27 protein-coding genes (2 of these 27 cut by a window edge) are annotated in these 57,671 nt (G+C 44.3%); 5 read left to right on the forward strand and 22 right to left on the reverse strand.

Annotated features, from left to right (window positions below; translation table 11 throughout):
- On the forward strand, window positions 1-574 hold the final stretch of the coding sequence (locus BLW31_RS05125) for a glycosyltransferase family 87 protein (protein ID WP_010538976.1). 581 nt of this gene lie to the left of the window's left edge; the window shows 574 of its 1,155 coding nt (coding positions 582-1,155); the start codon falls outside the window, past its left edge; its stop codon occupies window positions 572-574.
- Here BLW31_RS05125 and BLW31_RS05130 read toward each other — a convergent pair.
- From BLW31_RS05130 to BLW31_RS05160, 7 genes are all read right to left on the reverse strand, one after another.
- The gene (locus BLW31_RS05130; RefSeq protein ID WP_010538977.1) at window positions 537-869 is read right to left on the reverse strand and encodes an MGMT family protein; all 333 of its coding nucleotides are present in this window, start codon (window positions 867-869) and stop codon (window positions 537-539) included. The genes BLW31_RS05125 and BLW31_RS05130 overlap by 38 nt on opposite strands.
- Before the next feature lie 25 nt (window positions 870-894).
- A complete protein-coding gene (locus BLW31_RS05135) occupies window positions 895-3,639 on the reverse strand; it encodes a substrate-binding domain-containing protein (protein WP_022301127.1) in 2,745 nt (914 codons plus the stop codon).
- Between the two features lie 868 nt (window positions 3,640-4,507).
- Window positions 4,508-5,395 (reverse strand): carbohydrate kinase family protein, encoded by an 888-nt coding sequence (locus tag BLW31_RS05140; RefSeq protein ID WP_010538979.1) that lies wholly within the window; start codon window positions 5,393-5,395, stop codon window positions 4,508-4,510.
- 34 nt (window positions 5,396-5,429) lie between these two features.
- Window positions 5,430-6,599, reverse strand: a complete 1,170-nt coding sequence (locus BLW31_RS05145) for an MFS transporter (protein ID WP_010538980.1) — start codon at window positions 6,597-6,599, stop codon at window positions 5,430-5,432.
- A gap of 280 nt (window positions 6,600-6,879) precedes the next feature.
- On the reverse strand, window positions 6,880-8,712 hold the full coding sequence (locus tag BLW31_RS05150; protein WP_010538981.1) for a glycoside hydrolase family 32 protein: 1,833 nt from the start codon (window positions 8,710-8,712) through the stop codon (window positions 6,880-6,882).
- A 173-nt stretch (window positions 8,713-8,885) separates the two neighbouring features.
- The gene (locus BLW31_RS05155; RefSeq protein ID WP_010538982.1) at window positions 8,886-10,622 is read right to left on the reverse strand and encodes a RagB/SusD family nutrient uptake outer membrane protein; all 1,737 of its coding nucleotides are present in this window, start codon (window positions 10,620-10,622) and stop codon (window positions 8,886-8,888) included.
- A 19-nt stretch (window positions 10,623-10,641) separates the two neighbouring features.
- The gene (locus BLW31_RS05160) at window positions 10,642-13,716 is read right to left on the reverse strand and encodes a SusC/RagA family TonB-linked outer membrane protein (RefSeq protein ID WP_087935387.1); all 3,075 of its coding nucleotides are present in this window, start codon (window positions 13,714-13,716) and stop codon (window positions 10,642-10,644) included.
- A gap of 359 nt (window positions 13,717-14,075) precedes the next feature.
- Here BLW31_RS05160 and BLW31_RS05165 point away from each other — a divergent pair, with 359 nt between their 5' ends.
- Complete coding sequence (locus BLW31_RS05165; RefSeq protein WP_010538984.1) at window positions 14,076-14,948, forward strand: aldose 1-epimerase family protein; 873 nt, start codon at window positions 14,076-14,078, stop codon at window positions 14,946-14,948.
- 174 nt (window positions 14,949-15,122) lie between these two features.
- Here the strand turns inward: BLW31_RS05165 and BLW31_RS05170 are convergent, their stop codons facing one another.
- The 4 genes from BLW31_RS05170 to BLW31_RS05185 form a co-directional block, all read right to left on the reverse strand.
- Complete coding sequence (locus BLW31_RS05170) at window positions 15,123-17,003, reverse strand: glycoside hydrolase family 32 protein (protein WP_010538985.1); 1,881 nt, start codon at window positions 17,001-17,003, stop codon at window positions 15,123-15,125.
- 187 nt (window positions 17,004-17,190) lie between these two features.
- Window positions 17,191-20,631, reverse strand: a complete 3,441-nt coding sequence (locus BLW31_RS05175; protein WP_010538986.1) for a PA14 domain-containing protein — start codon at window positions 20,629-20,631, stop codon at window positions 17,191-17,193.
- A gap of 46 nt (window positions 20,632-20,677) precedes the next feature.
- On the reverse strand, window positions 20,678-22,933 hold the full coding sequence (locus BLW31_RS05180; RefSeq protein ID WP_010538987.1) for a GH92 family glycosyl hydrolase: 2,256 nt from the start codon (window positions 22,931-22,933) through the stop codon (window positions 20,678-20,680).
- Between the two features lie 30 nt (window positions 22,934-22,963).
- Window positions 22,964-26,209, reverse strand: coding sequence for a glycoside hydrolase family 2 protein (locus BLW31_RS05185; protein WP_029425656.1), 3,246 nt, complete (start codon window positions 26,207-26,209; stop codon window positions 22,964-22,966).
- Window positions 26,210-26,564: 355 nt separating this feature from the next.
- On the opposite strand from BLW31_RS05185, the gene BLW31_RS05195 reads away from it, so the two are divergent.
- Together BLW31_RS05195 and BLW31_RS24365 are read left to right on the forward strand one after the other, a co-directional pair.
- Window positions 26,565-29,132, forward strand: a complete 2,568-nt coding sequence (locus BLW31_RS05195; protein ID WP_010538989.1) for a hypothetical protein — start codon at window positions 26,565-26,567, stop codon at window positions 29,130-29,132.
- Between the two features lie 228 nt (window positions 29,133-29,360).
- On the forward strand, window positions 29,361-29,537 hold the full coding sequence (locus BLW31_RS24365) for a hypothetical protein (protein ID WP_157998593.1): 177 nt from the start codon (window positions 29,361-29,363) through the stop codon (window positions 29,535-29,537).
- A 589-nt stretch (window positions 29,538-30,126) separates the two neighbouring features.
- Here BLW31_RS24365 and BLW31_RS05200 read toward each other — a convergent pair.
- The 5 genes from BLW31_RS05200 to BLW31_RS05220 are packed head-to-tail and all read right to left on the reverse strand — an operon-like array spanning window position 30,127 to window position 40,675.
- Entirely contained in the window at window positions 30,127-32,274 is a 2,148-nt protein-coding gene (locus tag BLW31_RS05200; protein ID WP_010538990.1) for a BACON domain-containing protein, read from the reverse strand.
- 2 nt (window positions 32,275-32,276) lie between these two features.
- On the reverse strand, window positions 32,277-33,557 hold the full coding sequence (locus BLW31_RS05205) for a glycoside hydrolase family 71/99 protein (RefSeq protein ID WP_010538991.1): 1,281 nt from the start codon (window positions 33,555-33,557) through the stop codon (window positions 32,277-32,279).
- A gap of 21 nt (window positions 33,558-33,578) precedes the next feature.
- Window positions 33,579-35,585 (reverse strand): SusD/RagB family nutrient-binding outer membrane lipoprotein, encoded by a 2,007-nt coding sequence (locus tag BLW31_RS05210; protein WP_010538992.1) that lies wholly within the window; start codon window positions 35,583-35,585, stop codon window positions 33,579-33,581.
- A gap of 11 nt (window positions 35,586-35,596) precedes the next feature.
- On the reverse strand, window positions 35,597-38,902 hold the full coding sequence (locus BLW31_RS05215; protein WP_022302526.1) for a SusC/RagA family TonB-linked outer membrane protein: 3,306 nt from the start codon (window positions 38,900-38,902) through the stop codon (window positions 35,597-35,599).
- A 36-nt stretch (window positions 38,903-38,938) separates the two neighbouring features.
- Window positions 38,939-40,675 (reverse strand): DUF5010 domain-containing protein, encoded by a 1,737-nt coding sequence (locus BLW31_RS05220; protein WP_029425657.1) that lies wholly within the window; start codon window positions 40,673-40,675, stop codon window positions 38,939-38,941.
- Window positions 40,676-41,509: 834 nt separating this feature from the next.
- On the opposite strand from BLW31_RS05220, the gene BLW31_RS05225 reads away from it, so the two are divergent.
- The gene (locus BLW31_RS05225; protein ID WP_010538995.1) at window positions 41,510-45,205 is read left to right on the forward strand and encodes a glycoside hydrolase family 2; all 3,696 of its coding nucleotides are present in this window, start codon (window positions 41,510-41,512) and stop codon (window positions 45,203-45,205) included.
- Between the two features lie 491 nt (window positions 45,206-45,696).
- On the opposite strand, the gene BLW31_RS05230 is transcribed toward BLW31_RS05225, so the two are convergent.
- The 6 genes from BLW31_RS05230 to BLW31_RS05255 all read right to left on the reverse strand — a co-directional run.
- On the reverse strand, window positions 45,697-48,741 hold the full coding sequence (locus tag BLW31_RS05230) for a glycoside hydrolase family 95 protein (RefSeq protein WP_010538996.1): 3,045 nt from the start codon (window positions 48,739-48,741) through the stop codon (window positions 45,697-45,699).
- A 212-nt stretch (window positions 48,742-48,953) separates the two neighbouring features.
- Window positions 48,954-51,515: a glycoside hydrolase family 3 C-terminal domain-containing protein gene (locus BLW31_RS05235; RefSeq protein ID WP_074759480.1), complete on the reverse strand. Its 2,562-nt coding sequence runs from the start codon at window positions 51,513-51,515 to the stop codon at window positions 48,954-48,956.
- A gap of 22 nt (window positions 51,516-51,537) precedes the next feature.
- Complete coding sequence (locus BLW31_RS05240; RefSeq protein ID WP_010538998.1) at window positions 51,538-54,465, reverse strand: glycoside hydrolase family 2 protein; 2,928 nt, start codon at window positions 54,463-54,465, stop codon at window positions 51,538-51,540.
- A gap of 238 nt (window positions 54,466-54,703) precedes the next feature.
- Window positions 54,704-56,422 (reverse strand): sialate O-acetylesterase, encoded by a 1,719-nt coding sequence (locus BLW31_RS05245; protein WP_029425660.1) that lies wholly within the window; start codon window positions 56,420-56,422, stop codon window positions 54,704-54,706.
- A gap of 8 nt (window positions 56,423-56,430) precedes the next feature.
- Window positions 56,431-57,453, reverse strand: coding sequence for a polysaccharide deacetylase family protein (locus tag BLW31_RS05250; protein ID WP_010539000.1), 1,023 nt, complete (start codon window positions 57,451-57,453; stop codon window positions 56,431-56,433).
- Between the two features lie 48 nt (window positions 57,454-57,501).
- Window positions 57,502-57,671: the 3' end of a glycoside hydrolase family 3 N-terminal domain-containing protein gene (locus tag BLW31_RS05255; RefSeq protein WP_010539001.1), read on the reverse strand. It continues 2,695 nt past the right edge of the window; the window shows 170 of its 2,865 coding nt (coding positions 2,696-2,865); the start codon falls outside the window, past its right edge; its stop codon occupies window positions 57,502-57,504.

Here is a 57,671-nt window from a genome sequence, read left to right on the forward strand (position 1 = left end):
CGTATTGCTTGCGTTACCTTTAATCAAAATAGCTCCTATAGATTTGTTTCCTTATTATGAAGAATGGTGTCATAGTCTTGCTGTCCATCAGTCCACCGGAGCGTATGATTCATTTTTCTATGCCCGCCCCATTGCAGCGTGGACATTACCCCATTTCCGTACACTTCAGCTAGGAATGCTCGGTCTGCTGACTCTTCTCTTTTTGGGGAATTTCCGCAAATGGCCATCCTTTACATTCCGCGCCCAGACTTTGGGTATCCTCATGGGATGGGTGGTATTACTGAGTGACTCTGCCGAAAAGCATACCTACATCATAGCATTGGCAGGTTTCATGCTGTGGTATTGGAGCAGGACAACACGCACAATGACAGACAAGATTCTGTTCTGGTCATGCTTTGCACTGCTATGTGTCGTACCTATCGACCTGTTTGTTCCTGTTCCCGTCAGAACATTCATCACCAGAACCTTATGGCTTCATGTATGGGTATTCTTTATAGTATGGATACGGATGATATGGCTCACCTTCATGGTATCTCTCATTCATCCGCCTGCCACAGATGCTCTTTCAGATTAACACATCCGTTAGCCTTGAAAGCAATTCCTTCTGCCAGCAAGAGTTGTTTTTGTTCCACCCATCCGGGCACCAGCCTTCCGGCGGAATTGACAACTCTATGGCAGGGAACCAGCAACCCATCCGGTACTTCTTTTAGAGCGCGTCCTACCATCCGCGAACATTGAGGTACCCCCAAAAGCAAGGCAATACCCCCATAAGTAGATACTTTTCCCACAGGTATCTGGGAGATAACTTCGTACACTTCCTTCCGAAAAGAGTCGGAAAAGCTCTCTTTATCTACTTTATAATCTTTCATATTTCTTTGTATCCTGTTCATCAAACTATCCTTTCCTTTTCAGGAAATCCGTCGGACTCTCTCCGAACTGCTCTTTATAGCATTTGGTAAAATAAGAAGGCGAACTGAAACCTACTTCATAACCAATCTCCGCCACAGTCATGTCCGAAGAGGCGAGTAAAGAAGCCGCTTTCTTTAAACGGGCAATTCGAAGCAATTCGTTCGGAGAATAATTAGTCAACGATTTAATCTTGCGGTAAAGCTGTACACGGCTGAGCCCCATCTCTTTACCCAAATCCTCCACATTCAGACCGGAATCTCCCATCTTCTCCTCAATCAACGACTTGAATCTCTCTACAAAATCCTTGTCCATGTCACAGACATCTTCCTTCGCCAACGTCTGCCCGTCACCAAAGAACTGCTTCAGACGACGATGAGAATCGATCAGATTGCGGACACGTGCCATCAGTAACTGCGAACTGAACGGTTTGGATATATAAGAATCCGCACCACCGTCATATCCCTGAATACGTTGTTCGTCCAGCGAACAGGCAGTCAGCAGAATAACCGGAATATGACAAGTCTGTAACTCACTTTTCAGTCGGCGGCAACATTCAATACCATCAATACCCGGCATCATCACATCGGAAATGATCAGGTCGGGAACATACTTCATAGCCTTGCGGATACCTTCGGAACCGTCTGCCGCTTCAATCACCGTATAATCTGTGTGTAACAGCGTATGAACATACGAACGGATATCCTCATTATCGTCAATGACCAGCACGGACGGTTTGGAAGAATCATATCCTTTTACCAGTTCTTCCTCTTCGGTCAACAAAATATCCGTTGTGCGGAAGTCCGGAGAAACAAGGATATCATCCGGTTCGGTGGCAACCGTCTCACAAGACTGTACAGGTAATTCAACTGTAAAAATCGTGCCCAGCTTTTCATCACTCTCCACAGCGATTGTTCCTCCGTGCATTTCTACGAAAGCTTTCACCAATGCCAATCCGATTCCAGAACCGGCATGGTGCATATCGATCTTATAGAAACGGTCGAAAACATTGCGGATATGTTCAGCGGAAATCATAGAACCGGTATTTGCCACCGTAAAACGTATCCATCGCTTGTCTTCTTTATTAAGTGAGGAGAGGCGGACAGCGATCTTTCCGTTTTCCGGTGTAAACTTAAAGGCATTGGACAGGAGATTGAAATAAATACGTTCCAGCTTTTCCATATCTGCCAATGTATGATAATCTGTCTCCGGCATAGAATCAAAAGAGAAATGAATATGCTTCTTACGGGCTGCCGCCTGAAAAGATTCATTCCACCCTTCGAAAGAAGAAAGGATATCCACAGAAACCGGAGTAAATTCCATCTTCCCGTTCTCATATTTACGGAAATCCAGAATCTGATTAACCAGACGCAGCAGGATATTCACATTCCGCTGAATCAGCATGAGCATCCGGTGCTGGTCGCCACTCAAAGTCTTATCCGCCAATAAATGCTCTACCGGATCGGCAACCAATGTCAGCGGAGTACGAAAATCATGAGATATATTTGTAAAAAACACCAGTTTGGCATGGGTCGCTTCTTCCAGCTGGTGAGAAAGCTGTATCAATTGGTCACGCTGCTCTTCCAGTTTGTCACGCTGCTCTTCCAACTGCTGCTTCTGTTGGAAGAGTTCCTTATTCAGACGGTTCTTGGAGCGAAGTGATTTATAAACGACCAACAATAGCCCTGCCACCAGCAACAGAATAACCAAACTGCCATACATGACGACTTGTTGCGTAGCTACGCGGGAAAGATAACCGCCGATACGTCCGTTGAGTGTTTCAATTTTATTGTCGAGTTCAGAGATATGTGTAGTCTGCAACTGCATGACATGTGCGTTGGTACGGTCGACAACGGCGGTATTCATCACCGTTTCTTTGGGATAGGGTCTCTTTTCAAGAATATCCATGGCCAGTTGCATCACCTTATCGCCATTGGTAGGATAGATAAAAGTAGCATCCAGCACACTGTCGAGTACCAGTTCCAGCCCATTTCCTTTGCCCGGCAAGGCGTCTATACCCACAAAAATCATTTCTTTTTCCCGGCCCGCTTTCTTGGCTGCCTGATAGGCTCCCGGAGCAATACGGTCATTATGAGCATACACGGCATCAATCTTGGGATGGTGCCGGAGCATGCTGTCCATTTCTATTTCTGCCGGACCACGTTCCCATGCAGCATCGGCTTTATCAATCAGTTTGATATCCGGAAATTTACTGATAGCAGCCATAAATCCCTGATGCCGTTCCATCGCGGGAGTCGAACCGCTCAATCCGGTAAGTTCCACCACATTTCCTTTCCCTTCGAGGCGGGAGGCAATATAGTTTCCTACCGAACGACCGATTTCATAATTATCGGCACCAATATAAGCAGTATATTTATCCGAAAGAATCTTACGGTCCACAAGGATAACGGGGATGCCTCTCTGATAGGCTTCTTCTACAATCGGAGTCATAGGAGCTGCTTCGTTAGCGGAAATAATCAGCAGATCGACTCCCTCATCCATAAAATAATGGACATCTTCCGCCTGCTTACTGTTATCGTCTCCCGCCGAACGGATCTCTACCGAAACACCTTCATAAAACATCGCTTCCCGAAGAATCTCATCATTCATTTTATGTCGCCAGGAATCGTCGCTGCATTGTGCTACACCAATACGGAAATGAGGAGCATCTTGTCGACACGCTGTCAACCAAACCAAACAAAATAATAGAGGTATCCATTTACTGTATTTCATCTTTTCGTACTCTTTTCTGTCATCCAACTATTCTTTCCATCAGTATACAGAGATTTACTACCTCACCTCTGAAAACCAAACAAGCTGATGGAGAACAAAAATAAAAAATAAAACTGTGAAGTCCACTAACTATCACTAAATTATTCACTTATAAAAGTGAAGAAAAACGAGATTTACTCCTTCAGCATTTATTAAGAAAAGTATAAAGGGTAAACCAAACACTTAATCTATGTTATAAAACAGGCTTATTTATTTGGATTATTTGCTAATTTCACAGAAGCCCGTATCTTTGCAATGTGTTTTTCATAGTATTAGATTTAAGGTTAACAAAGGTTGGAGCAAGGCGTTGCTCCTTTTTTTATGTCCGTACCTCACCTAGATCATACGTTTTCCTGGATCAATCCGCCCCCGGTTGTTTTCTGTTTGTTTCTTTCGAATCGGAAAAGAATATATTTAGGCACGGATTACACGGATTAACACGGTTTTAGTGCTATGATTACGTAAAACAACCGTGTTAATCCGTGTAATCCGTGCCTAATCCTCAATTTATAATTTAGTTCATTTCGAATCGGTTTTGAATGAAGAATGAAGAATTACTTTGCAGCATGATAGCGCAGCCAATTCTTCATTCATTATTCATCATTTCGGTACAGTATGGAGCTTAAACCGGATTTTCGGACTGATCTGTTTTTTCCCACTCCTTCTCCGGCTTCCCATCAATAGTGTAACATTTCCAACACCCTGTCCGATATCCGTTCTTGTATTCACCACTTCCGGCAAATTTCGGGGAGGGGGATAATTACCTCAAAAGACAAGGGCAGGTCTCTGTTTAAAAGATCTGCCCTTGTCCTTATATTCAAAAGAAAGATTACCTCAACCGTTCTTTCAAGACTGCAGGAAGTTCAGGCATCGCCCCGCTCTGCGTACAAACGTAAGCGGAAACTTCAACAGCCAGTTTGTGCGCTTCGGGAACCGACTTACCATTCAGGATGGAAGCACAGAAAGCAGCAGTAAAGGAGTCACCCGCCCCTACCGTATCAGCTACCGGAACTTTCGGAGTTTCCTGGAAAGAGACAACTCCCGGAGTAAATACATAGCTGCCATTGATACCACAAGTCAGAATCAGCATTTTCAGATTGTATTTTGCCAGCAGAATCCAGCACTTGTCCTGTAAGTCGATACCGGGATAACCGAACATACGGCTGATAGTTATCAGTTCTTCATCATTAATTTTCAAGATGTTGCAGCGTTTAAAAGATTCACGCAATACTTCTTTCGTATAAAAGTCCTGACGAAGATTGATATCGAATATCTTCAACTGCCCGTCTATATCAGGCATCGTATCGAGGAAACGGTTGATCGTAGCACGGCTTACTTCATTGCGCTGCGCCAGCGAACCGAAACAAACAGCACGTGTATTCAAAGCAAGGCGTTTCAATTCGTCCGTGAAAGGAATATTGTCCCACGCCACACCTTCTTTAATTTCATAACAGGGAACGCCTTCACCATCCAGTGTCACCTGTACCGTGCCGGTAGGATAATCAACCTGTTCGATCTGTGTCTTCAGATTCTTTTCTTTGAATACTTTCAGAATTTCGTCGCCCAGTTCATCTCTGCCTACCGCACTAACCACGCGGCTGTCGAAGCCGAACTGTGATACATGATAAGCGAAGTTTGCCGGAGCGCCGCCTATTTTCTTTCCCTCGGGCAATACATCCCATAATGCTTCACCCATTCCTACGATTATATTATTCATGATCTACGGATTTAATTGTTTTCCAAATATAAAGTTATTTTTTAATACGGAACGTATAATACAGCAGATAAAGTACGCCGACTGTCATGACAGCTATCGCACCGTTCTGTCCCATCGAGGTATCTGATGCAACGCCCATAGCCAACGGGAATACCGTTCCGCCGAAAAGTCCCATAATCATCAAACCGGATACTTCATTTTTCTTGCCCGGAAGATAAAGCAACGCCTGTGAGAAGATAACAGAGAATACATTTGAATTTCCAAAACCGATCAGAGCAATGCAAGCATAAATAACAGCCTGTTCGTGGAAGATAAACAAACCGGCCATCGCAACCAGCATCATAACCACGCTGATACCGAAGAAAGATTTCGGGGACATCTTGCGCAGAATGAAAGAACCCAGGAAGCAACCTGCCGTACGGAAGATAAAATAAAGACTCGTAGCAAAAGCGGCCTCATCAAGCGTCATGCCAATACGTTCCATCAGAATCTTTGGAGCAGTGGTATTTGTACCGACATCGATACCCACATGACACATGATTCCGATAAAGCAAAGCAGGATAAACGGTTTGCCAAGCAGTGCCAGACACTGACCGAAAGTGGAAGGTCTGCCTTCTTCTTTCTCTTCCTCAATCTGCGTGGCATTAAGCAGGAATATAGCAATGATGGCCACTATCATGTAAATCGGGAAAAGTACACGCCAGCCGAGGCCGAAAGAAGGAATAGCCTGCGTAGCTCCCCACATAGCGATATATGGAGCGAGGAAAGAGGCTATTGCTTTCACAAATTGTCCGAAAGTGAGGCTGCTTGCCAAGCGGTCGCCACGGACAATGTTGGAAAGAAGCGGGTTCAGTGAAGTCTGCATCAAAGCATTTCCTATTCCCAGCAGAGAGAAAGAGATGAGCATCAGTGCATAACTGTCTCCGAAAACAGGCAACAGCAAAGAAGCAAATGTCACAATCAGGCTGAGCAATACTGTTTTCTTCTGACCGACACGACTCATCAGCATGCCGGTAGGTACAGAGAAAATAAGGAACCAGAAGAACACCAGTGAAGGGAAGATGTTTGCCTGTGAATCCGTCAGACCTAAGTCTGCCTTTACATAGTTGGAGGCAATGCCCACCAAGTCAACAAATCCCATCGCGAAGAAACAAAGCATCACAGGGATAAGCTTAGAAAGAGAAGCGTTTTTAGTATTTTCCATTGTTTTATCTATTATAATTTCGTATATTAGCACAGTTATTCTGTTTCTTTCTCAACAGGCTCTTCTTATTTTTTCTCCTTATATCCCTTATGTTCCACAGTCGTGATAAGAACGTATCACAGGGGTGAGCAGACCGTTTCACTACAATGATGTACTCGTTTCACCCGGGTGAGATGATAGCCATCTCCCATACATAAAGGAAAGATAAAGGCATGTTAGCTCATAGATGATGCCTTCCTAAAAGGTAAACCATTAAAGAACGCGGCAAGAAAGGGCTGTTTTATTTCTTCAGTTTATAGGTTACGAAAGAGTCTACTTTGTAAGCTCCTCCTTTACTATAAAAGTCTATGTGATTATAAGGTTCCGAAGGAAATACCTGATTCGTCATAGCAAATCGTCCGCCATCACCGAAAGCTTCCACACTCGACTTATCCACATACAGACGAAGTTTCAATTCCTCTTTGCCGTCTTCAATCGCGGTCCAGGTCAACATCGGAAAGTTCTCATTGAAACCTACATCACCACTCTTGCGGCGATCCATCGAAAATTTCTTTTCTTTCATGTCGTACTGCATGTCTACTTCTTCTCCTTTATCGTTGTAGAGACGGAAGCCGATGACATCTGCATGCTGATTTCTGATAGCCAGCTCTATTTCATAAGCACCTTCGTTACCGGGAACCAGTTCTTTTACCGTACGGGTTCCGTTCACTCTGAATGAACGCTTCTTAAAAATATCACGCAACTTCAGCAATTCGGGAGAAGGAGCAGATTGAAGATAGATGCCATCTCCTACAGCAAACAGACTCAGGTCACGGGGAACAGAGTTCGGACTACGGTATTGAGAGGTCGGCACATCATTGGCATATTGCCAGTTGCTCATCCATGCGATAGCAATACGGCGGTTATCGGGAGCATCGCTCCAAGTTACAGTAGCATAATGGTCTTTTCCCCAGTCCATCCATTTCGTGACATTTGGCTGATTGTCACAAATAAACTTCTTACCGTCGAAACTGCCGACAAAATATTGAGTTGCGGAATCTCCGAAAGGCCCGTCACCAAGACTGCAGAGCAGTACCCATTTCTTTTCACCGGTTCCTTCTACCGGAAGTTCAAACAGGTCAGGACATTCCCACACATTGCCATGAGCGCCGTATCCTTCGCCGAAGCTGCTTTCAAAGGTCCAGTCTTTCAAATCAGGTGAAGAGAAGATTTGCATCTCCTGTCCTACTGCCAGCACCATGATCCAGCGCTGTGTTCCTTCGTACCAGAAGACTTTCGGGTCACGGAAATCACGTGCTTCGGACACCAATACAGGATTGTTTTCATATTTGGTAAAAGTACGTCCGTTATCGGTGCTATAAGCGATGCTTTGTACTTGGCGGTCACTGTTTTGAGTATAGATAGCGACGATGGCGCCTGCACCGAAGCCGGCAGTATTATGATGGTCTACTACAGCCGAACCGCTGAAAATAGTGCCGAGTGCATCGGGAGTTATGGCGACGGGGCGGTGTTCCCAGTTAATCAGGTCTTTGCTGATCGCATGTCCCCAGTTCATGTTTCCCCATTTGGAGCCGTAAGGATTATACTGATAGAAGAGGTGGTATTCGCCATCTTTATATACCATTCCGTTCGGGTCGTTCATCCATCCGTAAAGCGGAGAGAAATGGTAGGTGGGACGGAACTTCTCCCGGTTGCCGGTATCGAAAGTATCGGACAATCTCATTTCTTTGCAGCAAGCAGTATTGTCCGGTGAAAGGTTGACACGAACAGGGTCGTTTGAGTTCATTTTAAATTTAAAAGAGATTGTCTTGCCGGAATAATCGGAAAGGTCTACCGGAACAAAATAATCTACCTTATTGACAGCGAGGCGCACATCGAAGTTCTTTACCTCTTTATTATTAACGATCATACTGATACGTACATCGGGGGAAGCATCTTCTACGGGCAGAAGCAGATACTTCTGGGAAGCATTGACGCGTACAAGGCAATGACCTTCTCCCAGATTTCTAATCTGCAAAGGAGAACCTGCCGCTCGGGTTGAAACAGAAATAGTCATGAGAATAAAACAAATCAGAGCAGTCTGAAGTCGTTTGACAGAAAAAAATAAATTCATGTTCTATGGTATTAAGGTTGTTATACTTTTGATAGTTGTTACAGTGCAAAGATAGGCGCTCCGGAAGGAAGCGCCTATCACTTTTGTTGCAAACGCTGTAAAAGATGTTACCTCTCAGTATACTTTTTATTAATAAGTGCTTTACTTAACGTCTGATACAGTCATCCTATGAATCAATAATTCTTATTTTGAGTATATAATCCGGGAATATAATACAGCTGATTATAAGGTATCGGGAAAAACTCATTCTTATTCGGCTCATAATGGGCGTCTTTATAATATTGAGCATAAGTTTGTCCGTCATATACATTATTCTGTTCACTTGCAAAGTAAGCATTCAACGTTTCGGAAGCAATTCCCCAACGACGTAAGTCAAAATAACGTCCATTTTCCATAGCCATTTCCAAACGACGTTCCCAACGCAGACATTTACGTGCTGTTTCTTTATCCTGAAAATAAGACTCGGGATAAAGAGCGATCTCGCATTGGTCTTTGGCATAAGCAATATGTTTGTTTACTGAATTGGCAGCTCTCTCGCGAATATCATTAATAATAATACGTGCTTCACCCAGTTCACCCAGTTCTACCAATGCTTCAGCACGCATGAGCATCACATCCGTATAACGGAATACATAGTCATTCATAGCAAAAGCTTGCCAAGACCCATTGTATGTTTCTCCTTTAGAACGCTGTGGAACTTCTTTCAAAGAAGTATAATATCCATACGTATTCGGTGTACGGGAATTATTCTTGGTCATCGTATATTCAGCTTCATATTTATACGGATATGTCGGCATACCTACCGTATGGAATAAACGTGGGTCCCACTTCTGTTCATCCACCTCACCATTGACCGGATAATCTATTTCCTCATTATAATCATCAAACATGGGTAAACCATCTTTAGTTTTGAATGCATTAACCAGGTTTTGTGATGGCTTATGAAAGTCCCATCCACAAGACCACATTCCCCAGCATCCATTCAAAGTGTTCGACCAGTTAGCCCGTCCATAACTTGTATTATCATCCTGATAGTCGGAACATTGTACTGCAAAGATGGATTCTTTACTGTTCTTGTAATCCGGCAAAAAGATATCTCCATAATCTTCCAGATAATCATAACCTGAAGCTGTCACCTCATTCGTATAAGTTACCACCTTCTGCATATAGTCTTCGTTTATGTGACTCTCACCTGTCGTAGCCTCATAACCGTCTCCCCATGCCAAGTTCAAATAACATTTGGCCAGATAAGAGGCGGCGGCAATCTTATTAACCCGTCCTCCGTCAGTCTGTTCAGCAGGCAATACATTATAAGCAGTCTCAAAATCCGCAATCACCTTACCAAACAGTTCTTCATAAGAAAACTCATCATTACGGATTTGCTCTATACTATTATTGGTATACGCTATTTCATCAATCCAAGGAACCTGACGGAATAATACCAATAGCTTATAATAGAAATGTGCACGAAGGAATTTCACCTCAGCAACACGTTGTTCTTTTACATTTTCTCCCAAGACCCTGTCTCCGTTTCTGTCTAAAGCAACCAATGCCCGATTGCAACGGGAGACAGCACAATATAAACGATACCAAAGTTCATCCATTTCATTTGGAGTAGTAGCTGTCAGCGTCGACCAAATTTCCAGAGGGTGATATCCTGTATCCGTCGTTCCCGATCCTCCTTTCAGACAATCATCAGAAGTAATGTCACCGTAAGGAAATAAGTTGAACGGATATGAATACCAACAGTCTCCCAACATGGCATAAGCAGCGTTTACCATCTTTTCAGGATCTGAAAAAGCTTTATCCTCATCAATAACCGCTGTTGGACTATAGTCTAGAAAATCATCACAGTTTGTCAAGGTCAAGCTCATCAGGCAAGCTGTCACTAACATATATATCTTCTTCATAATTCTTCCTTTTTAAATATTAAAAACCAAGTTGTAAACCAAATGAAATAGAAGTAGCCAACGGATAATTCCAATCAGGATTCTCCGGATCAGAGCAAGTCAGACTTTTACTCTTGACAGTCAGCAAGTTTTGTCCTGACAAATAAACACGTGCACTGCTCATTTTGAATTTAGACAAGAACGATGCAGGCAAATTATATCCTAATTGCAGATTACGAAGTTTCAAATAAGAACCATTTTCTACGAAATAGGTTGAGGAACGTCCTTCATCAGCTGTATTGTTAGTAGTCAATGCAGGGATAGTGGAACCTGTATTGTTTGTATTCCATGCACCCAACAAACGATTTCCCTTGTTTGAGCCAGCATCCGTTATACTCCAGAAGTCTGTCTGGAATTTCTGGTTATTGTACACATCTTTATCATATACACCTTGCCAGAACATGCTTAAATCAAATCCTTTATAATTCAGTGCAATATTCAAACCGTAAGAAAAAGCCGGAACAGGATTGTAAATCCAAGTCTGGTCATCAGCTGTTATGCCATTTTTACCATCGAGGTCAGCATACTTCAGACCACCGACACGCGCATTTGGCTGACCGGAAGCATCGACTTCTGCCTGATTCTGGAAAATTCCTTCTACTACATACCCTACGATGGAACCATAAGGCCGACCGGATTCAACCAGATTTTCAGTTGTCGTATGAGCATAAGACCCTGTTGACGTTTCCGGAAGGTAAGTGACCTTATTACGGAAGAAGTCCAGATTAGCAGTGACATCAAGACCAAGTCCACAAGCTAAGTTTTTACGATATCCCAGTGCAAATTCCATACCCCAGTTGCGCAAGGAAGGACCATTAGCCCATGAAGCGCCACCTTCGCCCAAAGCCCCCAGATAAGCAGGATTAATCAACATATCGTCTACATCCTTGACGAAACCATCGACAGATCCATACAAACTACCCTTAAAAAGGGTGAAGTCCGTACCTATATTAAATTGTTCTGCAGATTCCCATTTCAGATTAGGATTGGCAAGTTGGGTAGCACGATAGCCTGACGGGAAAGTTCCTGAATATTGCAAAAACAAGTCATAAGCCGTAGAAGTTACCCGGTCCAGTCCATAATCGGCTACATACAAACCAAACTGCGCATTGTTATCAATAGCCTGATTACCGGTCTGTCCCCATGAAAAACGCAGTTTCCAGTCATCCATCCAATCCTTCCGGAGCAGTTTCGACAAACGTAGTCCCAGCGTGGCGGCAGGAAAAGTTCCCCAACGATTGTCCTTGCCAAAACGTGAAGAGCCGTCACGGCGAATAGTAAACGATGCCAGAATAAAATCATCATAGTTATAATCCACCTTTCCAAAGAAAGAAACCAGTCTATACCCTACTTTGGCACCGGAATTTCTCGTTGTTCCTGTTGCTGCATTCGGCCACATATAGTCTTTATCTTCCAATGCATACTCTTCCGAATAAGCAGAGAAATCAATCACTGACTGCTTGGACATTTCAGTACCCAGTAATACAGTAAAATCATGTTTATCTGCAAGCAGGAAATTGTAGTTGGCCGTGTTGGACCATGTCCAGTTTGTTTCATTATTATGAGACAATGTTGTCTTTGCAATATCATTATTGACAATATCCGAATGATACGTATTCGTCATTGAATTAATGAAAGAAGAATAATGGTCGATACCAAAGTTAGATCGAAGTGACAGTCCTTTAATCGGTTTCAGTTCTACATATCCATTACCAAACAAACGCCAATAATCCAAATGATTATCACGGTTATCGTACGATTCGCGCAATGGATTCTGACGGTCGCTCATACCACCGACAGGACCTGCAAATGTTGTCCCGTCTTCCTCATATACAGGAACAGTAGGTGCCATTTTCAGAGCATTCTCCATAGGAGCACAGTCCACCTGACTCGTATAAGTCACAGTGAAATTCTCACCAACAGTCAGATACTTATTTACATTGTATGAAGAGTTCATGCGGGCTGATATATTCTCAAAATCCGTATATTTCAAAATACCATTATTCTTTTTATATCCAAGAGAAAACATGGTAGAATGCTTTTCATTGGCATGTGAGAGAGACAAGTCATAATTCTGAGAGAATCCTGTACGGGAAATTTCATCCAGCCAGTCGGTATCGGAATATTTCATTGTCTTTTTCTGGTTGATATAGCCGTCATACAAGCCATTGACCGTATAATCCACATAACTCCCGGTTGCAGGATTCCACACAGAGATCGGAGTACCCGTTGCAGCATTCAGATTCAACCCATAGTTACTGGCATAAGCAACCGGATCTAAGCCATCATTCAAAGCAGCCTGCGCCATAGCAGTTGCATATTCCGATGTATTGGAAAGTTTCATTAAAGATTGAGGAGTATAAAACTGTGCAGTCAGATTGGCAGAGAAATCTACTTTCACCTTCTCGGCTTTCTTGCCTTTCTTTGTCGTAATGATAATTACACCATTTGATGCGCGCGAACCGTAGATAGAAGCAGAAGCGGCATCTTTCAATACTTGCATGCTCTCAATATCATTTGTATTCAAAGAATTTAAAGCACGGGTAGTAGGTACTCCATCGACTACATACAACGGGTCTTGCGAAGAGTTGAAAGAACCGATACCACGTATACGAACCGTACCGGTACCACTAGGTGAACCATTGGAAGTAATCGTCATGCCCGGTACCTTACCTTGCAAAGCTCGCATCGGATCGGCATCCGAAGTTGTCTTCAAGGTTTTGGTGGAAACGACTGCCACCGAACCTGTCAAGTCAGCTTTCTTTTGAGTAGAATAACCAGTCACAACGACCTCATCCAACATTTCAGAGTCTTCCTCCAAAATTATATTTAACAAAGCTTTCGCTCCTACTCTGGCAGATTTAAAACCAACGTACGAAATCATTAGTTCGGAACCCTGTTTCACTGTCAGTGTAAAATTACCATCCAGATCAGTAATGGTTCCATTAGTTGTAGAAGTTGTTTCAACAACAGACGCACCGATAATCGGTTGCCCGTCCGTTTTGGAAGTGACATTTCCCTTCACTGTTATGTTTTGCCCCCAGAGGGCTGACATGAAAGCAAACAGGAAACAAACGCTGCAAAGAAGTTTTTTGTTCTTCATGACACTAGGCATTAGTTTAATGTTATTAATTTAAAAGTACGAATTATCTCTTTTCGATGATGCAAATTACGGTTGATTTAAATCAACTGGCTGAAAAATATGTTTCAAATCCTGTAATATATGTTGCATTAAACACCATTTCACAGGGTTTTATACATTCCTCTTTTTAGCATACAAATAAAATTGAATTATATTCCTGCACGAGTAGAGAAAACATTATCTTTGCACAAATCGTGACGACCTGTTACGGTTTGTGAATGCAAATAATGAATGGAAGAATCAACAAATACTCCCATAAAATAAGTAATGATATGAAAACAATCTCCAATGAACAACTTACGATTCAGGTCTCTCCGCACGGAGCCGAACTTTGCAGCATTTTTGCTAATGGCAAAGAATATCTGTGGCAAGCCGATCCAGCATTCTGGAAGCGGCATTCACCCGTACTTTTCCCGATTGTAGGAAGCGTATGGGAGAATGAATATCGGAATGAAGGCATCACTTATACACTGAGACAGCATGGCTTTGCCCGTGATATGGAATTCACTCTTGTTTCAGAGAAAGAAGATGAAGTACGTTACCAGCTGATGAGCAATGAAGGGACATTGAAAAAGTATCCATTCCCCTTCTGCCTGGAAATAGGCTACCGTATACAGGGAAAACAGATCGAGGTAATCTGGGAAGTGAAGAATACCGGCGATAAAGAAATGCATTTCCAAATCGGTGCACACCCCGCTTTCTATTGGCCCGACTTTGATGCTTCCACGCAAGAACGTGGCTTCTTCGGATTCGATAAGAAAGAAGATGTGAAGTATATCCTTATTTCGGAAAAAGGTTGTGCAGACCCTTCTGCCGAGTATTCTTTAGAATTGGCTGACGGGCTCCTGCCTCTGGATATACATACTTTTGATAAGGATGCTTTCATACTGGAGAACGAACAAGTTCATAAAGTGACTTTATACACCAAAGAAAAAAAGGCTTGTCTAAGTCTGCACTTTCATACTCCGGTAGTCGGCCTTTGGTCTCCTCCCGCCAAGAATGCACCTTTTGTCTGCATCGAGCCCTGGTATGGACGATGTGACCGGGCGCATTATACAGGCGAATATAAAGACAAAGACTGGATGCAACATCTACACCCGGATAAGACATTCAAAGGAGGATATACGATTGAGATTGAGGAGTAATCCGGCACGGCTTACAGCCAACCACCTCTATTATCAAAAGGATGAACAATTCCTGTCAAAAGCCAAAACAGCTGCCAAACCTCACGGTTGGCAGCTGCAAACACCTAAATCTACAAAACCTAACTTAAAACTAACTCATAAATTCCACTTATAAAATACCTATTGAATTACGACCTATAAACCTAATTTGTAAACGTTGAATGAATTTACCCTGAATATACCCCCTTTACCATAAAAGCACATACGGTTGTATGGTTCCGTCGGGAAAACAAGATTGGTCATAGCTATCTTCCCCCCGTTCAGGAATATCTCTACGGAGCATTTATCTACAAAAATATCCAGTTCATACGTATGGTTCTTTTGAATGGGTGCCCATGTAGCCAGCGCAAAATCATCGATATAATTGATAGAAGTTGTTTTCCGACGGTCATGTGCTTCTATCTCGTGCGGGGAACTGTTCTTTCCGAAATCTACGATACCACTTTTCGTACGGTCCATCACCAGTCTCTTCTCCGGAAGATTAAAGTAAATATCCACCTTCTCTCCTTTATCATTGAACAGGCTGAAGCCCATGATTTCCGCTTTTCCGTCCGTGATATTCAGTGAAAGTTCATAGGCTCCTTCATTATCAGACAATAAAGATTCGATATGGTAATCCTTGTCTACGGTAAACGAAGGAATCTCCCTGCACTCTTTCCGCAAATTTCCGGACTCCGCCACCGGGGCGGCAGAAAGATAGATATCCCCCTCCTGTGTATAAAGTCCCAGTTCACGCGGTAAAGCATTGGCACTGCGGAATTGCCTGGTCGGAACGATATTACAATATTGCCAGTTGCTCATCCAGGGCACGGCAATCACACGGTCACCGGTATTCGAAAAACAAACGGTGGCATAGTGATCTTTTCCCCAGTCCAACCATTTTGTGACATCAGGCCGATTGTCACAAATAAATTTCGTACCGTCAAAGTCTCCTATAAAATATTGGGTACCACTACCCCCAAAGTAACATCCGGGATTAACGTTCACTATCAATGCCCATTTTTTATCATTGCTATTACCGTCTACGGGAAGTTCTACCATGTCCGGGCATTCAAACTGAGATGGTTGCACTCCGTAGCCTTCGCCAAAACTACTCAGATAGTTCCAGTCTTTCAGATTCCGTGAATCATAGAAACGCATTTCTTTATCAGCGGAAACAATCATCACCCATTTACTCTCCGGAGCATACCAAAAAACTTTCGGGTCGCGAAAATCTCTCAAACCGTCCGAAGGGCGCAGGACAGGATTATTCTCATATTTCGTAAAGGTACGACCATTGTCATCACTGTAAGCCAGACATTGAATCTGTCCGTTCTTATCGCTGGCCGAAGTATAGAAAGCCAGAATAGAGCCTGCTCCATAACCGGCCATATTCTCCTGATCGACAATGGAACTCCCGGAGAAGATATGCCCCAATGTGTCACGGGCAATGGCAGGAGCCAGATGTTCCCAGTGCATCAGGTCTTTGCTGACAGAATGTCCCCAATGCATATTTCCCCATTTGGAACCGTAAGGGTTATACTGATAATACAAATGATATTCTCCATCTTTATAAACCAGTCCGTTAGCATCGTTCATCCAACCATAGAGGGGAGTATGGTGGTAAACAGGACGAAACTTATCCGTATTGGTTGTATCGAATGTATCGGACAGCCTGATTTCTTTCCAGCAAAGTGCATCTTTTGACTTATTACGGATATGCACGGTGGCTGTTTTGGCATTGGCAGGCAGAGAAAACGGGACAAAATAATCGACTTTATTCTGTGCCAGACGGATATCCATATCAGTATCGGCAGCGTCTCCTGTGTTCAGGCGAACCTGGCTTTCCGCACTTTCTTCCTCTATCGGAAGCAGCAGATAGCGGGTAGGGTTTGTAATATGGATCACAGTCAGGCTATCACCTTTCTGTTCCAGGGTGAATGTACTTTTGGGTATATAGCAATAGGTCAGTCCACAGGAAACTGCCAGCGCAAGCGCAGCACCTTTACATAGTTTTATCCAAGGGGTTGTATTCATGGTAACAGAGTATTCAGTTTGCACAAGTAGTTAATCAAAAATGACGAAGGCAAAGATAGGGGATATCTTCACCTTCGTCTATAAACTTTGTTTCAAAGAGTAATATTTTTGATACATGATCAAAGAAAAGCATATGGAAGATTTTATCCGACCAGCCTGCTATAAGGAAAGTACTGGCCAGATTCACCTATTTCCTATTCGCAGCAACTTCTATAAAATTACAGAATAGTTTTCTGGCGACTTCGGATGATTCCGAAGGCTCATTCAAGTGGTCTATCAGATCCAGAGTGGAATAGTAGATTTTTCCCTTTCCGCAGGGAACGATCCCTACAGCTGTCCCCAAATGGAAAGGAGTGCTCCGATACGAACCTACGACCATCTCTTCATGATCCATATACATACCCAACCGACGATCTCCGTCGCGCACCAGTTCCTGATAGGGCCACCCCATTGCACAGTTCACCGGCAGCTCTTCAAAAAGCGGATGGTCCTTCACAAAATGTAATCCGCCTATCCAGTTCCTTCCGACCGAATAATAGCCATCATAAGCAGAACCTGTATTCTCGCTCACAATATCCATCCACGATTCTGCCGATTTCAGCAAGAGCAATGATGTACCGTCTTTCTTCACGCGGTCCAATAGTTCCTGCGGAGCAATTGCCGCATTGCCCGGACGCGCCCAGACTAACTGCACACTTCCTGATGTCTTCTGCTGACGGTATTCCAACGTAATCTCAACCTCTTCCCCTTCTTTCAGCTGGAAAGGACGTGTCAGTGTGATTTCTTTTCCATTTCCCCACTCGTCAATAATCCGTTGATTATTGACTGACAAGCGTACTCCCCTATCCGTTGTTGCTCCAATCATATACAGTCCCGTCTGGGGAGCAATCAGTTTTCCCTTCCATATAGCGGAGAAAGCCTGATTGGCCGGCAATAGCGCGTCCGGCTGGGCACCTTCCGCAAATGTGCGGTCTATCTTAGTATCACCGGTCACGCCTGCAAGGGCACGCAAATCATCGTCTTTATAGAAAGAAACCTCAAAAGCAGCCTTACCGTCCTGCTGTTTAAAGAATTCCGGCAAAACAGGTTGCGGCATATCCAGTGAAGGACGTGTGACGACAATCCAATCCAGTTTTTCCATATCCGGTCGGAACGACGGCAATGCAGTGCCTGTAGCTTTCTGGTAGAAGGTTGCCACCGGATCATCAGCTGTGCCATACAATGCACCTTTACCAACCAACTGTTCTTTCTTCCAGGAAACACCCAGCACTTCATCCTTCCCTCCCGCACACACGCGTCCGGAAGCATCTACCAAACGGGCTTTTACCTGATACATTCCGGGAGTACCGGACAGCTTCAGTTCACAGTTTTCAAGCAATAACTGTCCGAAGCAGTCACCTCCCGAAATACTCACTTCCTTCTCTGTCACCTTCTGCTCTTTCCCATCCGGCGTACGGACAGAAATCTCCAGACGATGATTGCCGGAAAGATTCTTCTCATTGACTATGTAAAAGTCAACACCCACTTTTCCCGGCAGGCGGGCAAACTGCGAACGGGAAGAAACAGCGATGTATAAAGGTTGTGTGTAATACGTCAACGCAGCAAGATTGCCTTTCGGGTTCCGATAGATGTCCACCACACCGGAATGATTGTCATAAGGCATCGCCTCCCAACCGTTGATTGCATAGGCATCCCCCAGATTCTGCATACGCATCCCCTGAATACGACGTCCCTGATGATCAAAAGAGACATCTCCCATCGCCCGTGTCAACGAATCTACAGAGCCGAAGTAAGGATACAGATTCTTTTTCTGCATAAACTGCCCGAAAGATTCATATTGTTTCTTCCAGAATAATCCGTCCCATCCGGTCAGCCCTGTGCGGTCTATCTCTTTTACTATTTCAGCCACACGTGGCGGAGCGGAAATAGCTCCTTCTTCTCCCCGCATATATACTTCCGTCCGATTGTCCGTGTACATCAGGTTATCCTTCGGTCCCCGGTAGTATCCTTCTTCCCAAGTGGCAGGTCCGCCGGCACGGTGATTGTCGAACCAACCTTTCTTGTGCAGAACAGTATCGAAAGGCAACATATTTGCTTTGGAATCTTCTTCTGCAGATTCTCTGGAAGCCCATCCCGAAGTAAACGTCATCACGCGGCTCGGATCGAGTGCATGTGCCTTCTTCATATCCTCCATCCGTTTGACAACCAGTTCTTTATCCTTAGAACGGGGGCCGCCGAACTCGTTAATCAGATTGTAAATAACCAGACTCGGATGACTCCTGTCCCGCAATATCATACGGTGCAGTTTGGTATTGACCATTGCCCGGATAAACGGGTCGTGACCTGCCGAATGGAAAGCTCCCGGCTCTTCATAATAGAGCAATCCCAGCTCGTCCGCCTTTTCCAGAACGACCGGAGAACCGATGGAGCGATGGAAGTTAAGCATATTCAGTCCCATACTTTTAGCTACCGATACTTGCTTCTCCGCCATTTCGGGAGTAGCATAAAGTCCGGTGGCAGGCCAGTACCCCCAACTGATGGCTGTACGAAGCATGACACGCCTTCCATTCAGCCTCAACATCGCATCCTTTCCGATTCCTACCGGCTCAAACCAACGGAAGCCGAATGTCTGAACAGCCCGATCGGATAACTTCTTCCCCGATTTCACATCGACGCCACATACATACAAATAAGGAGTATCCAAATCCCAGATACGGGCCTCCGGACAATGAAGTTCCATCGTCACCACATTCGTTCCCTGCTTCAAAGCAACACGGGGCAGTTTCTTTTCCAATATCACCTTGCCGGGATTCTCCTTCTCGTACACAGAAAAGTAAATATCCTGTTTCTCTGTTTTTGCCGAGGTATTGTTTACGGTAAGAATCGCTTTCACCTTCGTCCGCTCCGGCTGGTTCTGCATGTAGATGTCAGATACATAGACAGGAGAAACCGCATCCAGACGTACCCGTCCGATGATACCGCCAAACGATCTGCCCGGAGGAATCTGATACTTTCCCCAATACATTTCGTTGAAGTCCTGCCAGTGGAAGTTACCGCCGGGATTCGTCACACGAACTGCCAGGCATTGTTCTTTACCGGGTTGCACCGCTTCTGTGATATCCGCATCGAAAGGTGATTCGCCTATTATATCATAGGCTACCAACTTTCTATCCAGATAAACTTCCGCACGCAGACGCACCGACTCAAAATGAATTAGAAAGCGTTTCCCTTTCAAATCAGCCGGAAGCTTCAGAGTGCGGAACCACCAGCTAACTCCTACTCCGTCTTCCGGACGGGGATAATCGGAAGTTGTAAGATACTCTTCTACCGTACCGGGTACCTGCACCGCCCTGGCATGCCGGGGTTGTAACCGTTCCCATCCTCCTGTCGGAGGATTCACCGGAAGGCGGGAAAGGCCTGTTATTTCTTCCGGCAAGAAAAGCCTGTCCTGTTTCCATTCCGCCTGCTTATCCTGCCACAAGAACCATCCGTCACCGGACAAAGAAAGCGTAAACCGTCCTTCTTTCCCGTTACTATCATATTTCTGTGCCTTTACCGGAGAAACAAAAGCCAACATCACTCCACACAAAGCCAACAGAATGGAAAATCGATATTTCTGTATTTTCATAGTATATATCATTTTAAGAGATGACCACAGGCCAACCGCATACCCATCACTTCATTTCCAATGAAGGAGGAACATCACCGACTCCGCTACCCCATGCTTTATTGGGTTTGCTGCCCATTACCAATACCAGTTTGCCACCATCCTTCAAGTCTTCATGACTGAACCAGGATTTATTCCACTCCTTGCCATTCAATGTAGCAGACTGGATATATTTGTTATCTGCAGAAGTGTTCTGAGCTTCAATCTCGAATACAGCACCATTGCTAAGTGTTACTTTGGCATTTGTAAAGAGCGGACTTCCGATATTGTAGACCGGCAATCCCGGAGTGACCGGATAAAAACCCAGTGAAGAGAAGACTACAAATGAAGTCATACCGCCTCCGTCTTCATCACCCGGCATACCCATCAAGTCATTGCGGAACCATGTTTTCAGCATTTGGCGGATTCGCTTCTGTGTCTTCCAGGGTTGACCGGCATAGTTGTAAAGATAAGGTACATGCAGTGATGGTTCGTTTGCCATAGAAAACTGTCCTACATTTCCCGTATGATCGGGCAACTTTGCATAAAATTCATACTTGCTTCGTCCGAGCGGTTCTGTGAAAGTGCGGTCCAGATTAGCGATAAACTGTTCCTTTCCTCCCATGAGGCTGATGAGGTCGGCCACATTGTGGGGCACGTCCCAACGATAAACCCAGCCATTGTTCTCTCCATAATATTCACGGGCTCCCATACCTCCGGGATAACGGTAGTCGAAAGGTTCGATCCAGTGTCCTTCTTTATCTTTCGGATGGAAGAAAGCTGTCTCTTTATTGTAGAGATTCCGATAGTTATAAGAACATTTCAGATAATACTCGGCTTCCTCTTTTTTATTTAATGCTTCAGCGACACGGGAGAGACACCACTGGTCGTAGCTGGTTCCCAAAGTGACGGCAACAGGCTGGCGCTTTTCGAAAGGATGTACATTCGGGTCGTTTTCCTTTTCATCCGTACGGAGAGCAGGGATATAGCCATTTTCATGATAGAACTTGTCTAACCAGCCGGCTGCTGCTCCCGACCAGGGTGCGAGAGTTTTTTCTTCCATACCTTTCCGGCAGGCTTCATAAGCTTTTACCGTGTCTACTTTCAGTCCTTTTGCCAGTGCATCGGCTATAGTAGCGACGGCATGGTTGGAATTCATGCGGCGCGTATCTCCGGTCACTTCGGGAAAAGTAGGCATCCACATGTTGCCCATCTGTTCCGCCATGCGCAAATAAGACGCGATGATATCTTCCTCTTTTTGCCGGTCGATCAATGTACGGAGAGGATGTGCAGCACGATAAGTATCCCAGATCCAGTCGTCATTATAGAAAGGAGTACCGTTATCTTCGTGCACTTTTCCGTCGAAAGCACTAAAATAGCGACCATCTTCGCTCATACAAATCGGACGTTCGAAAGTACGGTAGAAAGAAGAGTAAAATACAGTTTTATCATCTTCTGTACCTCCCTCTACTTTTATACGACCCAGAGTTTCATTCCATACCCGGCGGCCAGCTTCTGCAAGTGCCTTTATATTGTAGTCTTTTAATTCGCGATGCAGGTTCTTTTCAGCCTGTTCCTCACTGATAAAAGAAATACCATAACGAAGGCTGACTGTTGTAGTGCCATCGGCAAAACGCCACGCCGCACAAGTATTTACCCCTTCGGCATTGTCTTTACTTGTATTGATAGTACCATTTTCGAGAATACCGGTACTTACGGGTTTCTCCTGTGGCTCTATATACACATACACACTTGTGTTATTGTTCAGTTGCTGACGACCACTGATGAAATTTTCGTTTGCATGGATAGAACCGTTACGGGAGTTTACAATAAGATAAGCCGGTTTGTCCGCCTCGAATGTGATCCGGTAGATAGCTGACTGATGAGAGAGCGCATATTCCGCTTTCATGCGGTTATCGTCCAACTCCACTTCGTAGGAATAAGGAGTAATATGCTCATTGTCATAGTTGTAAGTTATGATCGGACGAAGTTCTTCCCCCTGACAGGGACTGAGATTGAACGCTGAACGTTCCCGGTGATTGGTGACAATCAATGGCAGACCCTTCAATAGTTCCGATGTATAATCGGCACGCTCCGGATAAACACGAAGCATACTGTTAGGCAACTGGATGGTGGGGAATGTAGGAACCAGCAAATGACTGATATTCCCGATATATGGATCGACGTAATCAACCGGTGTCCGTCCACTTGTCTGTAATTTCCCGTTACATGCACTCAGCGTTGAGATGATAACCGCTGAAGCTAAAATATGTGTAAGTTTCATCTTTGTCTTTTTTAAGTTACAATATCTCTTTTATTTGGCTTCCGGATTCACAAAGGCAGCCTTCAACAACGGAAGGAAATCCTTCTTGTTATCGCATTTGAAACAGCCGGTGAAATCGTTCCGGTCTCCCGCTCCTATTTTGATCACCAGTTTATTCCATCCCTGCAGCAACGGCAATTCTTTGTAAATGATTTCATTGCGTCCGTCGTGAGAAACAGCCGTATAAGGCTTATCGTTGATAAGCAGCGTACGCTTTTTCGCTTTTAGCATCAAAGACAGTTTGGGCATATTCGGTTCTATCAACAGGTCATCCAAGGGACGCGGACTGAACACATAAAGTTCCAATGCCCATTCGTCACCGTTGTCCTTCACCAGCTTTTCTTTCGTAGCTACCGGGAAATTAATCTGCTCGTCGCGCAAAAAGAAGACCTCGTCAATATTGACTTCCGGCTTTTTGTATGCTATTCCGGCATTTTTCAAGATAGCAGTTAACGTATTGTATCCTTTTTCCGAATTGGCAAATTCTGTCAACGTGCTCAAATAGAAAGTAGAAGCATTTTGCCGGCATTTTACAAATACGGGAGTAGCGGCTGTACACTCATATTCACTGCGGATCGTTCCGGCAGTCTTGATCTCTTCCGGGCGTTTGTTCCATTTTCTCCAATCCGTCTTACAGGCATTCAGCAACACCTCTCCTTCTTCCACCAAAGCCCCTTTCAGCGAATAACCGGAAGCATCCGTTTTCTGAAGTTCGCAGAAATAGAAGTCAGAGTTATTTAATCCGTTCATCCATGACTTCTGTACAGGCAGGAAAGAAGAACGCTGCAATTTGTCCAAGGCTACCGGAAACGGCAGGATTTCATTGTAAGAGGCTACCGTCTCAGGTGTAAGTCCCCATATCCACACATCTGCACCTTTGACTATTTGTTTTTGCATCTCTTTCCGGATGGAAGCATCCAATGTACGGCTACCGTCTACCAGATAGAGTAATGAAGAAGGAAGGGTCGCTTTCTTCGCAAAGATGACTCCTTGCGCATCCATCAACTGCTTTAATTTGCTATCCTGGCTACCGATGAAGACAACTTCTTTATAATTCTTGCCGGTTGCCGTGATTCCGTGATTTTTATACTTTTCTTTATCAATGACGGCATAAGGAGACCAAGCCGGTTTTTCCGGCGCATTGGCTGCACGCAAAGCACCATACATCGGCCATTCCTGAAAGAGTGGCAAAGTCGGGTCGTAACCGGGATTGAATGTGGTGCAATAAGGACCTACACGTTCCGGTTGTACCCCCGGAACTCCTTCTTTGTAATCGCTGAAGAAAACTCCGTCTGTTTCAACCGAAGGTGTTTTGCTCTTATCTTTTTTACCGAGTGGAAGCGGCTTTAATGCATACCATGCCATATTGAAGACTGTCGTGTAAGAAGCTCCCATCTGTCTCTGGTTGGCGATTAAATTGTAGCATTCGTTGGCCAGTCCTTCCATACGTCCTTCCTGTGATTCGTAAGCACGTTCTCCGTTGTATTTGGAAACCTGTTCCGGCGTACCATAATAGGCCATACTATGCTCACCGATTCCCCAAGGTTTTCCAATTTCAATCCAGCGTTTCATCGAATTAATGTCTCCATAGTGTCCTACGGTTACAGGTAATATGCCGTCACCATCATCTTCACCGTCTGCTGAAATCCACGGACGGGTAGGGTCATTCTGATGTACGATGTCACGCCATTCTTCCCATGCTTTCTTTTGGACAGGCATCAATTCGGGACGATTATATACATGCAGGATCACAGGCTTGTTTTCGTTGCTGATACTCCAGCCGAAAACTGACGCATGATTTCTATCGCGCAGCACAAAACGTTTCAAATGTGATTTGGATGTTTCCCAAAAGAGGTCGGAGTCCAACTTCGGCCCACCGTCGCTGGCCCAGTTCGCTGTTTCATTCAATACGCAGATACCCATTTCGTCAGCCATGTCAAGATAGAAACGAGGATAGACTTGTGCATGCGGGCGTACGGCATTGGCATTCATACCCTTGATGGCAGTAAACCAAGCCCAGGCATAACGGCGTGTCATTTGCGGGATACCCATAAAATGCCAGGAATCACCATGCAAGGCATAAGGCTCGCCGTTCAGACATTGGGTAGTTCCCTGCAAGGTCCATTCACGCCAGCCGAAACGCTCATATTTCGTATCGACAGTTTGTTTTTGATTTTTGACGGAGAGCAGCAAAGCATACAGGTTAGGATGCTCCGGAGTCCAGTATTTCAATACGTCTTTGCCCACAGGCACTTGTAACGTCACTTTCTGAGATGTACCGGTGGCAACCGATACTTTTGCCGGGGCAACCGACAATGCTTCGTTACCAAGTGTCCAGTCGGGAACAGGAGCGGAGTTTATATCCGTTCCTGCACGGTTCATCCATTCACGGATGTCACCTTGCAATTGTATTTCCGCCTTCTTGGCTGTCTGGTTCTGTACCGTCACTTCTATTTCCAGCATGTTCTTCGATACCAGCGGTTTCACATATACATCTTCTATATGGATTTTCGGCAAAGCCAGCAGATAAACATCCTGCCAGATACCATTGATCTGATATCCCCACATCGAACCGCCCGGAACAATACGGCGTCCAATAGTCGAATTATTTTCGAATAAAGACTGACTCCTTACTCCCACCAGCACTTCGACCGTCTCACCGGGAGTCACTTTATCGGTAATATCAAAGCTAAACGGCAGGAATAAATCGAAATTCTCGCCTACCTTTTCTTTGTTTACATAAATTTCGGAATATCCGGCCACCGCTTCAAAATAAAGTTTGATTTGCTGCCCGGTCCAATCAGAAGGGATGGTCACATTCTTCTTCATCCATGCCATCTTCACCTGTTCCCATTCTTTAGGATATGAAGGGTAGTTGCGATGGTCGGGGCCTTCCAGGTCACGGTAAGCAAAAGCATTGATATTCCATGGTGAAGGAATTTTGATACGGGTCTTGTCCCATTTACCGTCACTATCCGGAAGCGGAAGTTCGGGAGCGATTCCTTTTCCCTGAACATATTCCTTTGGCAAACGAACAGGCTGGAAATCCCAATAACCATTCAGGCAAATTTCCTGTCGATGTTCCTTTTCTGTTTTATTCACCAGCCCTTCACTGGGAGCAAAAGGGTACGGATAGATCAATTTCTGATCATTAGTCACTGCCTGTGCATTTATCTTTGTAGAATGCAAAGTAAAACCGCCCAACAGACAGCATAGTAAGATTAATTTTTTCTTCATATTCATAAATTAATGAGTTTTCCGGTATTACCAAGGGCAAAGTAAAAGGCAATGCATTAAAAAGAGGGGATAAAATAAATTAATTCTTCATTAAAAACAAATTAATTGTATAATAATGTAGAGATTCCGCCCAAGTTATCCGCTTTCTGAGAATATTTCCCTGAAAATGGGAAAACGCTTCCACGAAAAGCCCTTCTTCCCTGAGAAGAAGATGAATCCTCTTAACCTTATTTTTAAAATGACAGCCGTATGAACGACTATCCCAACTCTTTTTAAATAAGTGCCCGTTTCTTATGAATATCGTATTGTTTTTCGTACTTTTGCCGCATAAGAACAGATTGAAGTAGAAACTACTATGAAATATCAACTGCAATTATTGATTTTGCTCCTGCTCTGCCTGGCGGGCAGACTGGATGCGTCTTCTTTATATGATTACGGACTTTATTTTAAGTCTCATGCTGTACCTGCCGCAGAAAGGTCCACCTTGTATCTGGACGATAATCAACCTTTCTCTGTAACAAACGACTTTAGCATTTCATTTCAAATATACATACGCGCCAATGAAGCTGATTATGGTTCGATACTTCACCTGAAGACAGACAAAGGTCAGTTAATACGTTTTTCATTTGTTGCGGGTGAGCAGAACCATGCTCCCGCTCTAATGCTCAATGATGAGATTATCATTATAGATAAACCGATAGAACTGGAAAAGTGGATAAATGTATCACTGAACCTGCGCCAAAAGGACAATGTGATCGAAATAGAATACGATAAAAAGAAGATTTCGTCCACTTTCCCTCTGCAAGAAACCAATAGCGTAACGATTACATTCGGACAGATGATAGGCTATCAAGCCGATGTAGCCCCTATCAACTTAAGGGATATCAACATTGTGCAGGATGGCAAGCTGACAAGAGAGTGGAAATTATGGAAACACAACGGCAACATCTGCTATGACGAGAAAGAAGGGGCTGTCGCACGTGCTATCCAACCACTTTGGTTGATAGACAACCACATCGAATGGAAAACAATCAGTAAAATCACCACTTCCAACAGAATTGGTGTAGCCTTCGATGCCCGCTGTGCCTTATTTTATATCGTAAGCCCGCAATCAGTAAAAGTGCTGGACGAAGACGGGACACTCAAAAAAGAAATTGCCATACGCGGAGGATATCCTGCCGTAGAATATCCCAACCATTTACTATACGATACACTGAGCAATGCACTGGTATCTTATTCGCTGACAGAAGACATCATCTCCCGTTTTTCGTTCGATGACGGAACGTGGAGCAATGAAAAGCAGAATACCAAAGAAGCCAGCAACTATAACCATGCCAAAGCATTTAATCCCGCAGATTCCTCATTCTACTTTTTCGGCGGATATGGCTTCTATAAATACCGCAACGACCTGTACCGAATGAAGTCCGGTATTGGGAAGATGGAGCAAATTAAGTATGATCATCCTCTTTATCCCCGCTATTCGGCTGCGATGGCAGTAGTGGGCGACGAATTGTATATTTTCGGAGGCAAAGGAAATAAGTATGGTAAACAGGAATTGAGTACCCATTATTACCTCGGTCTATACGCCATCAATTTAAAGACGAAACAATCCCGTATAATCTGGGAGAAGAAAGATGATAACAAGGAAACGATTATGGCTTCCTCCATGTACTTCGAGCCATCAGACAGTACTTTCTATGCTGTGTCTACGGATAAGGGAGGAACATTGTGGAAGATCTCGATGAAGAGTCCTGTTTATACAGAAGTGTCTAAGCCGATCAACAACAGCCTGGATTATCAGGACTGCGATTTCAATCTTTACTTTTCGCCAACCCACAGGAAACTTTTCCTTGTATTGGATAAGATTCTGAACAATCGTACGCACGATGTCAAAATCTACTCCATCAACATGCCTTTAGTCAACGAAACGGATATCCGGCAAGAAACGGATGAAGCCGGCTCCGGCAAATGGTGGAATCTGCTGTATGTCATCGGAATCCTGGCGATACTGGCTTGCGGTGCCTGGTTATTCTACCGCTCAAGAAGCAAACGACAGGCTACAAAATTACCTGCAACAAAAGAGAAAGCTTCCAAACCGGCTGCGGTCTCAAAAGACAGTTCTGAAAACCAAGCGAAAACGGTTCCGACAATGCCGGAACAAGGCAACGAAGCCGCACCGAAAGAGATAGTCAACTACTACGACCGTAGCCGTTCGTCCATCTCTTTATTAGGTTGCTTCAACGTACGTGATAAAGAGGGAAATGACATCACCGCCAATTTCACTCCCCGTCTGAAACACTTGCTTATCTTGCTGATACTATATACGGAAAAGAATGCAAACGGTATCCTGACTTCCAAAACAACAGGAATCTTATGGCCGGATAAGGAAGAAACCGCTGCCCGTAACAACCGTAATGTAAACTTACGTAAACTACGGGTATTACTGGAAAGCATCGGTGATGTAGAAGTTGTCACTGAGAATAACTTTATGTACATCAAATGGGGGGAAAACGTATTTTGCGACTATCGTGAAGTGCTTGCCCGTATCCAGCAATTCAAGGAAAAGGAAAATGACGAACTACTCAACCGGATATTAGAGCTCCTGCTATACGGACCATTGCTGCCCAACACAATTCTCGATTGGCTGGATGACTTCAAGGAGACTTACTCCAGTCATTCCATCGACTTGTTGAAGGACTTGTTTGAAATTGAAAAACAACGAAATCATCAGGATATGATTCTTCGTCTGGCAGATATCATGTTCCTGCATGACCCACTGAATGAAGAAGCACTGGCCGCCAAATGCGCAGTGTTCTCCGCACAGGGAAAGAAAGGTATTGCACGAAATCTGTATGACCGTTTCTGCAAAGAGTACCGTGATTCAATGGGAGAAGACTATAAGACGCCATTCGCTGATTTATAACCGATAAGAAATGAACTAAATTATAAATTAAGGATTAGGCACGGATTACGCGGATTTCACGGTTTTAGTGTTATGATTACGTAAAACAACCGTGTTAGTCCGCGTAATCCGTGCCTAAATATATTCTTTTCTTATTCATAATGATTAAAACTGATGTTTTATTGTCATCTGTCAGTTTTTCACATATAACAATCTCATAATAAACAGATTATCTCCTGACAATACACCATGATAATACGGCTGACAATAGCAATCATCCATTCTATTGTCAGCCGTATCATGCTGTTATTCCAGTTTGACTATTTGATAAAGAGTCCTTTTGTAAGCATGCTTTTTGGAGGATATACCGCATCTTTGCAAAAGCCCCGTCTGGAGGGCAGAGAAAGCATAGCGGACGAGGAGTAGAAGGTATGCTTTGCTTGTGCCACACCTTTGGCATGCTTGTGCCACGCCTTTGGCACGGCTGTGCCATCGTAGTGGCACAACTGTGCCAAGCGCTTTGCACAACCGTTTCAGCAGTTTGGCACAATCATTTCTGTAGGTGGCACAACCGTTCTGATAGCTTGTCACAAACCGTATGGATACTTAAACGGGAAATGAAGAAAGGAGAGATGGTTGGTGACAGTATGAAATGAAGGCTCTTCTCCTGTGCACACAAAAGAGGAGATTCTTCCTCCTTGCAGTCGTCCGAATGACAGAGCCAGATGACAGTAAAATAGAACTTTTTGCTATTGTCAGCTTATTGTCAGGGCTTATTGTCAGGAGGTAATCTGTTTATTATAAAACCTTTATATGTGAAAAGCTGACAGATGACAATAAAACATCAGTTTTAATCATTATGAGTAAGTTTTAAATGAAGAATGATGAACGAACCGACAAGAAACCCACACCTAATTTTTAGGGGTAATTCAAAAAAAGAGCGGACTACCAATGGCGGGAATTTTCCCGCCGAGTGATAGTCCGCTCTTATACAGTATATCTACCTGGCTCTATATCATTCAGTTTCTCCCATTATAGTAGTGGCAGATGATCCCCAAGTAAAGTTACTCTTCAATGCCGAATTAGACTTCAAGTAAGGTTGCTGAACCTTCGGTCCCTTCGTCCATTCTTCCGATTCGGATGTCAATGTATTCAGAAGGTCCTGGAAATGCATGGAAACCACGTGTTTCGGGTCCGGATTCTTGTAGTATTCCAGATATTCCATCGGTACATACACCGTGCTCGGCCATGTCTTAAAGACGGTACACCAAGTTGTCGGCTGGGTAGCACCTTCGTCAGCATCACTACGAGCTACTTCTTTACATTGGAATGGCAATGATTTCAAGTGCAAAGTCTTCAGAGCTGTAACATTATCGAAGACATATCCGTAAACATAGGTCATAGTGCTCGGGAACCAAGCTTCGCTCACCATCGAATTACCAAAGGCATGGCGACCGATATAAGTCGGACCTTCGTTCACAACTACCGTTCTCAGCTTGGAGCAGTTACGACAAGCTTCTCTCGGTACGTATTGCAATCCCATCGGGAATGTTATATTCTCCAGAAGGTTACAACCGTTAAATACTCCGTTCTTCAGCGTCTCATTCTCTACTGCCGTCATATCCAGGTTCTTCAGATTGTAACCCTTACCCGCTGTCATCATGTTCTTCAGCAAGTTCAAATCAGTATCGTTGAGTCTTCCCTTCAATTCCAGACTAGTGATAGATTCCCAGTCTTTATAAATTTCGTCATCAATCATGCTTTGCAACAGATTCGTCAAGCCTCCCGGAGCCGGTATTTCAATCTGAGTGGCTGCAGCCTGACGGACAACCATATAATCTTTCTTGTTTTCATACCCCTTACGATAAATGTAAACGGTAGCCTGACGTTCTCTCAGCACCTTATTCACATCATACGTGAAGATGACACGTTCGGGCATCGAGTTGTTTGCCATGTGCAGCCAACCATTCTCTGCCGTATAGCCGCTCTCTTCAGGATATACAATATCTACCAGAATCTCATTCTTCGGATCGGTCAATGTAGACTGTACGCTATACTTCACGGTAGCGGCACTACCCAGTTTATCCAAGCTTGTTCTGAAATCGTTCTTGTTGGTAATAACCAGTTCCACATCGCTTGCCTGAGCCTGAGTTACCGTAAATTCTTCTCTCACTTTCTTGTCGGCAGCGGCACAAAGCGCGATAGTTGCCGTACGTTCGCCACCGGTATTTTCTTTCACAGAAACGAGGAAAGTAGAATCACCTTTGGCGTCTATGGCAGGCTTGAACGTAATCCAGTCCTGATCGTTCTTATCAATATCAATCGTCAGATCTCTTGGTCCCTTGGTATTAGTTGCCTTATATTTCAGGAGAATCGAATCTTCCTTCGATGCCAAGTTAGTGAACATTTCTTTATTGTCGACTGTAATCACCGGTTTAGGCAGACCCGTCTGGAAAATATTCATCGTAGCCTTTACATTATCATTATCTTTCGAAGAGATTTCAATGGTACCTCTACGGATATCAAATTTCTCGTTCGGCAGCACCTTAAAGTACAGCGTATGATTTTCCATCGCACGTGTCTCCGGTTCGCCTGCGGGACGTTCGTCTGTCGGCATGATCCAGCCTGTGTCACCGGAATATACGAAACTTGTTTTATATTCTCCTGTATTGATACCAAACTCCACGGAAATGATGTGTTCGCCGGCATCCAGATTTTCGTATGCCTTCGGGTCGGTGATTACAACAGCATCCTTCTGTGCCTGATAGATAACGAAATCATACTTGAACTCACCGGAGACTAGAGAAAAATTAGCACGGCGCGCATCCGGCTCCACATTTTCTGCGGCAGCCACCCACACTTTGTTACCTTCTCCGGCTGCTCCCTCGCGTTCAAACAATACCACCCAGCTATTATCCACACCTTCCGAATCATCCAATACGATATACCAATTCTGATTGGTATTGAATGTCAGCACCTGAGCGGAATTTCCCGCTGAAGAGAAACTGAAGGTGGACGATTCGTTCACGATCTCCAGTTTAGGCTCGAGCGGCGTCACCACTTCCGATGCCGTTTCATCGTCGCTACACGCAGCAAGCAATGACATCACCAAGCATCCGGCCAAGCCGATATATTTCCAATTGATAAAATTTATCGCTTTCATGTTTACTTCACTTTAAATTCTTCTTTTACAATATTGAGGTATTTCATACCGTATCCATTCCCGTAATTCGGGTCAGTCGGTTCGATAGCCTGATCCACATTCCAACGGTTGAAAGAATCGATGATAACCATCGGACGCTTTCCTAAGTTCATCTTGGCAACGTTACACATCTTACGGAACAGGTCTTCATCCTTAAATACCACCGGGAAGTTATAGAACTGAGTTCCATCACCATCTATCCACTGATTGAACGAAGGTGAAACGGTAGGAACGAAGTCTACTCCATAATTGGCCCATTCATATTCGCGGTTATACTTAAAGTTCTGGTCAATACACTGCGGATAGCAGGTAGGACGGAACCAGTCGGTCTGGTTGTACATATTATCCATATACACAGCATCCACTTTACCGCTCAGGAAGAAATTATGCCAGCGTGCAGGAGGTGTCCAACGTTCCTGACGTGCTAAAATATAGATTTCCAATCCATTGCCATTTCCGTCTTTCACATTCTCACGCACTCTTTCACGAATGGTAGCATAGAGTTTCTCTGAGTCACGTGCATACAACTTGTCAGCATTCCAAACAACAATCATCGGTTTGCCGTCTACAGTATAGTAAAGGTCGTTGTTCGTACAGAAACGGCTTGTCAGGCTGACAAAAAAGCTATAAAGTTGTTCACAACGTGCAGACACCCCATTCTCGTCAGCATCATCTTCTATCATGGAAGTGTTATTGAGTCCGCTTGCAAAGTTGTTCATATCCATAGAAACCACATAACGCAAGCCTCCCCAATTGATACCTTCCGAGTTGGGGTTCAGCCCGGCCATATAGTTCACGAAGTTCACGTTACCTTCATTCAACAAATCTCCCTTACTGGTGTCCAGACCAATGTTCGGCAATATAAGGAAATTGATACCGGCATTATTCGACCACGTAAGGTGCTGCTGAATCAAGTCAGCCGTTTCGGGCTTATTGATATCCATCGAATAACGTCCCAGTACCGGACGCACATTCGGACAAAGCTGCGGATATTGTCCACTCTGGTTATATTCACCAATCAACCGTGCATACTTCTTTTCATCCATACCTGCACTACCCAGGTTCCAATAAATGGCCCCTACCGGAATATCACTGCTCGGCCTGATTTGCGGAATCTCATAATTCAAGAAATGATCATCGATGGAAGGACCGTCATCTGTGGGTGAACAGGCCGATCCGGCCACCAGTCCCAACGTCAGGCAGATTGCAAGGCCTATCTTATTAAAAATCTTATACTTTTTCATATTTCAGTCATTACTTAATTACTACTTTTCTACCTTATAAACTAAAAGTGTAGCTTCTATCAAGAAGTGGTATGCTTTGTCCAAAGCCTCTTCGGCATCCTTGATACCGGTCAGTTCACGGGCATTCTTCAAAAACTCTTCATAAGTCTGTCCGTATTTCTTAGCCTGGAAATCCATATTGAACTGTACATAATCACTATTCTCCCATCCGGCTATCATTTCTTCCTGATTGGGCACAGGTTTTGCAAACTGAAGCATCGTGAAAATATTGTCTCCCCAACGGGCAGCATTAGGCTTCGGACTATTCTTCTGCAACAAATCGATAGCTCTGTAATAAGCCTCTGCATTCGTCTGACGTTCCGCATCCGGGAAGTAAAGGCGTTCGGGCCAGCCGTAGTACATATTTCCTCCTTCTTCATAAGCCTGAGATCCGTTCAAGAACAAGGGCGGAAGGTTCAATGCACGTGTACGGCGTTCCATGCGCCAGGCAGACATACCATCAAGGAAGTCGGCAAACCAGCGCTGCTTGTAGATTTGTTCCAACTGTCCTTCCACGCCATTTGCTCCGTTGATGTCGGCAGTCATCAGTTTACGGGTATCATAGAAGCCTTTATGGCTGGTTCCCCATGCAACTCCTTCCTGAGCCATGTAGGCAGTCAAAGAAGCTGTCAAACCGTTCTCTTCAAATGAAGCACGGATTCCTTCTTCATAATAAGTCTGTGCATCTTTAGATCCCAGGTTAAACTTCACCTTCGCCTCAGCACAGAGGAAACAAGCATCTGCCCAACGCAGCAAAGGCATCGTAGCGTCCATTGCATAATATCTCGGGTTGATGTAGCATCTGTTGTCTTCGTTCATTGACAACGGATCGGGGATTTCCCTTGTACCATTCGGGTCGGTCGGGTCGATCGGTCTTCTCCAGCCGAACGGTGTGCGGGCACCCGGATTGTCCGGTGTAGGCACATAAGGAATGGAGTAACGTACACGTAACGAATCACGCACTTCATATCCGTCTATCATCCACTGCAGGTGTTCCTGCTGGTCGCTGGCTGAACAATTGCTCACATCACAGTCGTGTGAACGGGTCAGCACGTCCGTCATACGATAAGGCTGGCGTTCGGGCCAGTAAACATTAGATCCGTCAAAATAAGTCTCCATACGCGGATCATTATACGAGAACAGGTAAATGGCGAAATACTCGTTCATGGAAGGTATCAGCCCCCAGTTTGCTTTCGTCTGAATTTCTTCTTTGTACAAACGAGTGTAATACCAGGAACAGTCTTTGTCGATCACCGTTCCGTATTTAGGAGCAAACGCATCATCCAGAGAACTGAACAGCCATTCTTCGTGTCCCATAGACTTCGCAGCATATTCGCGTGCTTTCTCTTCGCTGATATTCTGAATGTTCATGGCTATCTCCAGACGCAATGTATTAGCCAGTTTACGCCACTTCTGTACATCTCCGTTATAAACAGGGTCTTTCAAAATTTTATCAGTGGATGATTCGTCGAATGCATCGACCGCCTGATCCAGCCATCCCAAAATGGAATAATAAGCATCGGCTTCCGAATCATAATCAAAGATACGCTTGTCCGTTCCTCCGTCCATACCGGCCTGACTCAATCCGACCGGACCATAGAGCGATAGTAACTGGTAATAGGTGAATGCTTTCCATGTCTTGACTACCGCCAGACTATTAGGTAAAGAGCCATTATCGTATGCTTTTGCCAGATCTTCCAAATCGCGCAGAATCTCTACATAAAACTTACGGTAGAATCCGTCTCCCCTTTCGTTCCATGGTGTCTGGAAAGCGACGTTGGTAATGTAACGTGAATAACTCCACATACGGTTATTATTCAATTCACTGATCGCATTCATTGTTTTGTAAACCGTACCGGGGAAAATACTCTGCAGGTTAACCTCATACAATTTGTTCGGGTCCGAGTTGATGGTTTCGAAACCGTCCGTACACCCCACAGCAGTTGATGCCAGCAGGAGTAACGGTAATATTTTGTTTTTCAATTTCATGCTTTACGAATTTAAAAAGAAACTTTAATATCAAATCCATAGGTTGCGGAAGGCAGGTTGAAACCACGTTCGAAACCTTGTGCATTTCCTGTCGTACTTGTTGCCTGCGGGTCCAGTCCGTGCGGTGTATTGGCAAACAAGGTAGCAATGTTTCGTCCGACAGCCGCCACACGGAAAGTCTGGAACGGAGTCTTTCTCAGCCATTTTTTCGGTAAATCGTAGCTGACAGTGATTTCACGCAACTTCACATAAGAAGCATCATAGATGAAACGGGAAATATCACGGGAGGTATAGTGCATCCAATAGCGTTCGGGAGTACAATAACCCAATACCTGTTGTCCTGCCAGACCTTCTACGTCTTCGTCATAACGACAATTAGGAAGAACTACCCCTTTAGGACGTCCCCAGTCAGGATAAACCTGTCCGTTCGCAGTCGGTGTGTTAGCGTTTTGAGGACGCATGAAGCCATAGCGTTCTTCGTCCGATTCACCCAAAATCTTTCTGGAGAAGAAATCCGCGTCACGACCTTCCAATGATTTAACGGATTGTCCGTCTACAGAACTCTGGATCGATGTCTGAGAGAAGAACTTACCACCTTTCTGGAAGTCGAACATGACAGAGAAGGAGAAATTGCCCAAACGGAACACGTTATTCCAGCCACCTCGCCAATCAGCTTGTACACAGCCTAAATATTCATAGTCCTGTCCTTCTTTCGGAGAACCGTCGAGCTGGCAAAGGATGTATCCTTCGGCATCACGCTTAAATGTCTTCGCATAGATAGCGCCATAAGGCTTGCCTACTTCCGCATAAGATTTCACGTTGTACACACCGCTGCCAATCTGTATCTTATCGATACCTTCGGGCAATGACTCTACCATGGAATTATTCTTTGACCAGTTGAAAATGGTTTTCCACTCGAAGTTCTTTACCTTCACCGGTACACCGCTCACGGAGATTTCCCAACCTTTGTTGGATATTTTACCGGAGTTGATAATGACACGCTGGTAATTGGACAAATAAGAAAGTTCTGACTCCACAATCTGATCACGAGTGTACTTGTCATAGTAAGTAACATCTGCCGTCAGACGTCCGTCCAGTAAACGAACCTCCGCACCGATTTCCTTCGAAATAGTTGTTTCCGGTTTCAAGTTCGGATTTTTACGTACAGCGTCACCTTGGAACCACGCCATGTCATTACGGAACAGACCACCATAACTGTAGCTGTTAATCAAGCGGTCGAAACCGGCATCATTACCTACACGGGCAATCGATCCACGCAACTTGGCAAATGACAAAGTCTTGCTCTTCAGTTTGGGGAAGATTTCCGTTAATACAGCACTGGCACTACCGGAAGCATAGAAGTAAGAATTATTAGCTTTCGGCAAAGAACTTGACCAGTCGTTACGGAAAGTTCCATCGAGAAACAAACCATGATATCCCAAAGACAACATACCGAATACGGACTGTTTCTCTTTTGCATTCACACTTTCCGTTCCACTCAACATAGAAGCATTGTTGGACAATGACTTCACATCCGGAGCTGCCAATTGAGAAACCTGACTCCTGAGCTTGTACCAGTCATTCTTCTGCATAGAAGTACCCAGATTGGCGCTGAGGCTGATCTTCTTGATATTGCGGTTGTAAGAAATTACCCCTTCATAGTTGTAGTTGTTGGAGGCTTCACGGAACGTTTCGTACTGTCCGTCAATATCCCACATGGTATAGTAATTATCAAACTTCCAGCCATTCTTGTTTGCCTTTTCCACACTGGCACGCAAACGAATATTCATCCCCTGAATCGGTTTGATATTAAGAGTCAGGTTACCACGGAAGTTATTGCGGCCATCCCCATTGCTGATTTCGTTCAGCAACCAATAAGGATTGTAGAATCCGTTACCTCGGGTAAAGGCTTCACCTGACTCGCGCTTCCACGGCAGTAATTCCTCCATGACGACGTCACGTGGCATATTCATGATAGCACGCATCGGGTTACGGTTACTGTCACCTTTATAATCACGGTTATCGGCAGTTTCCAACTGATAGTTAACGGAGATTTCACTGGACAGCCATTTAGCCAAATCCATATTCACACGCAGGTCAAATGTGTGACGCTTCATGTTATCAAAGTTCTTCAGCATTCCGTCGTAGTCGATACCCGTATAGTTGAAACGGATACCTGCCCCATTGAACACCTTATTGACTGAAACACTATGAGTCATGGCTACACCCATTTCGTACATATCCGTAATACCGTCTTTATTAGGTACATAAGAGCGTATCTGATTATTACGTCCCACCAGATCAAAGCCTAACATCGGCAGCCCCCATGAGCGTTGATTCGGATTCGCCCAGTTAAATACAAAAATACCATAAGGCAGACTAGGGTCATAAGCATAGCCGTTCTTCGAGTTGGAACCATAATAGTTGAATCCGTCACCCACACCGACAGCCGGAAGACTGGCCGAACCGTAAACATTCTGATAAGCCGGGAATTCACGCAGGAAAGTAAACTGCATGTTGTAGCCATAAGAAACACCGAGTCCGGATTTCTTCGTAGCCTTACGGGTAGTGATCAGAATAACACCATTGGCAGCATCTGATCCATACAAAGCAGCTGCATTGGCGCCTTTCAACACTTCTATCGATTCAATATCGTCCGGGCTGATTGCTGACGCAGGGTTACCATAGTCCAAATCCCCGTCTTCACCCATCGGATTCATGATGGGCACACCATCAATTACGTACAGCGGCTGATTGTTTCCCGTCAAAGAGTTATTACCACGAATTTCCACACGAGTAGAAGACAACGGACCGCCATTCGAAATAAAGTTGACACCCGAAACCTTACCACTCAAACTATTCAACAAGTTCGGGTCACGTGTATCCAACAGAGATTCCGTGTCAATGGACTGACGGGCATATCCCAATGATTTCGACTCACGGCTGATACCCAATGCTGTCACAACGACGTCCTTCAGTTCTTTGACATCTTCCCTCAGAACAATGCGCAACAGGTCATTGTTTTTCAAGGTAGCCAGTCTGACGGTCTGCACGGCATAGCCTATGAATCTTACATTCAATATGGCGTCTTTCGGTACATTGTTTAAGGTAAATTGCCCTTCCATATTTGTCGCAGTAGCTAAACTTTGGTTTCCAACCACCGTAATATTAGCACCTGGAAGTGGATCACCAAACTCGTCGACAACGACTCCAGTGACCTTTCGGTTTTGCGCCGAAAGCGAAAATGCAAAGAATGTGAGCAATACCATCAGGCATGTCCCTATCCTCCAGCTTCTTTTCAGATAAAGTTTCTCCATATTAGCTTAAGTTTACAATTAATAAATTAGTTATTTTCATTTTTCTACAGTTATTGTGAAGTAATTCAAATCAGGTTGACCAGCCACAATGTTCAGCAAAGTCCGCTGCCAACCGTTTACATCGCATTTCATAGTGAAAGCATCCACAGTGGTCCATTCGCCTCCGGTAGCAGGAAGTTCTACGACAGGACCTTGTCTTCTCTGTGTACCTTCGCCAAAATCGAAACGAATCTTAGCATCTGCCTTGGCAGCATAACACACCTTAATTGTCACGTTTCCGGCAGCATAAGGCAATTCTTTCCATTCCAGCCATTCACCGGGCTCTGTATGGGTAACATACCATTCGGTGTTCTTATCCGAAGCCACATTAGCCACCTTTGCAACATCCAGATCTCCGGTACGGTATTGATTACCACTATTGTTTTTAGAGATATCAAAGAATTTATCACAAGCTTCCATCTCTATCCGCAATGATTCGGGCCATGCCTTGTTACTGCTGTATTTACGCAGAATATTCAGACGTTGGTTAGGAAAATCATAGAAAGTGTTATCAGTGCTTCTCCAATAAGATGCGTTTTCGGCCATATCAGTAAAACCTTCCAGGAAAACCAGATCAGTATTCTTCGCAACCATATCATCCAAAGCGTCAGTCAAACGCTTTCCATGATCAGCATCGAAGAACATCCGGGTTCCCGATTTATCATTGGTATAGAAAGCCGGTACAGCCACTCCTACTGTTTTCCCATTAAAACTACGTACGGTCCAGGAACTGCGGTTAGCAGCATGTTCAGCAGCAATGAACCAATCGTTCAGCGACTCTACTACTGATTCGTTCACCTCTTTGTCCCGGTCTTGGAAAGCCCTGTCGGCACAAATAAAAAGGTCTTCGCCGTAAGCAGTCTTGAAGTCAGCATGAATCTTGTCCAGGATGGCTTTTAGTTTACCCTTGCAATCTATTTTCTTGTTGCCTAATGCGGCATAGTCTACATTAAGGAAACCGTTGATACTCCACAGGAACAGTACAGGCTTGCCATCGATACGAAGAAGATACTTGTTATTGGCTTTATTCTCGCCATAAAAGTGATCGAAAGCCAATTTTATATTGTAATCCCATATATACTTATATATATCGTCCAAGTTGTCTAACGGATACATGACCTCTTCATCCGTCAGCCCCTTATTTTGCTGAGTCTCGGCACTGATGACTGTAGCGTAAGTCTGATACAAGTCAAAATTACGGGCGGCAGCCCAGGAAGCCGGACAGTCATCGAAGATGGCAATCTTCAGACTTTCTTCATTCCGGCGTTGTAAAGCAGCGATGAATTCCTTTATATGAACAGGGTCACCATGATCTCTTTCATAAGCAGGGTCGGTATCTGCCTTCGGTAAACGTCCACGGCAGTTGGGAGCTACATAATCCAACCCACTATACACCATCTCTTCCACCAGGTTATCCCACCACTCTGCTTCCGTAGCACCAAAAGCCTTCACTTCGAAAAGCGGCTTATTATAAAAGGTAGTAGAATTTGTCCCGCCGCTGGCAGCATCCTCCCCATTCCGAAGGTTCTTCTGGAAACTGAACAATGCCCCCATCAAAAAATCATGTTCAGGAATGTTACTCTCTACCGCAGGAGCAGGGAGTATGAACGTCCCTTCTGTCGGTGGCACCGGGTCCGGATTAATATCGGGAACAATATTATTGTCCTCATCAGAACAGCTAACAATCATGGAAGCTAAAACAAGCCCCATCGTGATTTTCAAATAATTCTTCACGGTCTCTTTTTTTAATTATACATTTCTTGTTTGTTACACCTCGAAAACACCCTTTTTATTCATTATTTAAGAAAGCGTCGACTGAACAAACTTAATATTTAAGGTTATTTTTGAGTTCTGATGCAAAGTAACAGGAGACGGCTTAAGTTTTTTTATAAAATACGATTAAACTCAGATTAATTTCTAATTAATTTTAAAACTAATACTATTTTCTTTTAATTTTCCGCAAACTTGGGCATTAATTTCTATAAAAGGGGGAAGTTTATATTTTGTGATATGCGATACATACCCTGTTTCTTCATCTAAATGAGTAGTTACTTCCTGCAAAAGAAGCAAATTTCAAGTAAAGAGGTTAAAAAGGTAAATAAGGCAACTATTATCTCTTATATCGGTCGGGGTTGCCAAAGTAATGCCCCAACCAACCCATACAAGGATATACAAACATAACACAAATTAAGAGATATCCAATTATTAACCTGACTGATTATATAAAAAATGTATTCCAGTATTATGATTGCGACATTCACTACTGATTTTCAAAAATGCTTCTTACGATACCATCTTTCAATTGTACGTTTCCTTCACTCTATATATAATAAGGTGTAACGAGATTATTTATAACCGGGAGATAAGATTTATATCCCCTGAACCCACTTATTTGCTTAAATTCCACATTTAAGGGATATTTAATAAGCAATTAAGCGAAAATTAAGCTTTCACTTAACTTCCTGTCTTTATATTTGCCACACCATTTTATCGCTCTCAAACCGTGAATTACAGTCTGTCAAATCATAAACTGAAATACAATGAACTTTTAAACTACAGAATAATATCATGAATCAAATTAGCAAAGTATTTTTAGCTTGCGCCTGCAGCCTGTCCGGCTTGGTGACACAAGCCCAAGATCACACCGTATGGAGCAATGATTTCTCCAATGACTCCCAACCACTGAATATTGTGGGACGTGGCGCCTGTCGGGTTAACGACGGAGTATTACATTCGCGCAGTGCTTATGCCCTCTTCGGTAATCCCGAATGGAAAGATTATAGCTTGTCTTTCAAGGCACGTGCCCCGAAAGACGCCGAACAAGTACAGATATGGGCAGGGTTCCGTACACACAACCGTTTTGACCGCTATGTGGTGGGTATCAAAGGCGGACTGCAAGACGATATCTATTTGATGCGTACCGGATATATGGGTACAGACGAATTCTTAGGCGTTCGCCCACTTGGCTTTCATCCCGTGCCGGGAGAATGGTACAAAGTGAAAGTAGAAGTATGTGGAAACCGTATCCGGGTTTTTGTAAACGACGAAAAACTTCCTCACATCGATTTGGAGGACAAAAACAGTAATCTCTCTCCTACCGGTGAAGTTGCATTGGGTGGCGGATGGATAGACACGGAATTTGATGATCTCACTGTCATACCATTAGCAGAAGATGCTCTAAAAGGCGTTAAGGTACAAGAGTACCGCATAGCACTCTCAACACAGGAAAAGGAGGAAAAACGCCGCAAGGAACGAGCACAATACACTGCCGTCAAACTGGATAAACTGACTGACAACCGGACAGAGTTATCATTGGACGGAAACTGGCTCTTCATGCCTGAATACCAACTGAACGATAAAGCTAAGGCAATCTCCATGCAGACGGATGACAACGACTGGCATCTGATGTCTGTCCCTGCTTTCTGGAATCCTATCCGCATCTGGCTACATGGCGAAACGATGCCATCGCCTACCGGCCCGCAACATAAAGGGGTATCAGATACCTACTACCAGCAAGAAACCGACCGTTGCGAGAACTATACTTTCAACTATCGCAAGACTGGTGCTGCCTGGTATCGTCAATGGCTGGAACTACCGGCTGACGTGAAAGGGAAACAACTGACCCTCTCATTTGACGCTGTATCAAAAATGGCGGAAGTTTACATCAACGGTGAACCGGCTGGTTCGAACATTGGTATGTTCGGTGATTTCCAGATAGATGCCACCCGATTTCTACACCCGGGCCGCAATCTGATTGCTGTGAAAGTGACACGTGACATCAACGGGAAAGTTGCGCAAACCAGTGATGCCATGGAAAACTACTATTCATCGGTGCGCAAGGAAGTGGAAGACAACCAAAACGACCAACAAGCCAACAAAGCCGTATTAACCGATATTCCTCACGGATTTTATGGTGACAACCCTGCCGGTATATGGCAGCCTGTCAAACTCGTAGTCAGCAATCCGCTTAAAGTAGAAGATATTTTCATCAAACCGGCTTTGGACGGTGCATCCATAGACGTCACCATAAAAAACTATGCTCCTAAAAAGAGAAACTTCGACATCCGTGTAGACATCATAGACAAACACACCGGAGAAACACTCTACGGTGCCCCCGTACGTAGCAAACTCTCGTTAGCGACAAGTACACAAGAAACATTTACCTGTGATATTAAAGGGCTGAAACCCAAACTCTGGGAACCTGCCAGCCCTAATCTTTATGACTTTCGCGTAAGCCTCACGGAAGGAAAAAATAAAGTGACGGACTGTATCACCGTAACTTCCGGCTTCCGTACTTTTGAAAGCAAAGACGGATTCCTGTACCTGAATGGCCGCAAACACTGGCTACGCGGAGGCAATCACATTCCTTTCGCTCTCTGTCCCAATGATTCTCTTCTGGCAGACAAATTTATGAAACTGATGAAGGAAGGTAATGTACAGTCTACCCGAACACATACCACTCCTTGGAACGAACTCTGGGTATCGGCAGCAGACCGCAATGGCATCTCGATCAGCTTTGAGGGTACTTGGTCATGGCTCATGATACACTCTACCCCGATACCGGACAAGGGCGTGCTTGATCTTTGGAGCAGTGAATGGCTGCGGGTGATGAAAAAATACCGGAATCATCCTTCTGTATTCTTCTGGACAGTCAACAATGAGATGAAATTCTACGACTTGGATGCCGATACGGAACGTGCCAAAGAGAAATTCCGCATTGTATCCGATGTAGTGAAGAATATGAGAAAGACCGATCCTACACGCCCTGTATGCTTCGACTCCAACTATCTTCACAACAAAGCCAGCAAACGGTTCGGCGAAGATTTTCTAAAAACAGTTGATGACGGAGATATTGATGACAACCATGCTTATTATAATTGGTACGACTATTCGGTATTCCGCTTCTTCAACGGAGAATTTCAGAAACAATTCAAAACACCCGGACGTCCTTTGATCAGTCAGGAGATGAGTACGGGTTATCCGAATGCCGAAACCGGTCACCCTACCCGTTCCTATCAGCTGATTCATCAGAATCCTTATTCATTAATCGGATACGAAGCTTATGACTGGGCCGATCCCAAAGGTTTTCTGAATACACAATCGTTCATCACGGGAGAGTTGGCCGAAACGCTCCGTCGTACCAACGAACAGGCTTCGGGTATCATGCACTTTGCCTATATGACTTGGTTTCGCCAATGCTATGACTACCGTCATATTCAACCGTATCCCACATACTACGCTATGCAGCGTGCTATGCAACCTGTACTTGTCAGTGCGGAATTATGGGGACGTAACCTTTATGCAGGTGAGAAATTGCATACACGTATTTATGTAGTAAATGACAACGAAGAAGGACGTGACCTGAAACCAATGTCATTAATCTGGAGTATTGTAGACGAAACGGATAAAGTACTGGCATCCGGTACAGAACAATTCCCGGCTGTGGAATACTATGGCCGTAAATATATTGAGCCAAACATTCACATGCCTTCCAATCTACCTGCCGACAAAGTAAATGCAAAACTGAAACTCACACTTACAGAAAACGGCGTGACTTTATCAAAAAATGAATATGGATTACTATTGGCACGCAAGGAATGGAACATCGGTCAGGTAGCCGAAAACAAAAAAATCCTTCTACTGGATAAAGACAATATGAAAGCCACCCTTGACTTCCTGAACATCGCTTGCCAGACAGTACCGTCCATCAAGGAACTCCTGAACAGCAAGCAGAAAGCGAATCTCTGCATCCTATCGGGACTGAAAGAATGTACGGATGAAGAAGCAAAATTGCTACGTGAATATCAGGCTAAAGGCGGTCGCCTGCTCCTTCTGAACAGCAAAGAGGCTGCACAAAAAATCTATCCTGAATACATCACCGGATGGATCATTCCCACGGAAGGAGACATTGTGGTGATGGAACATGACGATGCCTCTGTATTCGACGGAATCGGTGTACTGGAATTACGCTATTTCAATAATAACAAGCGTGAAATTCCACTAGCCTGCACTGCCACCTTGAAAGCTGTCCGCCACGAAAATGTGAAGGAACTTGCTGCCCAGATGAAGATTCACGCATACATCGACGGCGGTAAACCGGAAGAACGTATAGCACGTATCGAGTCTATGCGTGGATTGACATTACTGCAAATAGCCGACAATAAAGGAAAATCTCTTGTTTCGACACTCTGCACGGAAAAAGCAACGACTGATCCGATAGCAGGAAAATTGTTGGCAAACATGGTGAACGAATTATTGAAATAGGTATGTAATTGATATATTAGAATGGATCTTCCATTCGTTCTATTAAATTCCCCAAAGAAGGCAGCTAGCTTACAATAAGTTAGTTGCCTTCTTTTTTTATTCCGGGTGTAAACAGTAGCAGAAGATTGCCACTCCTTTCTTTTGGATTTTCTTTCCATTATAACAGTGTAATCAATTGCATAAACTTATGTAGTCGGGCTTCTTTTCCTTAACGATGGAGTAGATATGGCATACTTCTATTTTGACCGTCAAACCTTACTTTAGCAAAACTCTAAATTGTTAGCTGACAAAACAAGATAAACAAAAAATGAAGAGCAAATTCCACTGGAAAGTGAAATCTACTCTTCATGATGTATCAAAGCGGAAGATTTATCCAATAACCGTCAACAGATATTTATTGGTTCACCCATAGCATATTCCAATGAATCTTTATGCCAACCTCAGCCGTTTCACAGCCGTTATTAAGTTATGAAAGACTTATAAAAGAAATATCATCTGATCGTATATCTTTTGCCTTTGACAGTCGCGAAAGAAATCCTATTATCATCAAGAACGTTGACTTTAACACCGGAAACTTTCAGATTCTTTGCACCCGGATATTTTATAATACACTCTGCACCGGAATTAGAAAGAATTTCTATTGAAGTAATTTTCCCTTCTTTCCAGGCAGCGTCCACTTCAAAGTTTCCTCGCGCCTTCATCCCTTTAAATGCACCGTCTTTCCACGCATCGGGCAAAGCGGGAAGCAATTCGATATATCCTCCCTGGCTCTGCATCAGCATTTCTGCGATTCCGGCTGTACAACCAAAGTTACCGTCGATCTGGAAAGGCGGATGCGCATCAAACAAGTTGGTATATACTCCGCCTACATGACTTCCGGGAACAGTCAGTTTCATGGCACTTCTCAATAACTTATGAGAGCGGTTTCCGTCGTGCAGACGTGCCCAGAAGTTCAGTTTCCACGCTTTGCTCCATCCGGTACCTTCGTCGCCGCGCGTATTCAATGTCACTTTCATGGCATCTGCATATTTATCGTCCTGTTCGCTCCTTCCAATTACAATCTGCGAACCCGGATGCAGCCAGAAAAGATGATTCGTATGTCTGTGGCCGCCATCTCCGGTCACGTCTTTTGTCACTTCATCTTTCCATTCCATAAATTGACCGCCCAGGCCGATTTTCGGTCCGGAGAGTTTGCTCATGGCTGTTGCTATCTCTGCGATTTCCGGATCTTTTTCCCTTCCCAGCTCTTTGCTGGCCTTAATCATCATGCCGAACATTTCACAAATCATAGCCTGTGAAGTTGAACAACCTAGTGAAAACTCGCCATGTTCAGGAGAATGGGAGGGATTCGCTACCAGTGTACCATCCCGTTCATCTGTCCAAAGATTGTCTACCCAGAAAAGGGCAGCGTCAAGCATCGTATCATAATACTTTTTCAGGAAGTCTTTATCAAGGTTGAACTGGTAATACTCCCAGATATCCTGACACATCCAGATAGCCCCTGCCGGGAAGTGATGGGGCGTACTTTTCTTGGCCGGAGCCGTATTCCCCCAAATATTATTCTCATGATGTGTCACCCATCCACGAACATTGCCGCCATCAGGTTTACAATAATATTGTTGTGCCGTATACTTTCCACGAGGTACCAGACTCTTGACATATTCTACCATAGGCAGATGGCACGGACTAAGATTGGTAGGCTGTGTCGGCCAATAATTCATCTGTACATTGATATTGGTATGATAATCGGCATTCCATGGATTAGCAAGCCTTTCCCCCCACACTCCTTGCAGATTAGCAGGTAAAGAACCTTCTCTTGAAGAAGAGATCAGAAGATAACGTCCGAACTGGAAATACAACATTTCCAGATATTGATTGTCCTGTTCCGAATTGGTATTCGCATCCATTCCTTTCAGCAAACTGTCGGTGGTGGCAGCAGGTGCTTCCAACTGTTCACCAAGATTTAGTTGCATTCTATCATACAACGAATGATAATCCTTCTGATGGGCAGCCAACAAGGAGGTATACTTCTTATCCGCTACTTTATGCAGGGTAGCCCGCACCTTATCCAATGGATCTTCTTCTGAAAAATAACAGTAGGAATCATCCATGCACTGTACATAGTTAGTCGCGGCAGACATCAGAACAATAATCTCATCCGCATCCTCTACTTTCAGCTTCGCTCCGTCCACTACTGAAATCTTTCCGCCTTTATTCTTCACAACCAATTGCTGCGCATATCTCAGTCCATTCTTCCAGGCATCCCCTACCCGCTTGTCCCCGCTAACCGGAGTCGGGTACCCGGTCATGGTAATCGTATTGCCGTCTGCTGCAATGACTTTATCGGTGTGCAGCGATTCAAGAGAAATGATGCGCGAAAGTTTCCCTTCATTCGCATCTGACGTGAGACGCATCACCATTACATGATCCGGATAACTCATAAAATATTCACGTTTAAAGGTGATTCCACCTTCTTTATATGTCACCGTATGAATAGCATTATCTATGTCGAGTGTACGGGCATAGTCGGAATAAGGAAGCTCGAGAGAAGCGTCTATCGAGAGCTCCGCTAATTGCGGCTTCTGCCTGTTGTCTATTAATTCCGTTATTTCGAGTTTGAAGAATGTATATTTATCCGTTTTCAACGGGAATGACAGCGTCTTATTGCGACCGCTTTTTCCGTCATTGCCATCAGCCCAGAAAACACCGGACTGATTATCCAGCAAGTCATAGGATTTGCCATCTGCCGAACCATAAAGTTTCCACGATTTCGGGTCTCTGCCAGGCATGTCATTGGCAGAGGTCAAGCTATAGGAAACAGCTTTGGGAGCATGGGTATATGCCCACTTGATTACACATGGCAAACTCCCTGCACCGGAAAACTGTTCATTATCGGCAAACCATTTGCTGGTAGTACTCTGATCGAAAAGACTGCCGATGGACTGACTCTGATTTTTTGTATTATCATAATTGGTCTGTACTTCTTCTTTTATCAAGACAGGGATAGGCGGATTAACGGCCTCTACAATGATATTACTCAATGTCTGGAAAGAACCGAAATGCTCCTTCGTTCCAGCCAGATTGTCAATCAGATTCCGTAATTCTGTGCCGTCACCGTCTCCATCATAATTATGGGTAATCAGTTTTCCGGTCTCGTCGATATAAGCAGAACGGTTTGTTGTAAAGTCATTCATCTTCTGTTGCAACATCACCCGTGCTTTGTGAAGATAGTCCTTGTTAACTTCCGGAGTTCTCAGATGTCCTCCGTTATAAGAGGGATCTTCACCGGGACCTCCCGACCACAAAGTGTGTTCATTCGTCTGAATGACATCCACATAGACCCCACCAAAGATCATAGCTCCCATATAACCGTTACCGATAGGCAGAGCCTCACTTTCCCAGTTTTTAGCAGGCTTATTATAAGTTGCCTTCAAGGCAGGTTGATGAAACTGCCCGGAGCAAGCCGTCATCGTAGTTCCTGCCACAAAGCAGAATAGAAGTAATACATCTGTAAGCCGTAAGTACCTGTTTCTCATAATATTATTTTTTAATAAGCATATCCTTAGATAATCCCATACTGCGTCATGCTTGTGCCACCCTATTGGCACAACTGTGCCACCTCGTTGGCATAACCGTGCCAATGCGATGGCACAACTGTGCCAACAAGGTGGCACAGACTGATCAATCAGAAAGCATCACTTCAGTTCATGTGACTCTTAGTTTTTTCTGGTTCAAATTTAAATAAAGTTTATAAATCAATGACTGTTTGCAGGCGAATATCTTTGGAAGAAGCACCAACCATAATGTCAAATGTGCCTTTCGGTACTACAAACTGACCTTTTCCTACATCCCAATAACGAAGTTGCTCTTTATTCAACCTGATCTCTACCCGACGGCTTTCTCCTGATTTTAAAGGAACACGCCGGAATCCTTTCAGTTCTTTGACAGGAACAATACCTCCGGTCTCCGGTATTCGCACATAAACCTGAGTAACTTCATCACCGTTTCTCTTACCGGTATTCTTTAACCGGAAAGAAACAGCTACTTCATCTGCTTCGTCTTTTACTCTCAAATCGCTATATTTAAAAGAAGAATAACTCAATCCGTAGCCAAATGGATAAAGGACTTCTCCTTTGAAGTATTTATAAGTACGTCCTTTGGTAATATCATAATCGTCAAACGGAGGCAACTCATCCAAGGATTTGTAATAAGTGAGCGGTAAACGTCCGGCAGGATTATAATCACCAAACAGTACCTCGGCAACGGCAGTTCCTCCTTGTTCGCCCGGATACCAGGCATTCACAATCGCAGGAACATGCTCATCCATCCAATTGATGGCTAATGAACTGCCTGCCACCAGAATAACGATCATATTGGAATTTACTTTATAGATTTCCTGCAAGAACTCTCTCTGGTCTGCCGGGAGCTGAATGTCGTAGCGGTCTTGCCCCTCACGCTCTATCGATTTATTGATACCCATAACAGCAATTACCGTTTCACATTCGCGAACTGCTTTTCCGGCTTCTCCGTACAAATCGAGACGGGTTGCTTTTCCTATCTGCGGAACTTTCCATTGTAGTTTTGCAATAGCATAATCCCGATTATCGTAATATTCCGCTTTCAACTGATACTCTTTTCCGGCTTCGAGATAAATAGAAGCGGAATCCGTAGACACGGCATGCGCTTGCCATGCATCAATCAACATCTGATTATCAATGCTCAGACGGCAACCGTCATCTGATGTAAAGCTGAAAGTATAGCGACCGGAGATGGTCGGCTTTAACTTTCCTGTCCAACGGACAGAAAGCGGAGATTTGGGAAGGAACGGGTCGGGAGCCTGATTGGCAGGCTCAAAATTGATCCAGTTTTCTTTGCGCACTTTCGGCGTACCTTCCAGACGGGTATTATCAAAATATTCTGCCTGCAATCCTTCCGGAAAGTTCTCTCCCTGAATAAGTTCCAAACCGTCGGCGGCAGACTTCCAAGGAGCATAGACGACTTTCACCTGATCGCCTACCCTGTTTCTGATGCCTTGCAGTATGGAAACCGGTTCTACTACCGGAGCACCACTATAATCGCCAAACTCACACTTACCGGCATTGATACCGACTACTGCGATGGATTTCAGTTTGCTGGCATTCAACGGGAGCATATTCTTCTGATTCTTCAATAGAACGATACATTGACGGGCAGCATCCAAAGCAATTTGCTGATGCTCCTTCGAACCGATCACTGATGGAGATATTTTAGTATATGGATTTCGCTCCACACCATCAAACAGCCCCAGTTTCATACGGGCCGTCAGTACATGATAGGCTGCAGAGTCAATATCGGCATCCGATACCATATATTGTTTGTAAGCATTCAACAAAGGTCCGTCATAAACATCGTCACCACATTCAAGGTCAAGCCCTGCCTTAAGAGACAAGGTGGCTGCCGCTTCCTTCGTCTTCAGATACTTATGAGCATTTACCAGCAAAGCAGGGCCCCCACAGTCAGAAACAACATATCCCTGAAATCCCCAATCCTTCCGCAGCACCTTTTGCAATAACCATGCATTCAGCGTACAAGGCACATCGTTCAGTGCATTGTAAGCGGACATGATGGAAGCGGCCTTTCCTTCCTTTACACACATTTCGAAAGCAGGGAAATAATATTCACGCAGTTGTTTCTCCGATATCTGAGGATTGCAGACGAAACGATTGTGCTCTTCATTGTTGGCGGCAAAATGCTTGGGAGTAGAAACGATTTTTAAATAATGCGGATCATCTCCTTGCAATCCTTTCACGAAGGCTGTTCCCATCACTCCACTCAGAAAAGGGTCTTCACCATACGTTTCCGGTGTGCGCCCCCAACGAGGATCACGTGCCATGTTCACAGTAGGTGACCAAAAAGTCAGCACATCGCTGAATTGTTCTTTCTGTGCTCTTCCCTGATCCAGCTCGTTCCAGCGGGCACGCGCCTCATCCGAAATGACTGTGGCTACCCGTCTCTGCAACTCCGGATTCCAGGTAGCTGCCAGTCCGATGGCTTGTGGAAATACGGTAAAACGTCCGGGACGGACAACTCCATGTAGCGCTTCATTCCCATGATAGTATTTATCAATACCCAAACGGGGAATACCGGGAGATGTTGCACGAAGCAAACTTATTTTCTCTTCCACCGTTAAGCGTGAAATCAAATCCATTACCCGTTCATGCACAGGGGCATTTTCATTCTTATACAACTCCTGCGCGTGTATAAACGAACAAGACATCACAGACAAAGCACCTGTCAACAAAATCTTTTTATACCTCTTCATCATTATCATTCTACCTTATTTTCTATTTTTATTAATCTACAGGACCATCCATCAGCAAGTCATGTTTCTTCTCCTTCACATCGTGAGATTTGAAACCACCCCCGTCTGTCGCAATGCCCATTACATGAAACATCGAGTTCCAAAAGGCAGTTACCTCTTTCGTCCGCAAACGATAATCTATGACCGACAAAACCAAGTCTGTGTTATCTTGCAACGGATATGTGACCAAAGCTGCCCCTTCAGGCTTTTGTAGAGCCTCATACAATACGACCTGAGCGCATTTCCAATGTTCGGGAGAGGTATTAAACAGATTCCAGTCTGTGCGGGAAGCTTTTAATATAACATTCCCCTTCTCAGTTAATGCCCCTGTCAAACCTTGTTTCAGTATGTAACGGTCACCTTCCATTTCGCCAAAGTACAAGTCAGGCAGTTCAAAATATTTTCTCCAGGAAGAAGTACTGTCTATCTCTAAAGCAGTGGCTTTGCGATTTGTCAGCCTTACTTCTTCCGGCAACCAACGGGCAAAGTCATTACTCAGTTTTTGTCCGGTACTAAATGCCAGTACCATTCCTCCTTCCTTCTTCCATTTCTTCAATGCCGGTTGCATCTGTTGTAAATCTGATGCAGACACTAATTCGGCATCTACAATCCATAAGTCAGCTTTCTTCGGATGGGTGGTCAATGAGATTCCGGCCTGAGTGATAAAATCGATTAAGTCCGGATGAGCCTCCCCCAATAAATATGCAACCGTATAAACCGGAGCCGGACAGGCTGGCTTTACCGGATGTTTCACTTCCTTAAACGGTGCCCATTCACCACCACCGAAAGCAGCTTTCAGCGCATTAAACATAGGCAACGGCTTATATAGAGGAAGTGTAGTATCTAACCCCGGATTAAAGGTAGTGACATAGGGAGGAATGCGTTCATATTGATATCCCGGCTTGCCTTCTTCATAGGCTTTACCGGCAAATACACCATCCGAAAGATTCGGCAGACGACTAAAATCGTGATATCCCAAGTTCATGTGTTCCAATCCGAACCAACATACTTCCGAAGGGGAATAGTATGCAAGATAAGGAATGGCCATCTGTTTCACATTCTGATAAACATCGATTGCCAGTGCCTCACTCCGCCCTTTATAAGACAGATAAGCTTTTTCTCCGACAAAAGGATATAACTGGTGAGGACGTCCGTAATAAGTCGCTCCGGACTCACCTACAATCAAAGGCTTGTTCAATCCCTTGGGTAAATCTTCCAGTTTCAGACCATGGGAAAAGTGCTTGCTCCACACGGGGAGACGTCCGTCCATATCACGGTCTCCATCCAAGGTAAGGAAGTCACGGGTAGGATCATATTTCTTTGCGCTCAATGTCAGTTCCACCAATTTATCATCCCAAACGGCAGCTACTTCCTTTGCCGGTTTGTTCAGCAAAGCAATAGCAAACATCTCATTACCGACACTCCACCCTATAACAGAAGGATGATTGCGGTCACGCATGATCAATCGTTCCAAATGTTGGTGCGAACGCTCCCAGGTTATATCTTCTTCCAAATTCAAACGAATGGAACTACCGAACAAAGCTGTCTCATCCAGTACCATCAAGCCCATTTCATCCGCCAGATCATAGTAAACACGAGGCCAGGGTTGTGCATGCGGACGAACGGCATTTCCTCCAAAATCCTTAATCATCTGATACCATGCATAAGCAAAACGTCTCGAACAGATATAAGCACTGAAAGGATGCTGAATATCCCCGAAGCATTGTATTTTCTTTCCGTTCAACTGAAACTCATCTCCTACAATTTTAAATTGTCTCCATCCGAAACGGGTAGCTTTGCAGTCATATATCTGCTTCTTCCCGTTTACAGTCAGCAGCAGAGTGTATAGTTCGGGAGTATCAGGAGTCCAGTACTTTAACTTATCATCCGGTTTCTGAGTGATAATGACTTTCTTTTTCTCTCCTTTTTGAAGCACAACCGTAGTAACAGGCATGGTCAGTGCCGTATTTCCCAATGTCCATTTGATCTCAGGAGCGGTCAGAATGTCCTTTCCTGCCTGGTTGATCCATTCCCTGACTTCTCCGTTCAATGTAATATTTGCCTTTTTCGAAGATAAATTCGTCAACTCTACCTCTACTTTTAATTCATTCTTATCCAGCCAGGATTGTACAAACACGTCTGTTATCCGTATTTCGGGCACTGCAAACAAATACACATCCTGCCAAATGCCAAGCAAATAATCGGTATTGGAACCTGTGGGATAAGTTGCCCCCATCTTTTTATAAACGGGATGCGACTGATCGAATAGCTTCGTATCCCTCACTCCTACCAACAACTCATTTTCACCGTCACGATTCACATACTCGGTCACATCTGCCTCAAAAGGAAGATGGGCATCAAAATTATGACAAACTTCTTTTCCATTCACCCATATCACACAATCACCTGCCACTGCCTCAAAATGAAGCAAAACGCGTTTTTGTTCCCAATCGGCAGGAATACGAAAATTACGGCATAACCATCCCATACGGGCACGTACCCAGTGTTCCGGATAACTGGGAAAGTAAACGGAACTTGGAGTATACGGTCGCTGTGTTCCTTCTCCAACCTTACTACCTCTCCCCCAATCGTTTACACTGATAGCAGAAGGGATTTTTATCTTTACCTTTTCCCATTGATCCGGTTGAGGAGCAGCTAGTTCAGGCGCTATCCCGGAACCACTTTTCCACGAAGCGGGAACAGCAACGCATTGTAAATCCCAAAGTCCGTTGAGGCAGACTTCATCCCGATATGGTTTTTCCTGCGGGATGACCAAACCTTCCGCCGGAGAAAAATCACGGGAAAACACGACTTTCTGAGTTTGTGCAACCATCGTTCCGGAAAATATTCCGGCCCAAGCCAACAAGCAGTATCTAACACCTTGTGAAATCATTCTTCGTATCTTTTTTCCGTCTTCCATGATTATCAACCTTTCATTATTTAATTACCATTCTCATTAAATGCCGTTATTGAGAAATAATATTCCGAATCCCCGGTTAAAGTAGCGTGCTTCATATTGATTGTCAGATTCACTCATATCTTTCCATCTACCGATCCCTCGATAAAGAATTGATAAACTACCGGAGGATGCGGTGCGAAAACTGTTCTCCCTTTTTCCCGTTTGAGCCGCCCGCCATTTATTTGTTTTCCGGTCCGTGTTATTTATCCCAATTGTCTGTGCGGAAAGGGGATGCCGGCAAACCCTTCTCATTATACAAGTTACAACGAGGACTATTGGAAAAGCCGTAACGTACAGCCACAGGAACAGCAACTTCGCTGCTGGACACAATCACCTTATTGCCTTCAATCACTGCGTCTGCCCATACAAACTTACGGTCGGCACCCGCAATGCCGAAGCCCGTTAACTTCGTCGGTTTCGGATGAGGCGGTTCTCCTGCCGGTATATACGGAGAAGTACCCATCATCAGCTTTTTACCCTGATTGGTAAACTCCAGAATGATTTTATTTCCTTTCACTGACATTTTTTTATAAAGAGGTCCCATACCGACTACCTTCTCCCCATACGCCAACCTTCGGGCAGCAAGGGCCAGCCGGTGTCCGACATCGTATTTATCTACCGGATGTAAATCGAAAGGATCTCCCACATCAATCGTTACAGCCATTGCCGTATTAGGCAGGTTCAAGGCTTTCAACTGTCCTTCCCGCACCCAGCGCCAACCATTTCCTTCAACAGACGGTTGTTGGTCTACAGGCTCAAAATTAGGAAGCTGCACGTATACAAAAGGAAAATCACCGATTCCCCATTTCTCTCTCCAATCCATAATCATTCGCGAGAACAGAGTGGCATATTCCTTTGCAGAACCACCGGAATTAAATTCTCCCTGATACCAGATAACTCCTTTTATGCTCAAAGGGATCAAAGGAGAGATCATGGCATTAAACAGGTTGGACGGACCATTATTTCCTCCATGCGGTTTACGTGGATTAGGTGGACGGGGTACTCTGGGCTGCGGTTTGGGTGGAGCCGGCTTTCCATCTGCCTGTGCAGCTTTCACAGCTATCGCCCATTCTTTTTGCGCCTGATTCCATTCTTTTCCTACTGTCTTATCCCATTCTCTTACCGCTTCATCAAATTCTTTCTGTTTTCGGGGATAAGTGGCAAGTATTTCCGGATTATCTTTCACATTCTTCTCATAAGCAGTAACATAGTGAGCCAAAGCAGGTTCTTGCTTCAGTCCGGACAGACTGGTCCAGGCCTCAGCACGCGTACCTCCCCAAGCGGACTGGATAACTCCTAACGGACGTCCGTTAGCAGCACGCATGTCGCGCGCAAAGTAATAAGCCGTTGCCGAAAAACCCTGTCCATTGATCTTTGCCAGCATTTCCGGTGTACAAAGTACCCATCTGGCAGCCCGCTCGGGACTAGCCGTTCCCTGAGGAACTTCTATATCAGTCAACGGCTGCAATGCTGTATTCTTGGGAACAAAGAACAAACGCAATAAAGGATCTTCCGAACCGGCTATATCGTCAGCATATTCCTTTCTTACTTTAATTCCCCATTCCATATTCGATTGTCCGGAAGCAACCCATACGTCACCTACCAGTACATCCGAATAAGCTAGTTTATTCTTTCCGGTAATCGTCAGTGTCTGCCCATCTTTCTTCGTTTTTATTGGTTTCAGGTTTACTTTCCATGTCCCGTCACTATGAGCAGTCGTTCTCACTTTCTGTCCGGCAAAGGCTACCTCTATGTTTTCTCCGGCATCAGCCCATCCCCATATGGCAATCTTTGTGTCTTGCTGCAAAACCATGTGATCACCGAAGATCAGCGGCATCCGTACATCGGCTTTTGCTTTTGTCAGTCCAAAGCTTATGGATAACAAAAATATCCATGATATTAAAAGAAGTCGTTTCATTTTATTTATCAGTCTATATATACATCACTAAATTTCCATTCAACTGTGACTCGTCCGGAATCAGGGACACAATCAATCATTATTTGTTTATTACTGATCGTTACGGGCAGAGATTCTCTCCCTTGTGTTGCCTTCGCTTCAGTTACTTTATTTTCCGTTAAGATCACGAGCGTCAACGGAACCTTCACCTGTTTTTTGCTTAACTTGCAGTCCAGAGTAAAAGACACTGAATTGGTTCCGATTTCAATCTCTTTTATAGTGGTCGCGTCACGTTGCTTTATGTAGCTGCCGATATTACCGAAAGTATCGATCCAAAGATCTTTTTCATGCTTCTTCGCGTAAGTCAGATGAGATTCGAAAACATCAGGACGAAGCGGATCAAATCCATCTGTCAGACCATGAATCATAGCTACTCCCCATTCTCTCCGGCTAATCAGTTTATCCATCCATTGATTAATATTCTTTGCCGTGGTATCCCGGGCTCCAATACCTTGCTGAAAAATACGGGCCACCATATGACGCCTTTCTACAATCTTTCCAACTTGCTCATTGAAGCTGTTATAAGGATAGCAAAAAGAAACAGGGAAAATTCCCGTTTCCCTCCGGATAATATCAGCACTATTTTCTATCTCATTTTCAAGTTCCTCCGGCTCTTTTACCTGAGTCACCAGATTCTTATGATTATATCCATGATTGCCGATTTCAAAACCTTTAGCTACCAATGTGCGTATCTCATCCCAGGTAACACCTCCCCATGCTCCCGGCTTTTTAGCTTCGGCTTCCTGTAAAGTAGCCGAAACCTGTCCGGGAATAATAAAGAATGTTCCCGGTATCTGTAGCTTCTCCATGATGGGAGCGGCAATCAGATACTGATTGCGCAATCCATCATCGAACGTATAACTTACAGCACCAGCCTTGTCATCTTTAAAATTGCTGATTCGTAGCTTAACCAGTCCGTCATGAACCGGTTCAGTTGCTTTTACATAGAAACCGGCAATAATCAGTAACAATCCCAAACAAATACGATACATAATCGTTTATCTCGTCTAAATTATCATCAATTTACGACCCTCTAAAACTTATAAAGATACCATCTTATATTTGGTAGTAAACGCTACAGGCTCCTTATTCTCTTTCGCCAGCTTGAACGGAATCAGTTTTTCTTCGCCCGCCCCCAACTCATAATGAACTGCGTCTCCTGTCTTTTTACCACCAACAAACATTTCCACTTTACCTATATCCATCAAAG

It is taken from the genome of Bacteroides faecis MAJ27 (assembly GCF_900106755.1).
GTDB lineage: Bacteria > Bacteroidota > Bacteroidia > Bacteroidales > Bacteroidaceae > Bacteroides > Bacteroides faecis.

What these genes read in the sequence shown, in the direction of transcription:
- BLW31_RS05130 (WP_010538977.1), bottom strand. Translation starts at nt 869, where the DNA reads ATGAAAGATTATAAAGTAGATAAAGAGAGCTTTTCCGACTCTTTTCGG.
- BLW31_RS05135 (WP_022301127.1), bottom strand. Translation starts at nt 3,639, where the DNA reads ATGAAATACAGTAAATGGATACCTCTATTATTTTGTTTGGTTTGGTTG.
- BLW31_RS05140 (WP_010538979.1), bottom strand. Translation starts at nt 5,395, where the DNA reads ATGAATAATATAATCGTAGGAATGGGTGAAGCATTATGGGATGTATTG.
- BLW31_RS05145 (WP_010538980.1), bottom strand. Translation starts at nt 6,599, where the DNA reads ATGGAAAATACTAAAAACGCTTCTCTTTCTAAGCTTATCCCTGTGATG.
- BLW31_RS05150 (WP_010538981.1), bottom strand. Translation starts at nt 8,712, where the DNA reads ATGAATTTATTTTTTTCTGTCAAACGACTTCAGACTGCTCTGATTTGT.
- BLW31_RS05155 (WP_010538982.1), bottom strand. Translation starts at nt 10,622, where the DNA reads ATGAAGAAGATATATATGTTAGTGACAGCTTGCCTGATGAGCTTGACC.
- BLW31_RS05160 (WP_087935387.1), bottom strand. Translation starts at nt 13,716, where the DNA reads ATGTCAGCCCTCTGGGGGCAAAACATAACAGTGAAGGGAAATGTCACT.
- BLW31_RS05165 (WP_010538984.1), top strand. Translation starts at nt 14,076, where the DNA reads ATGAAAACAATCTCCAATGAACAACTTACGATTCAGGTCTCTCCGCAC.
- BLW31_RS05170 (WP_010538985.1), bottom strand. Translation starts at nt 17,003, where the DNA reads ATGAATACAACCCCTTGGATAAAACTATGTAAAGGTGCTGCGCTTGCG.
- BLW31_RS05175 (WP_010538986.1), bottom strand. Translation starts at nt 20,631, where the DNA reads ATGAAAATACAGAAATATCGATTTTCCATTCTGTTGGCTTTGTGTGGA.
- BLW31_RS05180 (WP_010538987.1), bottom strand. Translation starts at nt 22,933, where the DNA reads ATGAAACTTACACATATTTTAGCTTCAGCGGTTATCATCTCAACGCTG.
- BLW31_RS05185 (WP_029425656.1), bottom strand. Translation starts at nt 26,209, where the DNA reads ATGAAGAAAAAATTAATCTTACTATGCTGTCTGTTGGGCGGTTTTACT.
- BLW31_RS05195 (WP_010538989.1), top strand. Translation starts at nt 26,565, where the DNA reads ATGAAATATCAACTGCAATTATTGATTTTGCTCCTGCTCTGCCTGGCG.
- BLW31_RS24365 (WP_157998593.1), top strand. Translation starts at nt 29,361, where the DNA reads ATGATAATACGGCTGACAATAGCAATCATCCATTCTATTGTCAGCCGT.
- BLW31_RS05200 (WP_010538990.1), bottom strand. Translation starts at nt 32,274, where the DNA reads ATGAAAGCGATAAATTTTATCAATTGGAAATATATCGGCTTGGCCGGA.
- BLW31_RS05205 (WP_010538991.1), bottom strand. Translation starts at nt 33,557, where the DNA reads ATGAAAAAGTATAAGATTTTTAATAAGATAGGCCTTGCAATCTGCCTG.
- BLW31_RS05210 (WP_010538992.1), bottom strand. Translation starts at nt 35,585, where the DNA reads ATGAAATTGAAAAACAAAATATTACCGTTACTCCTGCTGGCATCAACT.
- BLW31_RS05215 (WP_022302526.1), bottom strand. Translation starts at nt 38,902, where the DNA reads ATGGAGAAACTTTATCTGAAAAGAAGCTGGAGGATAGGGACATGCCTG.
- BLW31_RS05225 (WP_010538995.1), top strand. Translation starts at nt 41,510, where the DNA reads ATGAATCAAATTAGCAAAGTATTTTTAGCTTGCGCCTGCAGCCTGTCC.
- BLW31_RS05230 (WP_010538996.1), bottom strand. Translation starts at nt 48,741, where the DNA reads ATGAGAAACAGGTACTTACGGCTTACAGATGTATTACTTCTATTCTGC.
- BLW31_RS05235 (WP_074759480.1), bottom strand. Translation starts at nt 51,515, where the DNA reads ATGATAATGATGAAGAGGTATAAAAAGATTTTGTTGACAGGTGCTTTG.
- BLW31_RS05240 (WP_010538998.1), bottom strand. Translation starts at nt 54,465, where the DNA reads ATGGAAGACGGAAAAAAGATACGAAGAATGATTTCACAAGGTGTTAGA.
- BLW31_RS05245 (WP_029425660.1), bottom strand. Translation starts at nt 56,422, where the DNA reads ATGAAACGACTTCTTTTAATATCATGGATATTTTTGTTATCCATAAGC.
- BLW31_RS05250 (WP_010539000.1), bottom strand. Translation starts at nt 57,453, where the DNA reads ATGTATCGTATTTGTTTGGGATTGTTACTGATTATTGCCGGTTTCTAT.